This is a genomic window from Oenococcus sp., from assembly GCF_047725585.1.
Taxonomy (GTDB): Bacteria; Bacillota; Bacilli; order Lactobacillales; family Lactobacillaceae; genus Oenococcus; species Oenococcus kitaharae_A.
In genome coordinates, this window is the sequence record NZ_JBDNNF010000008.1 from 1 (window position 1) to 57671 (window position 57671).

General features: G+C 41.9%; 49 protein-coding genes, 2 tRNA genes and 1 pseudogene (1 of these 52 running past the window's edge). 42 read left to right on the top strand and 10 right to left on the bottom strand.

Annotated features, from left to right (window positions below; all coding sequences use genetic code 11):
- The first annotated feature begins 80 nt into the window (after nt 1-80).
- The 3 genes from ABF487_RS08460 (at nt 81) to ABF487_RS08470 (ending at nt 1912) form a co-directional block, all read left to right on the top strand.
- Nucleotides 81-431, top strand: coding sequence for a hypothetical protein (locus ABF487_RS08460; protein ID WP_415635016.1), 351 nt, complete (start codon nt 81-83; stop codon nt 429-431).
- An 88-nt stretch (nt 432-519) separates the two neighbouring features.
- The gene (locus ABF487_RS08465) at nt 520-825 is read left to right on the top strand and encodes a hypothetical protein (protein WP_415635017.1); all 306 of its coding nucleotides are present in this window, start codon (nt 520-522) and stop codon (nt 823-825) included.
- A 244-nt stretch (nt 826-1069) separates the two neighbouring features.
- Nucleotides 1070-1912: a hypothetical protein gene (locus tag ABF487_RS08470; RefSeq protein WP_415635018.1), complete on the top strand. Its 843-nt coding sequence runs from the start codon at nt 1070-1072 to the stop codon at nt 1910-1912.
- A gap of 226 nt (nt 1913-2138) precedes the next feature.
- Here ABF487_RS08470 and ABF487_RS08475 read toward each other — a convergent pair whose 3' ends face one another.
- Nucleotides 2139-3380 carry a type II restriction endonuclease gene (locus ABF487_RS08475; protein ID WP_263780051.1) on the bottom strand — a complete coding sequence of 414 codons (1242 nt, stop codon included), beginning with the start codon at nt 3378-3380 and terminating at the stop codon, nt 2139-2141.
- 309 nt (nt 3381-3689) lie between these two features.
- Here ABF487_RS08475 and ABF487_RS08480 point away from each other — a divergent pair, with 309 nt between their 5' ends.
- The 12 genes from ABF487_RS08480 to rbfA all read left to right on the top strand — a co-directional run bounded on the left by ABF487_RS08480 (nt 3690) and on the right by rbfA (nt 17767).
- A complete protein-coding gene (locus ABF487_RS08480) occupies nt 3690-4868 on the top strand; it encodes a PTS sugar transporter subunit IIC (protein WP_415625974.1) in 1179 nt (392 codons plus the stop codon).
- Between the two features lie 56 nt (nt 4869-4924).
- Complete coding sequence (locus tag ABF487_RS08485) at nt 4925-5920, top strand: D-2-hydroxyacid dehydrogenase (protein WP_263779910.1); 996 nt, start codon at nt 4925-4927, stop codon at nt 5918-5920.
- A 127-nt stretch (nt 5921-6047) separates the two neighbouring features.
- The gene (locus tag ABF487_RS08490; protein WP_415635019.1) at nt 6048-6722 is read left to right on the top strand and encodes a glycoside hydrolase family 73 protein; all 675 of its coding nucleotides are present in this window, start codon (nt 6048-6050) and stop codon (nt 6720-6722) included.
- An 83-nt stretch (nt 6723-6805) separates the two neighbouring features.
- Nucleotides 6806-9055, top strand: a complete 2250-nt coding sequence (gene pcrA / locus ABF487_RS08495; RefSeq protein ID WP_415635020.1) for a DNA helicase PcrA — start codon at nt 6806-6808, stop codon at nt 9053-9055.
- Nucleotides 9056-9057: 2 nt separating this feature from the next.
- A complete protein-coding gene (gene ligA / locus ABF487_RS08500; RefSeq protein ID WP_263779913.1) occupies nt 9058-11115 on the top strand; it encodes an NAD-dependent DNA ligase LigA in 2058 nt (685 codons plus the stop codon).
- Entirely contained in the window at nt 11102-12271 is a 1170-nt protein-coding gene (locus ABF487_RS08505; RefSeq protein ID WP_263779914.1) for a CamS family sex pheromone protein, read from the top strand. Before ligA ends, ABF487_RS08505 begins: the two co-directional genes overlap by 14 nt.
- 101 nt (nt 12272-12372) lie before the next feature.
- Complete coding sequence (gene rimP, locus ABF487_RS08510; RefSeq protein WP_263779915.1) at nt 12373-12843, top strand: ribosome maturation factor RimP; 471 nt, start codon at nt 12373-12375, stop codon at nt 12841-12843.
- Between the two features lie 2 nt (nt 12844-12845).
- Nucleotides 12846-14264, top strand: coding sequence for a transcription termination factor NusA (gene nusA, locus ABF487_RS08515; protein ID WP_263779916.1), 1419 nt, complete (start codon nt 12846-12848; stop codon nt 14262-14264).
- 10 nt (nt 14265-14274) lie between these two features.
- Nucleotides 14275-14616, top strand: coding sequence for an RNase P modulator RnpM (rnpM, locus tag ABF487_RS08520; protein ID WP_263779917.1), 342 nt, complete (start codon nt 14275-14277; stop codon nt 14614-14616).
- A 34-nt stretch (nt 14617-14650) separates the two neighbouring features.
- Nucleotides 14651-14902, top strand: a complete 252-nt coding sequence (locus ABF487_RS08525; protein WP_412178724.1) for a 50S ribosomal protein L7ae — start codon at nt 14651-14653, stop codon at nt 14900-14902.
- Nucleotides 14899-17409: a translation initiation factor IF-2 gene (infB, locus tag ABF487_RS08530; RefSeq protein ID WP_263779918.1), complete on the top strand. Its 2511-nt coding sequence runs from the start codon at nt 14899-14901 to the stop codon at nt 17407-17409. The genes ABF487_RS08525 and infB overlap by 4 nt, the downstream gene beginning before the upstream one ends.
- Nucleotides 17402-17767 (top strand): 30S ribosome-binding factor RbfA, encoded by a 366-nt coding sequence (rbfA, locus tag ABF487_RS08535; protein WP_263779919.1) that lies wholly within the window; start codon nt 17402-17404, stop codon nt 17765-17767. The genes infB and rbfA overlap by 8 nt, the downstream gene beginning before the upstream one ends.
- A 50-nt stretch (nt 17768-17817) precedes the next feature.
- On the opposite strand, the gene ABF487_RS08540 is transcribed toward rbfA, so the two are convergent.
- A complete protein-coding gene (locus ABF487_RS08540) occupies nt 17818-19134 on the bottom strand; it encodes an LCP family protein (RefSeq protein WP_415635021.1) in 1317 nt (438 codons plus the stop codon).
- Nucleotides 19135-19206: 72 nt separating this feature from the next.
- Here ABF487_RS08540 and ABF487_RS08545 point away from each other — a divergent pair, with 72 nt between their 5' ends.
- The 6 genes from ABF487_RS08545 to ABF487_RS08570 all read left to right on the top strand — a co-directional run bounded on the left by ABF487_RS08545 (nt 19207) and on the right by ABF487_RS08570 (nt 25137).
- The gene (locus ABF487_RS08545) at nt 19207-19875 is read left to right on the top strand and encodes a phosphatase PAP2 family protein (RefSeq protein ID WP_263779921.1); all 669 of its coding nucleotides are present in this window, start codon (nt 19207-19209) and stop codon (nt 19873-19875) included.
- 93 nt (nt 19876-19968) lie between these two features.
- Nucleotides 19969-20613, top strand: coding sequence for a deoxynucleoside kinase (locus ABF487_RS08550; protein WP_263779922.1), 645 nt, complete (start codon nt 19969-19971; stop codon nt 20611-20613).
- Between the two features lie 86 nt (nt 20614-20699).
- Nucleotides 20700-22001: an ABC transporter permease gene (locus tag ABF487_RS08555; protein WP_263779923.1), complete on the top strand. Its 1302-nt coding sequence runs from the start codon at nt 20700-20702 to the stop codon at nt 21999-22001.
- 11 nt (nt 22002-22012) lie between these two features.
- A complete protein-coding gene (locus tag ABF487_RS08560) occupies nt 22013-22684 on the top strand; it encodes an ATP-binding cassette domain-containing protein (RefSeq protein ID WP_415635022.1) in 672 nt (223 codons plus the stop codon).
- 46 nt (nt 22685-22730) lie between these two features.
- Nucleotides 22731-24047, top strand: coding sequence for a serine--tRNA ligase (serS, locus tag ABF487_RS08565; protein ID WP_263779925.1), 1317 nt, complete (start codon nt 22731-22733; stop codon nt 24045-24047).
- A 133-nt stretch (nt 24048-24180) separates the two neighbouring features.
- Nucleotides 24181-25137, top strand: a complete 957-nt coding sequence (locus tag ABF487_RS08570) for a Dyp-type peroxidase (RefSeq protein ID WP_007745612.1) — start codon at nt 24181-24183, stop codon at nt 25135-25137.
- Nucleotides 25138-25229: 92 nt separating this feature from the next.
- Here the strand turns inward: ABF487_RS08570 and ABF487_RS08575 are convergent.
- Nucleotides 25230-25303: transfer RNA gene (locus ABF487_RS08575), tRNA-Thr, on the bottom strand.
- A 250-nt stretch (nt 25304-25553) separates the two neighbouring features.
- Here ABF487_RS08575 and ABF487_RS08580 point away from each other — a divergent pair.
- Complete coding sequence (locus ABF487_RS08580) at nt 25554-26501, top strand: hypothetical protein (RefSeq protein WP_415635023.1); 948 nt, start codon at nt 25554-25556, stop codon at nt 26499-26501.
- A gap of 89 nt (nt 26502-26590) precedes the next feature.
- On the opposite strand, the gene brnQ is transcribed toward ABF487_RS08580, so the two are convergent.
- Together brnQ and ABF487_RS08590 are read right to left on the bottom strand one after the other, a co-directional pair.
- The gene (brnQ, locus tag ABF487_RS08585) at nt 26591-27955 is read right to left on the bottom strand and encodes a branched-chain amino acid transport system II carrier protein (protein ID WP_415632692.1); all 1365 of its coding nucleotides are present in this window, start codon (nt 27953-27955) and stop codon (nt 26591-26593) included.
- A gap of 353 nt (nt 27956-28308) precedes the next feature.
- Nucleotides 28309-28390 (bottom strand) — tRNA-Leu (locus ABF487_RS08590).
- Between the two features lie 287 nt (nt 28391-28677).
- Here ABF487_RS08590 and rpmB point away from each other — a divergent pair.
- The 12 genes from rpmB (at nt 28678) to ABF487_RS08650 (ending at nt 44060) form a co-directional block, all read left to right on the top strand.
- On the top strand, nt 28678-28878 hold the full coding sequence (gene rpmB / locus ABF487_RS08595) for a 50S ribosomal protein L28 (RefSeq protein ID WP_007745617.1): 201 nt from the start codon (nt 28678-28680) through the stop codon (nt 28876-28878).
- An 87-nt stretch (nt 28879-28965) separates the two neighbouring features.
- Nucleotides 28966-29316, top strand: a complete 351-nt coding sequence (locus ABF487_RS08600) for an Asp23/Gls24 family envelope stress response protein (protein WP_028291895.1) — start codon at nt 28966-28968, stop codon at nt 29314-29316.
- A 9-nt stretch (nt 29317-29325) separates the two neighbouring features.
- Entirely contained in the window at nt 29326-30990 is a 1665-nt protein-coding gene (locus tag ABF487_RS08605; protein ID WP_415635024.1) for a DAK2 domain-containing protein, read from the top strand.
- 110 nt (nt 30991-31100) lie between these two features.
- Nucleotides 31101-33131 (top strand): ATP-dependent DNA helicase RecG, encoded by a 2031-nt coding sequence (gene recG / locus ABF487_RS08610; protein ID WP_415635025.1) that lies wholly within the window; start codon nt 31101-31103, stop codon nt 33129-33131.
- Nucleotide 33132: 1 nt separating this feature from the next.
- Nucleotides 33133-34179 carry a phosphate acyltransferase PlsX gene (plsX, locus tag ABF487_RS08615; RefSeq protein ID WP_415635026.1) on the top strand — a complete coding sequence of 349 codons (1047 nt, stop codon included), beginning with the start codon at nt 33133-33135 and terminating at the stop codon, nt 34177-34179.
- Entirely contained in the window at nt 34176-34427 is a 252-nt protein-coding gene (acpP, locus tag ABF487_RS08620; protein WP_415625962.1) for an acyl carrier protein, read from the top strand. The genes plsX and acpP overlap by 4 nt, the downstream gene beginning before the upstream one ends.
- An 85-nt stretch (nt 34428-34512) precedes the next feature.
- Nucleotides 34513-35208, top strand: a complete 696-nt coding sequence (gene rnc / locus ABF487_RS08625; protein ID WP_007745636.1) for a ribonuclease III — start codon at nt 34513-34515, stop codon at nt 35206-35208.
- A complete protein-coding gene (gene smc / locus ABF487_RS08630; RefSeq protein WP_415635027.1) occupies nt 35205-38747 on the top strand; it encodes a chromosome segregation protein SMC in 3543 nt (1180 codons plus the stop codon). Before rnc ends, smc begins: the two co-directional genes overlap by 4 nt.
- 1 nt (nt 38748) lies before the next feature.
- Nucleotides 38749-39855: a signal recognition particle-docking protein FtsY gene (gene ftsY / locus ABF487_RS08635; protein ID WP_263779933.1), complete on the top strand. Its 1107-nt coding sequence runs from the start codon at nt 38749-38751 to the stop codon at nt 39853-39855.
- Between the two features lies 1 nt (nt 39856).
- Nucleotides 39857-40171, top strand: a complete 315-nt coding sequence (ylxM, locus tag ABF487_RS08640; RefSeq protein WP_007745640.1) for a YlxM family DNA-binding protein — start codon at nt 39857-39859, stop codon at nt 40169-40171.
- The gene (gene ffh / locus ABF487_RS08645) at nt 40171-41676 is read left to right on the top strand and encodes a signal recognition particle protein (RefSeq protein ID WP_415624883.1); all 1506 of its coding nucleotides are present in this window, start codon (nt 40171-40173) and stop codon (nt 41674-41676) included. The genes ylxM and ffh overlap by 1 nt, the downstream gene beginning before the upstream one ends.
- On the top strand, nt 41673-44060 hold the full coding sequence (locus ABF487_RS08650; RefSeq protein ID WP_415635028.1) for an endonuclease MutS2: 2388 nt from the start codon (nt 41673-41675) through the stop codon (nt 44058-44060). Before ffh ends, ABF487_RS08650 begins: the two co-directional genes overlap by 4 nt.
- On the opposite strand, the gene ABF487_RS08655 is transcribed toward ABF487_RS08650, so the two are convergent.
- Nucleotides 44057-44500 carry a flavodoxin domain-containing protein gene (locus ABF487_RS08655; RefSeq protein WP_263779936.1) on the bottom strand — a complete coding sequence of 148 codons (444 nt, stop codon included), beginning with the start codon at nt 44498-44500 and terminating at the stop codon, nt 44057-44059. The two genes, ABF487_RS08650 and ABF487_RS08655, sit on opposite strands and share 4 nt — an antisense overlap.
- 521 nt (nt 44501-45021) lie before the next feature.
- Here ABF487_RS08655 and thrS point away from each other — a divergent pair.
- The 4 genes from thrS to ABF487_RS08675 all read left to right on the top strand — a co-directional run bounded on the left by thrS (nt 45022) and on the right by ABF487_RS08675 (nt 50478).
- The gene (gene thrS, locus ABF487_RS08660) at nt 45022-47010 is read left to right on the top strand and encodes a threonine--tRNA ligase (RefSeq protein ID WP_415624880.1); all 1989 of its coding nucleotides are present in this window, start codon (nt 45022-45024) and stop codon (nt 47008-47010) included.
- Nucleotides 47007-48347, top strand: a complete 1341-nt coding sequence (locus ABF487_RS08665) for a C1 family peptidase (RefSeq protein ID WP_415635029.1) — start codon at nt 47007-47009, stop codon at nt 48345-48347. Before thrS ends, ABF487_RS08665 begins: the two co-directional genes overlap by 4 nt.
- Before the next feature lie 222 nt (nt 48348-48569).
- Nucleotides 48570-49784 (top strand): class I SAM-dependent methyltransferase, encoded by a 1215-nt coding sequence (locus ABF487_RS08670; RefSeq protein WP_415635030.1) that lies wholly within the window; start codon nt 48570-48572, stop codon nt 49782-49784.
- Between the two features lie 160 nt (nt 49785-49944).
- Nucleotides 49945-50478 (top strand): hypothetical protein, encoded by a 534-nt coding sequence (locus tag ABF487_RS08675; RefSeq protein ID WP_263779940.1) that lies wholly within the window; start codon nt 49945-49947, stop codon nt 50476-50478.
- A 73-nt stretch (nt 50479-50551) separates the two neighbouring features.
- Here the strand turns inward: ABF487_RS08675 and ABF487_RS08680 are convergent, their stop codons facing one another.
- Nucleotides 50552-50785, bottom strand: coding sequence for a hypothetical protein (locus ABF487_RS08680; protein WP_415635031.1), 234 nt, complete (start codon nt 50783-50785; stop codon nt 50552-50554).
- Between the two features lie 194 nt (nt 50786-50979).
- Here ABF487_RS08680 and ABF487_RS08685 point away from each other — a divergent pair, with 194 nt between their 5' ends.
- Both ABF487_RS08685 and ABF487_RS08690 read left to right on the top strand, forming a co-directional pair.
- Entirely contained in the window at nt 50980-51921 is a 942-nt protein-coding gene (locus ABF487_RS08685) for an ABC transporter ATP-binding protein (RefSeq protein WP_415635032.1), read from the top strand.
- An 18-nt stretch (nt 51922-51939) separates the two neighbouring features.
- The gene (locus ABF487_RS08690) at nt 51940-52710 is read left to right on the top strand and encodes a hypothetical protein (RefSeq protein ID WP_415635033.1); all 771 of its coding nucleotides are present in this window, start codon (nt 51940-51942) and stop codon (nt 52708-52710) included.
- 353 nt (nt 52711-53063) lie between these two features.
- Here ABF487_RS08690 and ABF487_RS08695 read toward each other — a convergent pair.
- Nucleotides 53064-53309: pseudogene (locus tag ABF487_RS08695) on the bottom strand (recombinase family protein); the annotation flags it as partial.
- A 696-nt stretch (nt 53310-54005) separates the two neighbouring features.
- Between ABF487_RS08695 and ABF487_RS08700 the strand changes: the two are divergent.
- Entirely contained in the window at nt 54006-55250 is a 1245-nt protein-coding gene (locus ABF487_RS08700) for an ATP-binding cassette domain-containing protein (protein WP_415635034.1), read from the top strand.
- 47 nt (nt 55251-55297) lie between these two features.
- Here ABF487_RS08700 and ABF487_RS08705 read toward each other — a convergent pair whose 3' ends face one another.
- Nucleotides 55298-55417 carry an integrase gene (locus tag ABF487_RS08705; protein WP_415635035.1) on the bottom strand — a complete coding sequence of 40 codons (120 nt, stop codon included), beginning with the start codon at nt 55415-55417 and terminating at the stop codon, nt 55298-55300.
- A 733-nt stretch (nt 55418-56150) separates the two neighbouring features.
- Nucleotides 56151-56348 carry a hypothetical protein gene (locus ABF487_RS08710; RefSeq protein ID WP_415635053.1) on the bottom strand — a complete coding sequence of 66 codons (198 nt, stop codon included), beginning with the start codon at nt 56346-56348 and terminating at the stop codon, nt 56151-56153.
- 615 nt (nt 56349-56963) lie between these two features.
- Here ABF487_RS08710 and mobQ point away from each other — a divergent pair.
- On the top strand, nt 56964-57671 hold the start of the coding sequence (gene mobQ / locus ABF487_RS08715) for a MobQ family relaxase (protein ID WP_415635036.1). Its footprint extends 1359 nt past the window's final position; the window shows 708 of its 2067 coding nt (coding positions 1-708); its start codon is at nt 56964-56966; the stop codon falls past the right edge of the window.

Sequence of the window (57671 nt, forward strand, 5' to 3'; positions counted from 1 at the left end):
CGGGAAACGAATTATTGGACAACCAGTCACCGGAATAAATATATAATTTTTTTGATGAAAATGCTAAAAAAGCATCTAGTATGAATATTAATAATATCCACGTTAATGGAAACCCAATGTTTGGGAATGGCACTCAAAACAATAACGGCGGGGTTAATAACCAAGTTAAGATTTATTACGACCAAGGGGCTAATCTTGAGGAATTAACTAATTTATTAGAAAAAATATCAAATAACGATAAACAAATGTTTATAGCACTAGTAAATTCTATCAACGATAAGGGAGAGTACGATACAAGCAAATCAAAATCCCTGTTTGAAAGATTCCCGGCATTGAAAAAGGGTTTCAATACAATAATCGATATTGTCACGCAATATGGGGTTAGCGCTGGAATTGCCTATATAAAATCAAAGTTTCCAGTAATCTTTTAGAGCTATGCTTATCGGCTGATTGAACTATTTATTAAAAATCTTCCAAACGTTTCTTGCCTTTCCGAACACACGTTCGTATACTATTCCCATGTTGACGAATAAACAACTTGTTTCTATTAAAATGAGAGATCTGATTAATTTGACAGGAGACGTTAATCGCAATAGTGTTTCTAGTATGCGCTATGATGATCTGCTAAAATTGTGTGGCCTAGATGAATCAGACTTTTTACAAGTCTTACAGCAATGGACCAAAGAAGGCAAACTGGATTTTCATAGTCACGTTAACCCTGATGGTCACATCATTCACGATGCTTTTATTAGAGAAATTGGTCACGTTGCAGCTGAAAACACAACTGAACTGTGGTTACGATATAATCCTAATCGGATGCGTTAGTGTCCACAGATTTTAAACTAGTCGCACTCGGAGAGATCTGGGTGCTTTTTTATTTTTATTGATAAGTTTCGTATAACCTACGCGAAGGCATACAAGCCCTCACTTATAACACCTTCGAACGCTTGTTTAAGCCGCCCTTGATTGAGGCGGTTTTATATTTAATACGCCTCACACAACTATTCTGGAACAAGATTTAGTATTTCTAATTCGCAAAACCATTTCAATCGAGACTATAATTCGTTATATGTGGATTTACCAGTTAATTTTTTCCGTTGTGCCTATTGCCATCAGCATTTATGTAATTTTATTAGGCCAGATATCTAAAAGAAGAGAGTCTATTCCAATTGTTAGGCTGGATAATAATATCTTTGGATATCGGGAACTAGATACTTCGCTTACACAACAAAACTTTATTTTTAGTTTAGAGAATATTGGTTCGGCTCCGGCTATTAACTGCAGCTTAGAATTATCTTATGATTTAAATTATTTATTGGATGAAGAAATCTTATTTAAAAAAGGAAGAAAATTTGTTGTTCGATCTCCATTCATCGAGAAATCTCTTGATACACAAGAAAAACCAGGCTTGTATTTTGCTGGCATCTCTTATTCTGAATTCGACCCCGATAAAGAAGTTATGCAAATGGCCGAAATTGGAGCAAACAGTGTTTCCAAAAGGTATATGAGCAATGTTACGGGAGTTGGATTGCTCATTAATAACTTAATCTTTGATCATGTTTCCCAATCAAAAGAGCCCTATCCAAAAATTTCTAATTACGAATTTCTTTGCAAGATTCATTTCGAAGATATCTATGGGAGAAGGTATACAAATGAAACCAGCTTTTCTATTTCTCTCAACGAATTAACGATGTCTAAGCAGAACGCTTGTGACACTAATTTCACATACCAAACATTAACTGATATCTCGATGACAAGTTTCAACGAATTAAAACAACCAAAACCGGAAAAAAGAGAAGTACTCACTCGGGGAGAATTTTACGTTTCTGATGATGGATATAAACGTTCTGACGATCTTTCCAGCATCCGGCATCCGATAAAAAGTTTTTTTCGAGCATATGCAGATAACTAACATCATCAATATTTTTTGCACATGATCCTGCACGCTTCAGAAATAAATGCCCTCTTATAAGCGTTTGTGACCATAAATTTATTCCGGGCTGGGCCATTATGACAATAAAACCGCCATCGTTGAAGTGGCGGTTTTTGTTTGCTTAATCCTTGATATTAAAGGGTTCTTGTCCATTAATTAAATGCTAGAAGTTGCAAGAAATACAGGGAATTTATTGGCATATTTTTCAATTGCTGGACTGTTCTGCCATTCTGCCATCTGGAAAATGTGAAATCGGAGCTAAGATAGAAAAGTCATTGCCAAAGCGTTTCATAGACTGAAAATTTTCAATCAGATCCTTAAACAATATATATCGCAGGTGATCGTGCAGGTGATGATTATGCATATAGTGGGGACGCGAAAACTGGGCAATCACCATGTTCTCTCGCTTTTCTGGTGCCACAATATAGAGCATCATCTGATTTTCATCGTCGGCTTGATCAAGATCGTCCATCCGATTCATGCCGGACATGATAGATGTTGATTTTTCAACTTCAAAAGCAGCAACTGGTTTATTTTCTTTTGAGAACCATATGACGTCAATCAGGCCAATTGTTTCCTGCAAACTGGCGGGGAGAGATTGAAAAGATTTCGGCAATACAGGTAGGGAGTAGTCTCCCAATCTCATTCCTTTATACGTTCTGTTATGATCGTTGGAAGCAATCCACGAATGGTATCCGATATGATTGCCTATCTCCGCCAGAATGTACTGCATTTCCTGATGAAGATTTTTGAGTTCTTGTTCTTCTATTTTCTCATCTATTTTCTTTTTAGTTCCGCCTTCTTGCTGTTTGATGATCATATCGGCATTCTCTCTGATCGCGTAATTACCTTTTCCGACATCAAATAGAAAACCTGAAATTGCCCCTAGATCTTTTGAGAATAGACCGCCAGCCTGGTTGAGTGCCATGATGCCGTCTCTTAATTTAAAATATTCGGACCATTTTCCTAATTTGATGTTTGAGTGCGTTAAGAGATTATACCCATCTTTGATGCTGGTATTAAAAGGAGGAAAAATACTGGGTTCTAAAAAATAGAGAATATTAGCCACTGATGGGCCAAGACCTTTTATATGCTGCTTATCAAGTTCTTCGATCGCAACTAGCATTTTGACTTCTTGATTAGTCTCAAGTACTTGGCTGAGCATATCCGCGAAAGCAACCTGATTACTTCTGTTCTCGTAAATATCAGGAATTCTCATTTTTGGTTTCCACATAAATGCATGTTTGGCGCCTTTGAATATTTCCTGCTGTCCGCAAATAATGTCCATGACTTCTTCTAAAGCAGATCCATGCAAGTCTCTAGGAAAACTACCATCTGCAATGGTTTTGACTATTTTTCGAACACCTTTTTTGACTTGGTTGAAGGCCTTTTGACGATTTTCGTTGTTGATATACCAGCTTTGATACAGAAGTTTCGGATTGTGCATATATTGATCCATTGTATCTTTGAGATAAGTTGTGTCCATGTTTTCCTCTTCCTAGTATTACCTTTTTACATATTGGATAAGCCTCACACAAATAGGTAATTGAAAAATCAGCTGCATCTACATGTAAGTCTTTAATTAGTTTATCCAAAATTTGTGTTACCCACAGATTTTTCTTGATTTTCTAGTTCCTATAAGCCTTGTGGATCGCAGAGAGCAGGGCAAGCGGAATTGCTTTAAAATATGTTGTTCATATACTTCACAAGCATTTGTGAGTAAAATAACATTGAAGGATTAAAGGAAGGATAGTAGATGAGTGGGAAAGAAAGTAGCCCGGTGGCTGTTTTTTCTGGTGCCAAATCGGATTTACGCGGTTTTGGTGTCAAGATATTAACAGGATCGGCACAAGGAATTTTAATTGGTGTTTTACCAAGCGCTGTGATGCGCTATATTTTGCAGTATTCAGGTTTATTGCAGACCCATGCTGGCGCAAATTTTAACGCAATTCTGAACTTGTTTATGGTGTTTATTCCATTTTTGATTGGTATGGCAATTGCCTTCCAATTCAAAATGAATGCCCTAAGCACAGGTGTTATCGGAATTGCTGTGGCAGCCTCTTCCGGGTCGATTCGTTGGATTGCAGTTCATAGTTATTTGTCACCATTGGCTAAAGCAGCCAAAGCGGCACCTTTAACTGGTACATTTTATCAAGCACAAGGTGCTGGGGATGTTATTAATGCGATGGCTGTGTCTGCGATTGCAGTTTTGGTAACTTGGCTGGTTGCAAGGTATTTGAAGGGCTTTGGCTCAGTTGCCATTATCTTGGGGCCGATTGTGATTGGCGGAGGAGTTGGTTTAATCGGTACGATGATTGCACCTTATGTTGCTGATATTACGACTTGGATTGGTGATATTGTTCGCTGGGCTTTTGATCAGCAGCCATTTATCATGGCGCCTTTGGTTGCGGCTCTGTTTGCTATGATTATTGTGACCCCTGTCTCAACAGTGGGTATCGCCTTAGCAATCAATTTGAACCAAATGGGATCTGGTGCAGCTGCCATGGGTGTTGTTGCAACGACTGTGGTTTTGATGATTAATTCTTGGTTTGTCAATAAAAAAGGTGTGACTGTCGCAATTTTTTTGGGTGCGATGAAGGGCATGATGCCGTCAGTCTTCAAAAAGCCGATTACATTAATTGCCTTTGCACTTTCTGGGGCAATTTCAGGCCTAGCAGTTGCCTTGTTTAATATTCAAGGAACCTCGACAACGGCCGGATTTGGCTGGATTGGTATGGTCTCACCCATCCAATCATTTGTGAATAATAATGCTGAAAAAGCTGATACGGCCAACTATATCAGCAATTACATCAATCCGTTTCTGGCTTTGATTGTCTGGTTTGTGGTCCCTGTAATTGTTGGCTTCTTAGTTGATTTCCTGTTTAGAAAAGTTCTGAAACTTTATCATGCAACAGATTTTCAGCAAGAGTTATAGTAGGAACTTTGTGAATTTTTAGATATAATGAGAATTGTACTTTTATGGAGGAAAGAATGAAAATTTTTGCTTACGGAATTCGTGAGGACGAAAAACCATCCCTTAAAGAATGGGAAGATGCTCATCCTGATGTTGAAGTTGGATACACTGAAGAATTATTGACACCTGATTCAGCCAAAGAAGCGGCTGGATCTGACGGGGTTGTTGTTTATCAGCAGCTGCCTTACACGCGTGAGACATTGCAGGCGTTAGCCGACCAAGGCATTCACCAAATGAGCTTAAGAAATGTTGGTATTGATAACATTGATCTTGATGCAGCTAAAGAACTTGGTTTCAAGATTTCAAATGTTGCAGCTTATTCACCAAATGCGATTGCTGAACATGCAGCTATCCAATTAGCTCGTGTTTTGCGCCGCAGCAAGGAATTGGATGCTAAAATTGCCAAACGTGATTTGCGTTGGGCACCAACAATTGGACGCGAAGTTCGTATGCAGACGGTTGGTGTTGTTGGTACTGGCCGGATTGGCCGTGTTTTGATCCAAATTCTTCAGGGATTTGGTGCTAAAATTGTTGCCTACGATATCTTCAAGAACCCTGATATTGATAAGCAAGGGCTTTATGTTGACAGTTTGGATGAGTTATACGCACAGTCTGACGTTATTTCTTACCATGTGCCATCTGTCAAAGAAAATATTCACATGATCAATAAAGACACTATTTCCAAGATGAAAGACGGTGTTGTACTGGTTAACGTTGCTCGTGGCGATCTAATGGATACAGACGCTGTTGTTGCTGCCTTGGATTCCGGTAAAGTGTCTGGCTTGGTTATGGATGTTTATGAAAACGAAGTCGGTATCTTCAATGAAGATTGGGAAGGCAAAAAGTTCCCTGATGCCCGTCTGAATGATTTGATTGATCGTCCAAATGTTCTCGTAACACCTCATACAGCCTTCTATACGACGAAAGCCGTTTTGGAAATGGTTCACCAGAGTTTCGATGCCGCTGTTGCCTTTGCCAAAGGTGAAGAGACAAGAAACGCTGTTAAGCTGTAAAAGATACAAACAGCTGTTTTCTGAAAATCCGCTTAAACGCGGATTTTTTTATTTAATTGTTTATAAGACTTAATCTTTAAATAGTCTTGGCTATGTAGACTTATTATTTGAAGGTTATCACTCCGCTATGAAGCGTTTGCTAAAATATTTTAAATTATTTTTCTTTCGAATCGGTCAATTTGTGAAAGGAAACAAAAAAATACATCTGATTTTGTTTTTTCGTCTTGGTCTTGTTCTCGTGGTCTTTACGACTTCTTTTGTACTAACTTATTATGTATCGGTTCAGCAGCATCTGCCTGGCAGGCATGCAATCTCTAAAAAGGAAAAAGAAGTCCTGTCGCAGCAGCGTTTTATTGATCGTGTCGCACCTTATATTCAAAAACGGCAGCAAGAGGAACATATCCTGTCATCTATTACCATTGCTCAGATGATCTTAGAATCTGATTGGGGGAAAAGCCGATTAGCTGCGCAATACCATAATTATTTTGGTGTCAAAAGCTGGTCTTCAGATCCTAAAAAAAGTGTCAATCTCCAGACGCGAGAGTTCAGCGGCAATAAGTGGGTAACTGTGACCGGTCGTTTTTCTGTTTACAAAAATTGGCAGGAATCTGTTCGCCAGCATAACCGGTTATTCCTCAGCGGGACCAGTTGGAATAAAAATCAATATCAAGATGTTTTGAAAGCTGAAAATTACCATCAGGCCGCACGAGCTTTGGTCAAAAATGCCTATGCAACCGATCCAGGCTATGCGGACAAATTAATCTCGTTGATTGTGAGATATCATTTGGATATCTATGATTAAGCTATTTAATCCATTAATTTTCACACAGCGACTTTGTCTGAATCGAAAAAATTATTTGAAAATTCAATGTTAAAATAATTTGAGTGAATGATTTATTAGCAGGTTTGAATGATAAACAAAAAGAAGCGGTTCTGACTACCGAAGGGCCGCTTTTGATTATAGCTGGCGCTGGTTCTGGCAAGACGCGTGTTTTGACGCACCGAGTTGCCTACTTGGTTCAAGAAAAACAAGTGACGCCTTGGTCGATTTTAGCGATTACTTTTACAAATAAAGCGGCCGCCGAGATGAAAGAACGAATTGCCAGCCTTGTCGATGAAGAGGATGCACGTGCCATTTGGGTTTCGACTTTTCATGCACTTTCAGCACGGATTTTGCGGCGTGATGTTGAGAAAATCGGTTTTACGAGCAGCTTTTCTATCTTGGATACAAGCGGCCAAAAAGTCTTGATCAAGCATGTTTTAAATGATTTGAATTATGATACAAATCAATATGATCCAAGATCAGTATTGGCCGCGATCTCTAATTTTAAAAATGCACTGCAGACGCCTAATGACGCCAGAAATGCCGCCAAGACTGTCTTTGACGAAGCTGTGGCGGAATCTTATGATTTGTACCAGCGTCGTTTGGCTCAATCGCAGTCAATGGATTTTGATGATTTGATCATGCGCACAATTCAGCTGTTTCAACAGGCACCGGATGTGCTTCATTATTATCAGCATAAATTCCGCTATATTCACGTCGATGAATATCAAGATACAAATGATGCGCAATACAAATTAGTTGAAATGCTGGCAGCTGGTGATTTTGGTTCACGAAATCTAGCTGTCGTAGGTGATTCTGACCAAAGTATTTATGGCTGGCGCGGTGCAGATATGAATAATATCCTGAATTTTGAAAAAGATTTCCCTGGTGCTAAGACGGTTCTGCTGGAACAAAATTATCGTTCGACGAAAAATATTTTAATGGCCGCCAACCAGGTAATTAAAAATAATATTGAACGCAAGGCTAAAAATCTGTGGACTGACAATGAGCAAGGCGATTTGATTCACTATTATCGCGCGCAATCCGAGTCCGATGAAGCCCGTTATGTCTTTAGAAACATTCAAGCTGGTGTCAAAAAAGGCCGCAGTTTAAACGATTTTGCGATTCTTTTCCGAACCAATGCTCAGTCGCGTGTTTTCGAACAAGTTTTTAATGCCAATCAGATGCAGTATACGATTGTAGGCGGTACGCGTTTCTTTGAGAGAAAAGAAATTCAAGATATTGTGGCCTATCTGCAGCTAGTTGCCAATAGTGATAACGATACGGTTTTTGAGCGGATTATTAATGAACCTAAGCGTGCGATTGGCGCAAGTTCGATTGAGAAACTGCGTTCCTTTGCCGTCAAAAAAGATCTGTCCTTCATGCAGGCGATTGCTGTTTTGACCGATGAAAGCCTGTTATCGGCCAAGGCACAAAACAATTTTCGCAAGTTCGCGGCCATGATCAAAGGATTTATGGATCAGTCTCATTTTCTATCTGTTACCGAATTGACACAAGAGATTTTTAATAAGACAGGCATCCGAGAACAATATGTCAAAAAAGATGACCTGGAATCGCAGGCGAGGGTTGAAAACTTAGATGAATTCTTGTCGCAAACCAAACAGTTTGATGATGATTATGACTCGGAAGTTTCCGAGACGAAAAACCAGTTAGTGGATTTTCTGGGCCAAACAGCTTTGGCTAGTGATTTGGATTCTTATGATGAAAGTGCCGGCCAAGTTACCTTAATGACGGTTCACGCCGCCAAAGGTCTGGAATTTCCAGTCGTTTTCATTGTCGGACTAGAGCAGGGCATTTTTCCATCGGCGCGATCGATGATTGAAAGAGATGGTTTAGAAGAAGAGCGGCGCCTGGCTTATGTCGCTATTACGCGAGCACAACAGGAACTTTATCTAACTAACGCTTACGGACGCCTTTTATACGGGCGGACGCAAAGCAATGACCCATCCGTCTTCATCGATGAGATCGATGATGCTCTTTTAGACAAAGAAAATCCAACACCGACGGTGCCGTCTTATAGCAGTTATGATCAGCCAATGCCCTTTGACCGTAAAAGTGATTCTGTCAGCAGCCGCCACGATTATCGGCCGGCTTTTGCAACGACCTATAAAGGGACTGGTGCCGAGAAGCAGGATTGGCAGTTAGGTGACCAAGTTAAACATAAAACTTTTGGTATCGGCAGGATTGTGGCAATCAAACAAGATGGCGATGATAAGTTATTGAAGATCGCTTTTGCTTCTAAAGGTATCAAACAACTGATGGCTTCTTTTGCTCCGATTGAGAAAATATAATCATGAATCCAGAAATCAATTTCACGCCAATTGAACAACTCAGTTTTACTCAGGCTCAGCAGGAAATTAAAGATCTTTCTGACGAACTGATCAAATGGGGCCGCGAGTATTACGAAGACGATAATCCTAGTGTTGAGGATTATGTTTACGATGCCAATTATGCCCGCTTAGTTGCCCTTGAAAAAGCTTATCCGACCTTAGTCATGCCTGATTCGCCTACTCAAAGGGTCGCAGCTGGCAATGCAGCACAAACTGAGTCACGCGGCTTGGCTAAAGTTGTCCATCCGGTTCCGATGCTGTCTTTAGGAGATGTTTTTTCGATTCAAGAATTGATGGATTGGGATGCTGTGACGACGAAGAATGCTGGCAGCCAGCAGCACTACAACTTGGAATTAAAAATTGACGGCTTGGCTATTTCCTTAAAATATGAAAACGGTCGTCTGATCCAGGCTTCGACACGAGGGGATGGTTCGATCGGCGAGGATGTTACGGCCAACGTCCGCACGATCAAAGAAATTCCAGAGACTCTATCCGAACCTTTAACGATTGAGGTTCGCGGCGAGATTTATATGGGAAAAGCTTCATTTGCCCGTTTGAACCAAGAAAGAGATGAAGCAGGCGAAGCTGTCTTTGCTAATCCGCGTAACGCAGCTGCCGGTAGTCTGCGTCAGCTGGATCCAAAAATAACCGCAGCTCGTCAGTTATCGTCATTTATTTACTACACAGCTCAAAATGATGTTTTAGGCACTGATACACAATCAGGTGTGCTGGCACGTTTTCGGGAATTAGGTTTCCCTGTAAACGCTGATAATCGTGTGATTACAAAAATGGCGGATGTGAAGGCATATATTGATGAATTCACGGCCAAACGCGATCAGCTGCCCTTTGGTATTGATGGTGTGGTTGTCAAAGTCAACGATTTAAATATGGAAAACGAACTGGGTAATACCGTCAAGATTCCGCGCTGGGCCATTGCCTATAAATTCCCGCCGGAAGAGGCTTTGACTGTTGTTCGCGACATCACTTGGACTGTAGGCCGGACCGGCGTTGTCACACCGACTGCTGTGATGGATTCAGTGCTTTTAGCCGGGACGACTGTTCGACGGGCCAGCCTGCACAATCCTGATTATCTGCAAGAAAAAGACGTGCGTATTGGAGACACGGTCACGCTGCATAAAGCTGGCGATATTATTCCTGAAATTGGTCAGGTCATTATAGATAGGCGGCCGAAGACGGCCGACCAGCCTTATCCGATTCCCAGCCGCTGCCCTTCTTGCGGTTCAGAACTTGTGCATGTCCAAGGCGAAGTGGCTTTGCGCTGCATTAATCCTGAATGCCCGGCACAAATTCAAGAAGGCTTGACTCATTTCGCTTCTAGAAATGCGATGAATATCGATGGTTTAGGACCACGCGTGGTCCAGCAGCTTTTAGACAGAAAATTAATCAGAAAAATATCTGATTTGTATTCTTTGACAGAGCAGCAATTGACCGGACTGGACAAATTCGCTGAATTATCGGCTAAGAATCTAATTGCCGCCATTGACCGTTCCCGCCAAAATTCGGTTGAACGCTTATTAACAGCCTTAGGTATTCGTGGTGTTGGTGCTAAAGCGGCTAAGGTCTTAGCTGCTCATTTTAAAAATCTACGCAATCTGCAGAATGCTTCAGCCCAAGAGATTGCCGATATTGACGGCATCGGGGAGATCATGGCAGACGCCGTTGTCCAATATTTCAATACGGAATCGGTTGCTCAATTAGTTAATGAATTGGACAATTTTCAAGTCAATTTCGATTATCTGACCAGCAGCAATATTGATGAGAATAACTATTTCTTCAATAAAAAGATTGTTCTGACCGGAAAATTAGATCACTGGACGCGTCCACAAATGCAGACTTGGCTGGAAGAACATGGTGCGAATGTTTCCTCATCTGTATCGTCAAAAACAGATTTATTAATTGCAGGGCACGATGCAGGTAGTAAACTAGATAAAGCGAGTAAATTAGGTATCAAAATTATTAATGAACAGGATTTTAGCGATTTAAGCAATGCAGCAGAATAGACGCGGACTTACAATTACACAATTTTTAATTCTTCTTTTTGCTGTGCTGCTTGTGATTGTCGGCGCGTTGTATTTTTTTAATAATCGTCAGCCTGTCAGCACAAGCAGCAGTTCATCCAGCCCAAGCAGTGTGCAGGTGATTAATCAAAATAATCAGCAGGGTGAATACCGGTCGGTGATATCCAATGGCAATTATCTGACCTCTTCGGCGCGCGGTATGACTGTAACCACGGAATCGAATTTTAACGCTCAGTCCTTTGAACTTTCATTAAATGAATTGTCAAAACGCTTTTTTTCGACCCGCAGGTATATTTTTCAAGAAGGACAGTATTTGTCATCTGACCTGTTGAGCTCATGGCTGGACAGATATTCCAACAGTAATCGCAGCGGCCTGAACCCCCCTGATAACGGCCGAACCGATGATAGCCGCAACCCTTATTATTTACAGTCAATTGAAGAAAATGATTTTATGAACCAGGTGAATGGCACCAAATTAAATTTGGAGGGCATGACTATCGGCCTTGCTATGAATCGAATTGATCATTATACCCGCGCACTCGGAGGGCCGGAATATACTCAGAATATTTCTCGTGCTGAGATGATTGCACAAGGCCGCACAGCTGCTGCCAAAGTATTGCGGCGATTGCGGTCTATGAACCAAATCCCTAAAGATCTGCCTATTTTAATCGTGATGTATGAGAATGCACCGGAGGATTCGTTGGCAGGCGGTGCCCCCTATGCTTACTATTTATCAAAGTCCGGCAATACTGTTGGCAAGTGGACCAATGTTGATTTTCAAAATGTTGTTTTCCCTAAAACCGATACTGACCGGTCATCCATCGGCACACAAGATAATACTAATTTCGTGAATTTCAAAAACGAGATTCAAAACTTTTTTCCGAATATTTCCTATGCAACTGCCCAAGCTCACTATGAAAACGGCAGTCTGAACGGGCTGAATATCAATATTAATACAAGCTTCTATTCTGTTTCGGAAATCAAAGCTTTTGCCACTTATATTGCGGAAACTGCGCCAAAATATTTTAACAACAGTATTCCGATACGAATTTCGTTAAGTGCTTCAAATCAGCTCATGGCGGTCATTACCAAGGACAGCAACAGCAGCTACAGAATTATTTACTTATATAGTTATTGATATATCCTCACGGGCAAGTTATAATAGACGTAACTTGATTTACTGAAGTAAATGAGTTGGCATCTGCCAGCTCATTTTTTATGGGTCAAGCCAATTCGAAAATGAATTCAAAACAACTAGAAACAATTAAAGAACGCATCAGCCCAATTGTCAAAAAACGTGAGTTGATGTTGTGGGATGTTAGTTTCTTTGGTGCTGCCTCACCGGTATTAACGATTTTAATTGACCGTCAAGATAAGACACCGATTACAATGAATGAAATTTCCGAGATCACGCCTTTTATCAGTGAAGCAATGGATCAAATTGAACCTGATCCGTTTCCAGACCACTATAATCTGGATATCTCCTCTCCGGGAATTGACCGCACGATTAAAAGTAATGACCAATTAGCTTGGGCTGTCAGTGAACCAGTCAAGATCAATTTTTTTGAAAAAATTGATGGCCAGAAGAACGCTGAAGGTATTTTACTCGACTACTCAGATTCTTATATTGAGCTAAAAAATTCAGCAGAACAAATTGAAGATTTTCCGAGAGACAAAATTACAAAAATCTCGTTAAACCAGGAGGTATAAACATGGCATCAGATTATAGAAAAGAATTATTTTCTGCTTTGCAGGCACTGCAAGCTGAAAAGGGAATTAGTGAAGAAGATGCAATTGCTTCTTTAAAAGATACGCTGGTAACGGCTTATAAAAAGAATTTTGAAGGCGAGACTAATGTTGAAGTTGATGTTGACCCTGAAAAACAAGAATTCAATCTTTTGCAGATTAAAGAAGTCGTTGCTGATGGCGACATGATCGACCCTTATTCAGAAATTTATCTAAAAGATGCACGTGAGATTAATTCAGCATATGAGGTCGGTGACCAGATCAAATTTGAAATCAATCCACGCAACTTTGGACGTTTGGCTGCACAATCCGGCAAAAATAAATCAACGCAATTAATTCGTGAGAAAGAAAAAGAAGCGATTCATGCACGGTATGAAGGCTTCGAACACGAAATTGTTTCTGCGCGTGTTGCACGTGAAGACCAGCGTTTTTTGTGGGTAACGATGCCTGATGGCCAAGAAGCGGCTATGGGCGAAAAGGATCGTATTCCAGGCGAAACTTATAAAGTCGGCGATCCGATCAAGGTTTTGATCAACCGCGTTGAGGATTCAGCCACTCGCGGACCTCAAATATATGTATCACGAACTAGTCCTGAATTGGTAAAGCGTTTGTTCGAACAGGAAGTTCCGGAAGTTTATGACGGTGTCGTCGTGATTGAATCTATTGCTCGTGAAGCCGGTGATCGTTCGAAAGTTGCCGTCCGTACGACTGATCCTAATCTGGACCCTGTCGGGACTTTGGTTGGCCCGCGCGGTTCTCGTGTCCAAGCGGTTGTTAATGAGCTCCACGGGGAAAATATGGACATTGTGGAGTGGGTTGAAGATGAGGCACAGTATATTGCTAATGCTTTGAACCCCGCTGAAGTTGTGGACGTTATCTTTAATCCTGACAATGACAATGAGGTAACTGTGATTGTGCCTGATTATCAATTAAGTCTGGCTATTGGAAAACGTGGCCAAAATGCACGTTTAGCAGCTAAATTAACCAAATTCAAGATTGATATCAAATCAGAGACACAGGCAGAGAACGATCCTCAGCTGCAGGCTATTTTGGAAGAATCCGCTAAATATGCCGATGAAGATGATGAATCAGTTGATGAAAATGATGCTGGTGATTTAGAAGATGAGACAGAATATGCTGATGCAGGTGATTATTTCGTCTCAAATGATGAAGATGGCCAAAGTGAAGATGCGGACGATAGTGCCGACGCCGCGCCAGTAGATGGCACTGATTCAGATAAGGCTGCAGCTGCCGCGAAAAAAGACATGAGTGCCAAAGAGACCAAAGAGGCACAGGATGAATTCGCAGCTGCTTTGAATAATGTTGATTTTGACGCGGTTTTGGAAGAAAAAGAGGGCGAAGAAAAGAAGGACGAGGATAAGTAATTAGTTTTTAATGGCAAAAAATAAGACACAATTCCGCAAGCGCAAAATTCCGATGCGTCAAGACGTTGTCAGTGGCCAAATGCTGCCTAAAAAAGATCTTTTGAGAATTGTTAAAGCTGATGATAAACTTTTGCATCTTGATCCCAGCGGCAAAGTCAATGGTCACGGCGCCTATATCAGCGTAGATGTTACACTAGCTAAGAAGGCAAAAACGGAAAAAATTCTTGACACTGTCTTCGAGATGTCTGTGCCGGATGATTTTTATGACCAGCTAATCGACTGGGTAGATCATCAGCAAGCCAGAAAGGAACTTTTCAGTCACGAACAAATTATTAAAGCAAAAAATTCTTAATTATTTCGGCTTAGCGAGAAGAGCCGGACTGCTTGTGACTGGACAGGAATTAGTTGCAAAAGCCATTAAGAGGCAGAATATTGCTATCGCGATTATCGCTTCTGATGCAAGCGAAAACACAAAAAAAGATTTTAAAGATTTAATCCGAGGAAGAATTACTATAGTTAATCAATTTTCAAGTACAGAAATCAGTCAAGCAATTGGAGAGCCCAGAAAAATTCTTGGCATTACTGATCTTGGCATAGCAAGAAAAATCAAAGAGTTATTAAAGGAGGTGACTTTATGACTGAAGAAGAAAAGAAACGACGCCCATTGGTCCATCACATTCGAAAACAATCTGCTTCTCAATCTGAACTGCCAGCATCGCAGCGTCGGCATTCAGCAGGTCTTTCGAGTCGTGCACAAGGTGAGAGAAGAGGAGAATCAACCCAGAATTCGCCAGAGCCTCGTCAACGGCGCCGCGTTAGTTTTGAATCTAATACTGGCCGTCCAGCACCAAAAGATCATCGTCCTATTAGAGCGGGATCTGCTAGTGCGCCAACCGGTACTGGCAATAATGATTCGCGTAATCAGCAGAGAAGACCGTTAAGCCAACGCCCACGGGGCAACGGCAGGCCAGCTTCTGTCAATAGCAATGCCAATGACCCGCTGCACCGCACACATACACATAATCCTTTGCCCAATCAGCATCCCACGACCAATCAGCACAATAATCATCGCGGTGCGAACCGTCCGTTTAATGCGCAGAACAGCCAAAATAGAAATAATAACACCCACAAACCGAATGCAGCGCAAAATGGCAGTGGCCGTTTTGGCGGCGCTTTAGCTTCTGGCAACAATTCGGCTCGAAATAATACACGCCGTCGGAATCAGACAACACCAGGTACAACAGGTACGCATTTTGTTAGCGGTCCAGCAAGGGGCACGCAGAGGAAGTCTGAACCAAAAGGATCCAAGAAAGCACAGCGTATCGCAGCAGCAACGGCAGCGAGAAATCGTCAAAATGAGCGTAAGGAACAGCCGTTACCACAAGTTTTGGAATATCGTCTGGGCATGAATGTTCAAGATATTGCCAAAATTATTCATCGTGATGTTACCGAAATTCTTAAGAAGCTCTTTTTGCTAGGTGTTGTCGTTAACCAAAATCAGAGCTTGGATGCTGATACGATCGAATTGTTGGCTGCTGATTATGGTATTGAATCCAAGCAAAAAGAAGAAGTTGATGTTGCTGATATTGATCGCTTCTTTAATGAGGATGATAATGATATCGATCCAGCTAAGCTAGTTCCCCGTGCGCCAATTGTCACAATTATGGGACATGTTGACCATGGTAAGACAACCCTGCTTGACTATTTGCGCCATACACATGTGACTGCAGGCGAAGCAGGCGGTATCACACAGCATATCGGTGCTTATCAGGCTCGATTGAATGATCGGCTGATCACATTCCTTGATACACCTGGGCATGAAGCCTTCACGGAAATGCGTGCGCGTGGTGCTAATGTCACAGATATTACGGTTCTGGTTGTTGCTGCCGATGACGGTGTTATGCCCCAGACGATTGAGGCGATTCACCATGCGCAAGCTGCGAAAACGCCAATCATTGTCGCAATCAATAAAATTGATATTCCAGGTGTCGACCCGCAAAATATTGTGAATGAATTAATGGAATATGATTTAGTTCCAGAGGAATATGGGGGCAGCACGATTGAAGTGCCAATCTCAGCCAAAACAGGCGAGAATGTTGATAAACTTCTTGAGATGATTTTGCTGCAGGCTGATGTTATGGAATTGAAGTCGGATCCAACGGCCAAAGCGCGAGGCTCTGTTATCGAAGCTCGTCTGGACAAGGGTCGCGGCGCCGTTGCTACTTTGCTAATTCAGCAAGGCACCTTGAAGACTGGTGACCCAATTGTTGTTGGCAATACATTCGGACGTGTTCGGACGATGAACGACGCTTCGCATCACAATATTAAATCCGCGCTTCCAGCTACGCCGGTTGAAATTACCGGGCTGAATGAGGTGCCACAAGCCGGTGATCACTTTGTCGTGATGGATTCTGAAAAAGAGGCTCGTGAAACGGGTGAATCTCGTGCAAAGGCTGCAATGGAAGAGGAACGTAACAACGGCACGGTTGTGACGCTGGATACCTTGTTCTCTACGATGGCTAAACAAGAGATGAAGACAGTTTCTTTGATTGTCAAAGCTGATGTGCAGGGATCTGTCGAAGCCCTAGCTTCTTCGCTTAAGAAGATTAAGGTCGAAGGCGTTCGAGTGGAAATTATCCATGCTGGCGTCGGTGCTATCAATGAATCTGATATTAATTTAGCCGAGGCTTCTGGTGCAATTATTATTGGCTTTAACGTTCGTCCGGTGGGTCAGGCCAAATCCGATGCAGAGCAGAAACATGTCGATGTTCGTCTATATAACGTGATTTATGATGCCATCAACGAAGTTGAGTCCGCTATGAAGGGCCAGCTGGAACCTGTCTATAAAGAAAAGAATCTGGGTTCGGTTGATGTTCGACAATTATTTCACTTTTCTAAGATCGGCACGATTGCTGGCGGTATGGTGACTGACGGTGTTATCACGCGTGATGCTAAAATCCGCTTGGTTCGTGATGGCGTTGTTGTGTACGATGGCGTGCTTGCCTCACTCAAACACGAAAAAGATGATGCTAAAGAGGTCAAAAAAGGCTTTGAGCTTGGTTTGACGATTGCCAATTTCAACGATGAAAAGGTTGGCGATGTGGTCGAAGCCTACACAATGGAAGAGGTCAAGGCAAATGCCTAAACGTGAGAAATCACCGCGGCTCCTGCGTGTAGAAGGAACAATCCAGCGTGATTTGGGTCAGATCCTTGTCAAACAGGTCTCTGATCCCAGATTAGATGATGTCACGATTACTGGTATTGATATGACGGCAGATTTTTCCATTGCCTATGTCTATTGGACCATTTATTCCGATCTTGCTAGTTCTGGTCAAAAAGCAGCAGCTGGTTTAGAGGCTGCCAAGGGACTCATCAAGCGTGAATTGGCAAAGAAAATGACAACTTTTAAGATCCCTGATTTGGTCTTTAAACGTGATAAAGCAATTGAATATGGCGACCATATTGAACAATTGATTGCTAAGTTAAATAAACAGTCTAAGTAAACTGATCAAAACGAAAACCGCAGGTGTTTGCCTGCGGTTTTTTGATTGCACTATTTAGTAGAATCGTCGGATGAGGAAGATTCACCGGTTACTGGTGGGGCAGATGAAGCGGTACTGGAGGCAGCCGGTGCTGTATAGGCTGGAGCCGTGTAGCTGGAAGAGTAACTGGCTGCCGGTGCAGCGGGCGGTGTATAGGTATATGATTGCTGGCTGGCAGCTGTGGCCGTTGAGTCTTGTGTGCCATCGTCAATCACGACACCGTTGCTGACAGTTCCGGCAAATTTAGGTCCGGTTTGTCCGGCAGGCAGACCCAAAAACTTTCTAATTTTGTCAGTTGCGCGTTGTCTTTCTTTAGTTGGAATAATTTCAAAGGAAATCAGGCCATACTTATAACCGACTCCTTGCAAGTGGTCAGAATCAATTCTTTTAATCGCGCTGCGATATTTTGATCCCAATGCCAGCATGTCGTTGAAACTCAAATCAGTCTGTGCTTGTTTTGATATTGAATTCAGAAAACGCTGATTAATAATTTGTGGAATCAAGCTACCGGCTTTTTTGGCGATAGCTTCCAAAATTAAGCGCTGACGCAAGGTTCGGCCGTAGTCGCTTAGCGGGTCTTCATAACGCATACGGGCAAAAGCTAAGGCAGCTGTGCCGTCCATCACACGTGAAGTTTTAGTGAGGTTAATGCCGTCAGCATAATAGCTGTATTGATCAGAATCTTTTGTAAAACGGTAAAGATGCGCGCCATATGCGTGTGCTGTATCTGATGAAAAAGCAAATGATAGCGGTGATTTCACGCTGATACCACCAGCCCGATTAACAACCTCTTCGAGTGCACCCATGTTGACGACGGCGTAAAAATCAATTGGTACGTTCAACCATTTCTGTACTGTTCGAATGGTGGTTTCGGGATGCCCTTGTCCATTTGCCGGATATTCATAGGCAGCATTTATTTTTTGTGGGAACGTATCTTCATAACCAGGGATGGCGATCATCGAATCTCTTGGAATTGACATAAGGAGCGTCCGTTTTGTTTTCGGATTGATGGTTACGAGTATCATCGAGTCTGTTCGGCCAACCCAGCTTCGGCCGAGCTCGCCTGTATCAGTACCCATGAGCAGGATGGAAACAGGCCGCCCATCATTTAACACGGAATTGACGTCACGGCTTTTCTTCAACTTCGTCGGCACAAATGTATTAGTATTGATGGCACCTTTTATATTGGAATAGGCAATGAAAAAAGTAATACCGATTGCAATAAAGAACACTCCGAAAACAGTCAGGAGAATATTTCTGATTAAATGTCTATTTTTTTTGCCGGGGCGGCGTTCTCTTCCGGCTTTTAATGGTTTGGTTTTTGGCATATCTTACATTCTATCTAAAGTTCTAATTTAAAACATTAAAGATTACGGCTTTGTTACAATAGATGGTGAATTATGATTGTGGATCGGGATAGAGCACGAAAGCCCTTAATTTTTATTTTTGCTTTCTTATTTTTGATCGTTGTTCTTTTGATGTGGCGTTCGTCATTTATGATCAATTTGTTTGACGACTTTGCAACACGTTTTCTCTCACAGCCCCATAGCTTTATTTGGCATGTGATTCTATGGCCGGCGGCCCATTTAAGCCGTCCTTTGATTATTGTACTTTTTATTTTGGCAATCGCTTTCTATATGTGGGGCAGCAACTTCAAAATCCCGGCTCTTTGGTTTTTACTGACAACTTTGACTGCATTTCCTATCGATGCGTTGCTGACCCTGCTGATCCATCGGCCGGCGCTGGCAGGAAGGCCGGTATCAATTGGAAAAACATTTCCTAGTCTGCCGGTGCTGCTGACTTTTCTGCTGCTGCAATTCTTCTTTGTTTTGCTGGTTCCAGAATTCAATAAAAAGGCCAGAAAGGCTAAAAATCGTACGATTACGTTTATGATTTTCTGGCTGCTTCTGGTCTGCTTGTCAGTTATTGCTTTCCACTACAATAGTGTGCTGGATGTTGTGAGTGCACTGCTGCTGGGTTATGCTTGGTTTCTTTTTTCAGAAGAAGTGTATTTTGAATATGCAGGCCTTTTCTCTCGTTTGAAAACTTTTCGCGGCAGCTGGATTTGATTCGCGTTTACACGTTTTTATGTATTTCATAAAAAGATTTGACATTATCTGCTTAAATTGTCAAATTATATAAAGTAGCATTTAGGAGGAAAAATGATCGTTTTAGCAGGAACTATTGGGGCCGGAAAAACAAGCCTGACTGCTTTGCTGGCTAATCACCTAGGAAGCAAAGCAATCTATGAAAGCGTGAGCGACAATCCAATTTTGCCGCTATTTTATGACGATCCGAAGAAGTATGCCTTCTTGCTGCAGATTTATTTTTTAAACAAGCGTTTAGATAATATTAAAAATGCACAAGAAAATAAATTGGATGTCATCGACAGATCAATTTTTGAAGATGCGCTGCTGTTTCAATTAAATGCAGATCTAGGCCGTTCCACAGAGACTGAGGTACAGATTTACAAGTCGCTGCTGACAAACATGATGGAAAAGCTCACGGAACTGCCTTCTAAAGATCCGGGCTTGCTAATCCATGTTCGCGTTTCTTTTAATACGATGCTGGACCGGATTCAAAAAAGAGGGCGGTCATTTGAACAGATTTCGGTTCACCCTGACTTATATACTTACTACGAGGAACTCAACAAGCGTTACGAGGCTTGGTATGCTTCCTATGATCGCGGCCCTAAGATGGAGATCAATGGCGACAAGTATGATTTTGTGGAATCAAAGCCCGCTGCCGATGAAGTTTTAAAACAAATAGATGCAAAATTATTCGATCTCGGAAATCTGGTTGGATGAGATGATCACAGGATTAATTTTCATTTAATACTTATTTAAGCACCCTTTAATTTTCCAATAATAATCTGCTACTGTTAGGAGTTTTTATGGATTACATAAAACGTGCTTTTTTGTATCTTCGACGAAGAATCGGAAAAAGCCTTTTATTGATTTTGGTCACAACCACAAGTCTGATCGTGATATTAACCGGTCTAAGTATTCAGAATGCACTTCTCAAATCCAGCGAAAATAATAAAAAGCCCCTTGGCAATACAGTCATTTTATCGTCTCGTCATCATCAACTTACACAAAAGGCCTTATTGAGCGGTTTTGCTAGTACGGGTTTTTGGTCGTATCCTGCCGCCGATTCTGGCCAGGCAGCAGTCAGCCGAAAAATTGCCAAACGGCTTGCGCAGCTCAATAACGTTGTCAGCTATCAGATCCATTCTCAAACACAAGTAAGAGCGGCTTCTTTTCGACTGCCGCCCTTGAAAGCTAACAGCAAACAGTCAGTGGAAGCAACAATTCCGCTTTCCAGCAACCAAATCACGATTTTCGGTCTATCCACGAATTTAGACGATCCGAACTTTCAAGCAAGAAAATATGCCATTATCAAAGGACGCGGCATTTATAATTCTGATTTAGGCAGCCATAATGTTGTGATCGAAAAAAGCTTGGCTTTAGCGGATAATATTGATATCGGTCACATTATCAGGGTACGAAATTCTCAAAGCCGCGTCAGCAGCCTTAAAGTGGTTGGCATTTATACTGCTAAGGGTGCTAATGGGCATTTGTTTCGAGCCCTTGAGGATCCGTCAAGAACTATTTTTGCAAGCTATAGTTTGGCCTCAAATCTGGCAGGCAATGCTGGTGTGGTTACCCAAGCAGCTTATACTTTAGCGAATCGTAAACAAGAGCGTGCATTTATGGAAAGAGCTAATCAATTGATTCCTGCCTCTTTGCAGCTGACAAGTAATGACCAGCTCTACTTGGCTGTCACTACTTGGATTCAGGACTTGTCGAGAACCGCACTTCGTTTGATCTGGTCGGCCGTGATTGCAGGCAGTTTGATTTTATTCATCATTTTAGCGATCGTGGCCAGAAAACGGCAAAAAGAAGTGTGTTTGCTCATGGCCTTGGGTGAAAAAAAAGGAAAAATAGCCGGACAGTTTTTTATTGAAACGGGCTTGGTTTTATTGATCTCCTTGATTTTAACCGGGGCATTCGGCAGTTTCTTTAGCGGCTTGATTGGTACACAGGTTATTGCCCATCCCGCATTTTTTTCAACGCCGCTTGATATTAACAGTTTAATCATTTTGGTCGTCTTAGGCATCATCATGGTATCTGTGGCCACTGGGCTTTCATTGTTTATTGTTCTTCGCTCCAAATTTGATCGGATTGCATTTTAAAAAAGTATTTCATGACATTAACAGTTCAAAAATTGACGCAATACGCTGATCACAGCAAAAAATATCTCTATAAAAATGTCAGCCTTAAATTCGATAATGCACGTTTCTACGCCATTACCGGCCAGCGAGAGTTGATGCTGTTTTTAGCCGGCCTCAAGTCTCCAACTTCAGGAACTGTCAACTTTAATGGCAAAAATATCCAAAAAATAGGATTAAATAAATATCGTAATGAAAAAATTTCTTTACTGTTTTCTGATGGCAACTTGATTGATTATATGACGCCTGTTGAAAATATTATGTCAGCATTATCAATTACCAATTCCAAACATGCTGGCAGCAAACGCTATGCGATGGACTTATTGTCTCAGGTTGGTGTCGAAAATAGTTTTCTGAAACGGGTCGTCGCTGATCTTTCGTTAGAACAACGACAGCTGATCGCCTTGGTACGCGCCTTGGCAGTTGATGCGCCAATTATTTTGGCCGATAATCCGACAGAAAAATTAGATACAGCCGCTGCTCAAAGACTGTTGACGGCTTTTGCTGCAGCAGCACACGAATGGAAAAAAACCGTCATTATCAGCACAAATAGTGAGGAACTTGCTAGTCGAGCGGATGTCAGAATTAAATTTCAAGACCACCATTTTGTAACAGAGAAATTATCGTCCCCTCAAAGCACTAAATAAGAATGCTTTTTAAGATTTTTTCTATTGCCAATGTATAATCGAATATATGTTAGATATTAAGTATTTGAGAAATAATCGTGATGAAGCAAATCAACGTTTGCTGGACCGCAATGTTGCTGATGGTGTTTTGGATCAACTGCTAGCTGATGATGAAAAAAGGCGTTCGCTGATTAAAGAAGTTGAGCAGTTAAAGGCAAAACGCAACCAAGTTTCTGATCAAATCGGTGCGGCCAAGCGTGAAAAAGATGACGTTTCTGCTAAAAAAGCCATCGCTGATATGCAGCTCGTTTCTGACCAGATTAAAGATCTCGATCAACAAGTAACGGCAATCGATAAAATTGTTCACGATCAAGAGGCACAGTTACCGAATTTAGCTGATCCTCGTGTCCCAGTGGGTCCTGATGACAGCTATAACGTGGAACAAAGGACTTGGGAACCGGCTAATTTGTCGGGCCGTCCGGCTGCTTTCTCAAAAACGCCTGATTGGCTGAAGCCACATTATGATATCGGCGAGGATTTGGGAATTTTGGATTTTGAACGAGGAGCCAAAGTTTCTGGAGCGCGTTTCCTATACTATGTCGGTGCTGGTGCCCGCTTGGAACGCGCCATTTATAATTTTATGCTTGATGAACACCGTCGCGAAGGTTACACGGAATTGCTGACACCCTATATGGTGACCAATGAATCAATGTATGCGACTGGTCAATTCCCGAAATTTGTCGATGATGCTTATGAAGTCGGCAAAGACCAGGCTATGACAATGATTCCGACGGCCGAAGTTGCTTTGGTTAATTGGCGCCGCGATGAAATCATGGACGAATCCGAATTGCCGCTTTATATCACGGCTTTGTCACCGGCTTTTCGTCAAGAAGCTGGGGCTGCCGGCAAAGATACGCGCGGATTAATTCGCCTGCACCAATTCAATAAAGTCGAAATGGTTAAGTTTACAAAACCGGAAGATTCTTATGATGAATTGGAAAAGATGACTGTGAATGCGGAAAATATTCTGCAAAAACTGGAACTGCCTTACCATGTAATTCGCCTCTCGACTGGCGATATGGGCTTTGGGTCGGCCATGACTTATGATCTAGAAGTCTGGTTCCCGACGCAAAATAAGTACCGCGAAATTTCTTCGGTATCGAATGACGAGGATTTTCAGGCTCGTCGTGCGCATATTCAGTATCGCGATGGGGATGGCCGTTTGCATTTTGTCCACACGTTAAATGGCTCTGGACTCGCTGTCGGCCGTACAGTTGCTGCTATTTTAGAGAATTATCAAAATGAAGATGGTTCGATCACAATTCCAAAAGTTCTGCGTCCTTATTTCGGCGAAGATAAGATCGACCAAGAACATCGCAATTAAGTAATGAAGCCTTATAGTGAAGGCTTTTTTTATTTTGAAAGAAGAGTTTAATTTGCCCTTTCAGATATGATACGGTGGAATTATCCTTTCAATATTTATTGAATCGCCGAATTTGTAAAAAAAGAGGTAGAAAATGACAATCAATCCAGATAGAGCACAAGATGTATGGAAAGATGTGGGCGAACATGTGCAGTTTACGGTTTTGCGCCTGCTGAGAAAAGATCAGCAAAAAGATCAGCAGGCCATTGCAGAATTCGCTGATCGGTCGCAAGCGATTATCCGTTCATTAAAAATTCGTGATGCCCATTTAGCCACAGAATCAGGTTTGAAAGTGGCTTTTGGTTTTAGCAAGAAGGCTTGGGAATACTTGTTTCCCAATGCGTCTCAGCCAAAAGAATTGGAAACGTATGAAGGCCTGACCGGTCCGGAGTACGCCATGCCAGCTAGCGAGGGCGACATATTTTTTCATATTCGTGCCAGTAATGAGGCCGTCGTCTATGAAGCGCAGACACAATTTCGCCGCTTTTTAAAAGACATCACTGAAGTTGTTGATGAGACAAAGGGTTTTCGCTATTTTGAAGGGCGGGCTATTATCGGCTTTATCGATGGGACAGAAGCACCGGCCGTACAGGATGCCGCCGGTTACGCTTTAATCGGTGATGAAGATCCTGATTTTATCAATGGTTCGTATGCTTTTGCCCAGAAATGGCAGCACGATATGGATTTTTGGAATCATTTGAAGACCGAAGATCAGGAAAAAGCCGTTGGGCGCGAAAAATTCAGCGATCTGGAATTAGAGGATGCTGATAAATTTAAAAATGCGCATAATGTGAGCTCTAAAATCGAAATTGATGGGCAGGAACAAAAAATTATTCGTATGAACGTGCCTTTTTCCGATCCGGCTTCAGGTAAAACAGGTACCTATTTCATGGGATACGCTAGGCATTGGCATATCACTAAGATGATGCTTCAGCAAATGTTGGATACATCGGATTTCCTTTTGAAATTCTCCACAATTTTGTCAGGCCAACTCTTCTTCATTCCATCACGGGATCTGATTGATAAAATTGCTGCTGGTGAGTTGAATTAAACAATAAAAAAAGGGAATCCTGAATTGGATCCTTTTTTTGTCTGAATTATTCACAACGATATGCTAGAAACGCAGTCATGCAGGCTGATTTATGCCGACTAGAGGATTCGAACCTCCGACCCCCTCATTACTAGTGAGGTGCTCTAGCCAACTGAGCTAAGTCGGCAATCAATTGACTAAAACAGTTTAACAAACTTTAGTCTATATGGCAATTTTCACTGCTGCTTTGCTTTTTGAAATTCTAAAACTCTATTTGTTTTTTATCTTTTAAATTTAATTTTATTTTCGAAAATGAATTCCGAATAACTTTCTAGAGGAGATTAATTGCGACAATCTTATTAATCATCTTTACGTCATTTGCGATCATCAAATCATAGAAGACACAACATGGCGACAGAAAGGAATGGCACAAACATATGAAAACTACTTTTTTACAAGAAAGTCTGTATCTGCTGAAAAGTAAGATATCGCGCGTCGTTCTGGTGATTATTTGCTTGCTGGTCGCTTTTGCTGGATTTCAAGCCGTCAATACTCAGGCAGATTCTTGGCAGGCCTTTAAGATAACTCGTGGAATGTATCAGAGTTCGGCCGAATTCAATCAAGATATTCAAAAGCCTTACCAAATCCAACAACAATCAAATCGTTTTGGCCAAGTCAGTACGACAGTGGATAATAGCGCACGCTATAATTACGAAAACGTGATTCATTCTCAAAATCAACTCCACTCCATTGAATTCACGCGATTTTTATTTGGCTCATTGGGATTAGTTCTATTTCCGCTCCTGACAGGCATTTTGGGAATTTCAATTGCCACACACGATTTTGCCAGTGCGACTTATAAAAGAAAACTGGACAATCACACTTGGCTAGCGGTTTTTTCAGGCAAAGTGCTGACTCTTTTTGCAGCAACTGCCGCCATTTATGTGCTCGCTGCTGTTTTAGCGTCTTTGTTAGGCCTGATTCTGCCGCATTTTGTTAAATTACGAGATCTTTCGGAATATGGTATTTCTCTTCAAGCGTTAAATGCCGGAGATATGATCCTTACAGTCTTGGTGGCCTGTTTGATCGGCGTGGTCACTGCCTTGATTTGGTTTTCTGTTGGCCTGATATGCAAACGTTCATCAATTGCCATTGTTATTTTTCTGATTTATCAGGCGGTGATACCGAATTTGGGTAGAACGGATTTTAAGAATGCGATCATGTCCTTATTCTCCCGATTTACAAATCAGCTGGTCTTGGAGCCCTGGCCATATCGAAGCATCAGTCTGCCACTGTCATTGGGACTGACAGCTGAGTACGTTTTTGGGGCCTTGATATTGGGATATTTTATTTTTTCAAAAAAGCATATCAATTCGTTATCTTAAGTAATGATTTCATTTCTGATTGTTATGCCACTCAAAAAAGGTCCCCAAATGGGGACCTTTTTAAAATATATTCAATACACAAACGATACTCAGTTTGCTTCTGTTTGACTAACCGCGGCTCTTTGCCCTTTGTCAAAAAGCAGATAAAGGCAAGTACCAACAACAGCACCGACCAGGGCCGGCAGCAGCCATCCTAATCCTAGAGACGCAAGTGGCACGGATTGATGGTAAGCCGCAACTAGATCAGATAAGACTGGCAATTTTCCGGTTGGCAGGCTGGCAGCACTATCCAGCAGCGCAGCGGGCAAAGTCATAAATACAACTGATCGGTAGACATACTTGGACCGTTTGAAAAATTTTGCGCATAGAGACAAGCCGATTAAAACCAATGCCAAGGGATACATGAGCATCAGTACTGGGATTGCCCAGGCTACGATATTTGTCAGGCCTGCATTGGCAGTGACAAAAGACCCAACCGTTGTGATTTTCAGCCAGGTTGCATAACTCAATTTTGGAAAAGTCCGGTGCATATCTTGAGCAAATGAGGCACACAAGCCCATCGCGGTTGTAAAAACGGCTAAAGTGACCAAAACACCTGTGAAGACAATGCCGACATTACCCAAAAAGTGCTGAACAATTTGCGCAAAGGCTGTTCCACCATTTGCTGCGACCTTGAACAGGCCTAGACTGCTGGTGCCGAGAAAAACCAGCCCTGCGTAAAGAACTGCTTCGGCTAAAATACTGAAGAATCCAGATTTGGCCAGCATCTTGGGTACTTGTTCTTTTTGATAACCCAGTCCTTGTACGGCGTAAACCACTGTGACCGCAAAGGCTAAGAGGGCCAAACCGTCCATTGTGTTGTAGCCATCAAGAAAGCCTTGGAAAAAGGGATTGCCGCTATAGCTCGGCTGAACTGCCTGATGCAGACTGCCCATCGGTAGTACTAATGCTAATAGAAGGACGATGACTAATAGTGCCAAAAACAAAGGATTGAGGTATTTGCCGATCCATTTAACCAGATTCTTTTGTTTAATTGTCAAAAAGTAAGCCAAGCCAAAGAAGAGAGCTGAAAATATCAGCATACCAAGACCTTGGAAATTCTTGGGCAGAAAGGGTGCTGCACCCATAGAAAAAGCTGTTGCTGCAGTTCTTGGCGTCCCGAAAAAAGGCCCGATTGTTAGATGAAGCAAGACGAGAAAGACTGCTGCAAACCAAGGTGCGACAGGTTTTGCAACGTCGTATACACCTTTACTATTGGTCACGCTGACGGCCAGCATAGCCAAAAAAGGCACGAGTGTGCCTGTGATTAAAAAACCAAGAGTCGCCGTGACCCAATTGCCGCCAGCATTCTGACCCAGTTGAACTGGGAAAATCAGATTGCCGGCCCCGAAAAACATTCCGAAAATCAAAGACGCCAGCAAAACTGTATTACGTCTTTTTTCTTTTTTTGTCATAATTCATTTTCTCCTTTGTTACCATAAAAAAATCGGTCAACTGTTTTTGCAGTTGACCGATTTGAAAAATTTTCAATCTCTCAGCTGCTCGTCTTTGATAAATGACGAGCAGCTCAATAACAGCTCATCATTATGACAAAATAATGACGACGCTGATAATGACTTGTTTAGTTAAAAAAAGACTAGACACTGGAAATTCTCCCTCTAAATATTGGTTACATGAATTAAAACAATTAATGTAATGATTGTCAAGTGATATTTTGCACTTAAAGATAAAAAATAACCGATTAAAATCGGCTATCGCAAATTTGCTTATAAAACACTTAGTAACGCCTCTAAATCGACGTTTTTTATGCGGATGACAGGAATCGAACCTGCACGAGTTGCCTCACAGGAACCTAAATCCTGCGCGTCTGCCAGTTCCGCCACATCCGCAGAACTTGTATATTTTAGCATGTTGTCCCAACTGATAGCAATAAAAAACACCGACGCTGGTCGGTGTAAGGGATTTTTATAAAGAGAGTTTTATAATTTTGGAAGGGATAGTTATTTATGAAAATCGTTCCTCTGGGGCGTCCTTTGGAACAAGATCATTATCGAAATCCAACATTAAAACAATTTAAAAAACAAGTTAAACGAATATTAAAGCTTTTCAGGACTCAAGATTTGCAATTCAGGCACAAATCATATAAAATTTAAAAGTTACATGTAAGGAGGACGCCATGGCAAAAGATGCTATCACCGGCGCGCGGACTCGTTTTGGTAATCAGCGTTCGCACGCTTTGAATGCCAATCGCCGTTCGTGGAAGCCGAATTTGCAAAAAGTGACCGTTAAGATTAACGGCGACGCTCCCAAGACCGTTTATCTGACTGCTCGTACTTTGCGCGCAGGTTTGAAGAATGGTTCTATCGAACGCGTATAAATTGGGCCGCTGAAAGCGGTTTTTTTATATCTTAAAGCGAAAAGCCAAATTCGAAAAGACTGTTAAAATTTAATCAGAGGTAAAATCATGAGCCTAAAGATGAAGACCAAGATTGGCCAAGTAAATATTGATGATGATGTTATTTCGACGATCGTCGGAACTGCTGCTTCTGAATCCTTTGGTGTGATTGGTATGGCATCAAAGTCTTTCAAAGATGGTGTGAATCAGGTTTTGCAGCGCCCTAATTATGGACGCGGTATTCTAGTATCCGAAGAGAAGGATCAGCTTACCATTGATGTTCATATTGTTGTTGAATATGGTGCAAAGCTTTCCGAAGTTTCAAAAGCCGTTCAAAAGCAGGTTCGCTATGCTTTGGAGAAAAATCTGGGTGTTGTCATTAATCAAGTAAATGTCACTATCGAAGGCATCCGCGCCTAAGGAGATCAAATGGAAATAATTACGAATGTTGAATTTGGTCGGATGATCAATGCTGCTGCCCAAATTTTGACGAAAAATGCGCAGCATATAAATAAATTGAATGTGTTTCCGGTGCCGGATGGCGACACAGGCACCAATATGAGTCTGACGATGCAATCCGGAGCTCAATACGAGCGTGATTCTACGGAAACATCTGTCGCCGCTTTATCGGCTGCGATGTCAAAGGGGCTTTTGATGGGCGCGCGTGGCAATTCTGGTGTTATTTTGTCGCAAATCATGCGCGGTTTTACAAAATACATTGCTAACTTCGATACCTTGGATGCACAGCAGTTTGCTAATGCGTTGAAGGCTGGTGCTGAAGCGGCCTATAAATCTGTTATGAAGCCGACCGAAGGCACGATTTTAACGGTTATTCGCGAGTCGGCAGCCGCAGCTGGGCAGACTGCAGCTAAATCCAATGATTTAATTAAAGTCAGCAAGGCGACTTACGATGCTTCAAAAAAAGCATTGGCTAAGACACCTTCGTTGCTCCCTGTTCTAAAAGAGGTTGGTGTCGTTGATTCCGGCGGCCAAGGATTAGTCTTTGTTTTTCAATCTTGGTATGAGGTGCTTTCCGGCAAGACTACACAAGATGATTTGGATACGCCGCCAGATATGGCTCAGTTCGATGAAAAGAGCGATGAGTTTGACGCACAGGTTTCCTTGGATCCTAAAGATATTAAATATGGCTACTGCACGACAGTTCTTTTTGAGACTGGTAAGGGAACAACTTATGATCGTGACTGGAGTTACGACGATTTTTACAAAGATTTGAGTGAACTGGGTGATTCTTTGCTTGTTATCGCTGACGATGGTTTGGTCAAAACACATGTACATACAGAAAATCCTGGTGCCATTTTGACCGAGGCGACGCATTACGGTTCGATTCGTTGGGTCAAGATCGATAACATGCGAGATCAGCAGCAGGCTGTGATCGATCGTGTTGCAAAAGAACAGACTGAGAAAAAAAGAGAACCTGTTGAGACGGCTGTAATTACGGTTGCTTCTGGTCATGGTGTGGCTGAACTGTTTGAGTCAATGGGTGTGACTGATGTAATTACAGGCGGCCAGACCATGAATCCATCAACCAAGGATTTATTGAATGCAATCAAAGTTAGTGGTGCCAAAAAAGCGATTATTCTTCCTAACAACAGCAATATCTTTATGGCAGCCAGCCAGGCCGCTGAGATGGCAAAAGTACCTGTTGAGATCGTCAAATCCAAGACCATTCAGCAAGGTTTGACAGCCATGTTGGGTTATAATCCGGAGCTTGATGTTAAAGAGAATGCCAAGGAAATGATTGATCAGCTGAATACGGTCAAATCAGCTGAAATTACAAAAGCTGTTCGCGATACTGTTTTAGATGGCAAAGATATCAAACGCGGTGAGTACATTGCGATTGTCGATGGCAAGATTCAGGCGAATGGTCGAAAGATTCGTGATGTGGCTGTTAATGCAGTCAAAACAATGCTTGATGAAGATTCTGAAATTGTCACAGTTATCTATGGCAGTGAATCTAATGAAAAAGAAGCTGACCAATTAGTAAAAGCAATTTCTAAGTTGAATAGTGATTTGGAAACTGAAGTTCATGAGGGTGATCAGCCTTTATATCCATTTTTGATTTCGGTTGAATAATTTTTTAGTTCATAACACAGCATCAAAATCCGTCCTAGGCGGATTTTTTGTTTGGCCCGCCACCAAGAGCTCTTGGCAAAATTGAACAGTGGAAGTAATATAATCTTTCTGTGAGTCTTTTTGATCCAATTACAAAACTTTCTGGTGTTGGCGATAAACGCGCTGAGGCTTTGAAGCAATTAGGAATTGAAAACATTGAGGATTTGCTGACTTATTATCCCTTTCGCTATGATGACTTTGAGACGCGTCTGCCCAGCCAAACGGATGATGGCCAAAAAGTTACTTTTAAGGGTATTGTCAGTTCACCCCCGGTTTTGACGCATTTTGGTTATCATAAATCCCGGCTCTCATTCCACTTGCTGATTGCCCATGATAATATTTCTGTTTCTTTTTTTAATCAGCCATGGTTGGAAGAACGTGTTGAAGTAGAGCAGGAAATCGCTGTTTTTGGGACCTATGATGCGATTCACGCATCGTTAGCCGGCCAAAAGATTATCAATTTGGCTGAGAATTCGTTGGCAGCTGTTTATCCTTCCAGCCAAGCGATTCATGCAAAAACAATTCAGCAGCTGATTCAAAAAGCTTACAGTCTCTATGCCGACCAAATTGAAGATCTGATACCAGCTGATTTACGTCAGCTATATCGTTTGCAGCCTCGGAAAAAACAGATTCACGATATGCATTTTCCAAATGATGCCGAGGAGGCTCGTCTGGCACGCCGTTCTGCCGCTTTTGAGGAGTTCTTTATTTTTCAAATGCGTCTGCAGCTTTTGAAGTTATCTGCTCAGGAACACCAAGGGCGAGCAGTCAATTATGATAACCAAGTCCTACAGGATTTTGTTGAGCGGCTGCCATATCGCCTGACTGATGCTCAACAGAAAGTGCTGGACGAAATTCTTCAGGATTTAAGCGCACCGATCCACATGAATCGCCTGCTGCAGGGGGATGTTGGGTCTGGTAAAACGATCGTGGCTGCTGTCACGATGCTTGCCGCCTATAGCGCTGGTTTTCAAGCTGCGATTATGGTGCCGACCGAAATTTTGGCTCAGCAGCATGCCATTAATTTGAGCAATTTATATGAGTCCTGCGGCCTGCATTTGCGTGTTGAGCTACTCACATCCGGCCTAAAAGCAGCTGCCCGCCGACAGATCCTGCAGGACTTGCAATCGGGCGAGATTGATATTATTGTGGGTACTCACGCCCTGATTCAGCCAGACGTGCATTTTCATAATTTGGCTTTAGCTGTTGTTGATGAGCAGCACCGATTCGGTGTCAAGCAGCGTGCAGCTTTACGGGAACAGGGACAGAATCCGGATATTCTAGCCATGACAGCCACCCCGATCCCACGGACTTTAGCCATTACCGCTTACGGCGAGATGGATGTTTCCACGATTGACCAATTGCCAAGCGGCCGGAAGCGTATTGTCACACGATGGGTTAAATCTAATCAAACTGACAATGTTTTCCAATGGGTAAAAAAGCAAATTGTTGCTGGTGCACAAGTCTATGTGGTGACACCTTTAATTGAGGAATCGGAGACACTGGACGTACAAAATGCTTTATTGGTTTATGATCAGCTGCAGACAGAAATGGCACCTTATCATGTGGCTTTATTGCACGGCCGTATGTCAAATGAGGATAAACAGCAAGTGATTTCAGATTTTGCTGCTAATAAGACACAATTACTGGTTACAACAACGGTCATTGAAGTGGGTGTAGACATTAAAAACGCGACCATTATGATTATCTTGGATGCGGATCGTTTCGGACTGGCGCAGCTGCACCAATTACGCGGTCGAGTCGGACGAGGTGGTAAGCAGTCCTATGCGATTTTGATTTCCGATCCCAAGACGCAGTATGGGATTGATCGGATGACAGCCATCGAGTCCACGACAGATGGTTTTCAATTAGCTGAAAAAGATTTACAATTACGCGGTCCCGGCGATATGATCGGTGTCAAACAAGCTGGTCTGCCGGAATTCAATGTAGGCGATCCGGTGCATGATTTAAAAATGATGGAGATCGCTCAGCAAGCCGCAATCGAGATTACGAGGCAGCCGCACTGGGATTCTGACAAAGACCATGCCGGACTGGTAAAATATTTGTCGTTGACTATGTATCGATATAAGGACTTTGACTAAGATGAGTAAATTATATACAATTGCGATCGACGCAATGGGGGGCGACAACGCTCCTGAAGAAATTGTGAAGGGCGCTTTAATCGCTAGAGACCGGTATGATAATCTGCAATTGGATTTATATGGGGATAAAGGCCGGATTCTAGAGATTATTGGTGATAGTGATCAAAACAGGCTCACTATCATCAATACCACTGAGAGCATTGAAATGGGCGAAGAGCCGGTTAAAGCAGTCCGCCGGAAGAAAGATTCTTCGATGGTCGTGGCTGCTAATGCAGTTAAAGACGGCAAAGCGGGTGCACTGTTTTCAGCTGGTAATACCGGTGCCTTGCTTGCGAGCGGCATCTTTATCGTGGGCCGGATTGATGGCATTCAACGACCTGGTTTATTGACTGTGATGCCTTCTGTAGACGACCCGCAGCGTTCATGGGTGTTTATGGATGTTGGTGCTAACGCTGAAGTAAAAGCACCGTATTTGGTACAGTTTGCTGTTTTGGGTGATTTCTATGCCACACATGTCTTAAAACGCCCGAACCCTGAGGTCAGACTTTTGAATAATGGCGCTGAAGAAGATAAGGGCGATAAGATTCATATCGAAGCACATCAGCTATTAAAGCATATCAAGGAATTGAATTTTACCGGCAATATTGAAAGCCGTGAACTATTAAACGGTCACGCTGATGTTGTTGTGGCTGACGGTTTTTCTGGCAATGCAGCACTTAAAGCGATTGAAGGGACGGCTTTAACGATGTTTGCTGGGCTGAAAAATGTCTTGGTTAACAGCGGTTTAAAGACTAAAATCGGGGCCGCACTGGTCAAGCCGGCACTGAAAAAATTCGCTTCTGTTCTGGATTATAATAATGCTGGGGGTGCGGTTATTGCTGGTTTAAAAGCACCAGTGGTTAAAACGCACGGTTCAGCCAAAGCAAAGGCTGTCGCAAATACGATTGGTCAAATTAAAACGATTCTTGAGGTTAATTTGGTGGCGGATATCACGAAATATGTTCAGGAAAATAAAGACCAGTTCGAAGTTCATGTGGAGGAAAAATGACAAAAGAAGAAATTGCTGCTCAGTTAACAAAAGAAGTATCAACACGTTTTAATTTACCGGAATCCAAAATCACACCAGATTTGGATTTTACAAAAGATGTCGATGCCGATTCGATTGATTTTGTCGAATTAGTCATGGAATTAGAAGACAAGTACGATATCGAGATTTCTGACGATGATGCAACCAAATTGATTACCTTTCAGTCAACAGTTGATTATTTGTACGATCACGTGAGTAAAAGATCATAAAAGAGTTAGTTTGTTGCAATTAATCAGACGTTAAAACTTTCATGCCTCCTTGTCTGGGGGGCTTTTTGATATAATTAACAAGTTAATGGCTAGTATTCAAGAATCGATTAAAAAAGACTTCGGAATTGAGTTTTCCGATCAAAAATTATTATTAGAAGCCTTCACACAAGGCAATTATCTCAATGAGCATCCCGAGGAAGGCGGGCGTGATTATCAAAGACTCGAGTTTTTGGGCGACTCTGTCATGCAGCTGATTGTGGCTGATTATTTATTTACGCGTTATCCGGATTGGGAAGAGGGCCAATTGACCGAGATGCGTATTGCGATGGTCCAAAGCAAGTCTTTTTCGCATTTTGCCAGACTGGCTCATTTTGACCGTTATATTAGATTGGGCAAAGGCGAAGAGTTGTCCGGTGCGCGTAATCGTGATGGTTTATTGGAGGATATTTGGGAGGCTTTTGTAGGTGCTTTGTATAAAGACCAAGGTGCGAAAGCTGTTTTTGATTTTTTGAATCAGATTTTTTTCCCAGCTGTTGATGCAGGGTTTTTTGAAGAGTTCATCGATTATAAGTCCAAATTACAGGAACTATTGCAAAGAGACGGCTCTGTCGATATCGAATACAAAGTGGTCAAAGAAGATTTGTCTGACGCGCAAAAGCCGCACTTTGAGGTTGCTGTCTTTGTAGACGGTCAGCCATTGGGTTCTGGTTCGGGCCGGTCAATTAAAATTGCTGAGAAAAAAGCGGCTAAAGTGGCCTATGGGGATGTTCTTCCGAAATGAGACTCAAGTCGCTGGAAATTAATGGTTTTAAATCTTTTGCTGATAAAACAGTCATTGATTTCATGCCTGGCATGACCGGTATTGTCGGTCCAAACGGCTCGGGAAAGTCCAATATCATTGAGGCCATCCGTTGGGTAATGGGCGAACAATCTGCAAAGGGATTGCGCGGCAGCACGATGTCTGATGTCATTTTCGGCGGTTCAAAAAATCGCCGAGCACTCGGCCGCGCTATGGTCACGATGACGATTGATAATTCGGATCATTTTTTACATACAGATTTTGATGAAGTACAGGTATCCCGGCGTCTATACCGCGATGGCCAAGCCGAATATTTAATTAATGGGGTTAAATCTCGTTTAAAAGACATTACGGATTTATTTGTTGATACAGGATTGGGTCGGGAATCGTTTTCGATTATCAACCAAGGCAAAGTAGAAGAAATTTTTAATGCCAAAGCTGAGGACCGACGAGCGATTATCGAAGATGTCGCTGGTGTTTTTAAATACAAGCAGAATAAATTAAAAAGTCAGAATGAGTTAGCACAAACACAGGAAAATCTGGCTCGTTTATTAGATATTGTCAAAGAGATTTCTGATCGTCTCCAGCCTCTCAAGGACCAAGCCGAAGAGGCGGAAGCTTTTTTGGCTCTTCGCAAACAATTTGACCAACTGAATCTAGCTAAATTGGTTCGCAGCCGGGCAGAATTGTCGCAAAAAGAAAAGCAGTTTATAGATGATTTGCAGCAACTCTTGCTTAAAATTCAGAAACAGGAAGAAGCTCTCAAGGATCAAGACCAGCAGCAGACGGACACGAATTTACGTACCAATGGCTTGGATCATGATTTATTAGAATTGAACCGTACGATTGAGACTTTGACCCAGCGCTATGAGCATGCTATCGGGCAGCATCAGCTCCAAGAACAAAAAATTGCTTCGTTGACGCAGAATAAGAAAAACCTTAAAGATGATGAGGCGAAGAACACGCAGCGGCTGGCACAGCTGGATCAGCAAACTGATAGTTTGCATATTGAGACTGTTGAATTGCAGGAGCAATTGATTCAGGCTCAGGATGCTGTCCATAATATCAGCCAGGAATTAGCCGATAGTGGGGATTTAACGGCTCAGGATCAATTGGAAAATACGCGCAGCCAGTATCTGCAATCCATGCAGGATGCTGCTACATTGTCCAATCAGCTGACCAATTTAGATCGGGATCAGATGCGTATGACTTCTCGACTGGATAGCTTAAACCTTAACCGTCAGCAGGTAATGAAAGAAATTGCTGAAAAAAAACAGGCTGTTAATCAAGGCAAACAGCAGGATGATGATCAGAGTTCGGATTTAGAAGCTCAGTCTCAACAGGCGCAAAAAGCGTTAAATGAGAAAAAAACTCACTTATCGACATTAAATCAAAAGCATAGTGATTTGGTTAGCCAATATAATCAGGTGCGTGTACGGGTGGAATCGCTACAAAATGCCAATGAAAATTTGGATTTGTACGTGGGCGTTCGGAATTTATTAAATAGTCGTAACCAATTTCCTGGATTGTTCGGAACTGTTGCTGAATTGATTAAAGTTGCGCCGGCATACGCACTTGCCATTGAGACGGCACTGGGCGCAGGCTTACAGAACATCGTGGTTGATACACAGGAAACGGCAAAAAACGCGATCAGCTTTTTGACTGAACGTCGTTTGGGCCGCGTCACTTTCCTACCGATTGAGACGATTAAAGCGCGTTATCTGCCTGAAAATCTTTTACAGCGTCTGGATGGTGAATCCGAGTATGTTGGCCTGGCTACCGACTTAATTGAACGCGATCATCAATTTTCAGCTATTATTGAAAATTTACTAGGGACAACAGTTATTGCCGAGAATCTACCAGCTGCCTTTCGTCTTTCAAAGACGGCTAACCAACGTTGCCGGATTGTCACGCTTGATGGACATGTGGTTAACGCTGGCGGATCAATTACCGGTGGTGCCAATCGCCATCAAAGCGGATTATTGTCTAAAAGAGCTGAGCTGGACCGTTTATCAGCGCAATTAGACCAAATTAAACAGCAGGGCATTCAAGCTAATCAGGATGTGCTGACAGAGCAGCGCGAAATTGCGGCAGCAGAAGCAGCCTTTGTTAAATTACGCAACCAGCTGTTAGCGGATAAAGAACGTTTGCAGCTTCAAAGTGCTCAGAAGGGTTTACTTGAAGAATCGCTTCAGCAAATGGCTAAGCAGTTAAAAGCTAATCAGCTAGAAGAAGATACCTTGAAGACGGATTTATCCCAAGCCAAACAAAATCGGCAATCGGCCGCGGTTCGTTTGCAAAAATTGCAGCAGACAAATGATCAGCTGCGTCTGACGATTCATCGTTTAACAGATAATCTGGCTGATGCACAATCTTCGGCACACCAGCAAAATGATCGTCTAGCTTCTGCCAGAGAACAACTGGCTGCCTTTAAAGTACAGAAACAGGCCGATGAGAAACGTCTTAAAGAACTTGATGATGAGCGTGTACTGCTTATTCAAGAACAGAACCAGCAGGCAGCTAAAAGCCAAACACTTGATCAGCAGCTGCAGCAGCTTCAAAGACAGATACAGCTCTCTTCGGACGCTGGCCAAGCTTCACAAGCCTTAAAAGAAGCTAATGATAAACGTGAACAGCTTCTTGTCGAACAGTCTGAGTTAAAGCAGCAGGCCGATGCGCTGAGAAAGGCTATTTCTGAGCAGCAGCAGCAATTGCGGCATCTATTAGATCAAAAAAATCAGCTTGATTCCAAAAAATCAGCTGTCGTTAGTCGTTTGACTGAGCTAGACCAGCAGTTGCAGGATTTAGGAAATCCAGATATTGATCACTTGGATTTGCATTCCGATGAAAGTCTGGCTGATATTAGCCGCCAGTCAGCCTCTTTGAAGGAGGAATTAGCTAAACATAATAGTGTGAACTTAGCCGCCATTGATGAACTTAAAAGTGTTCAAGACCGTTACGATTTTCTGATCAGCCAGCGTGATGATCTGATCAAGGCTTCTGAGAATCTGCAGACCGTGATGGATGATATTGACCGAGAAGTGGTTCGACGCTTTAAAAAAACTTTCGATGCAGTTGCAGAACAATTCAAGACGACTTTTTCTGAATTATTCGGCGGCGGCCAGGGCAGCTTGGAATTAGACAACCCGAAAGATCTTCTGACGAGTGGTATCGAAATTCGCGTTCAGCCGCCTGGAAAAAAACTGCAGCGTTTGTCCCTACTTTCTGGCGGTGAAAAAGCACTCACGGCCATTGCACTGCTGCTGGCGATTTTAATTGTTCACCCAGTACCTTTTGCGATTTTAGATGAGACAGAAGCTGCTTTGGATGAAGCGAATGTCGACAATTTCGGCCGTTTTCTGAAGGATTTTTCTAATAAGACGCAGTTTATCGTGATTACGCATCGTAAAGGCACAATGCGTTACGCTAATGTATTATATGGAGTGACAATGCAGGAACCAGGTGTTTCGACAATGGTTTCTGTGGATTTGGAACAAGCCAAAGCTGCATTGGAGGGCTGATATGAGTTTATTTGACCGCTTATTAGGACGAAAAAAAGACGAAGAAACCCCGCAGAAGACCTTTTTAGGTAAAGTTAAAGATGCTTTGGCGCCTTTATCGGCTGATGAAGATCAGACCTTAGCAGAGAACAAACCAGCTTCGACGCCGCAAAAGCCCGCAGAATCTGATTCTGCCAGCAGCGAAGATCATTACGAAGCTGGTTTAACCAAAACACGGTCAAGTTTTGCTGAAAAATTCCAGTTGTTAATGGCCAATTTCCGCGCCGTCGATGAAAATTTCTTTGATGAGCTGGAGGAGACTTTGATTGCGGCTGATGTCGGTTTCGAAATTGCCTTAAAAATATCAGATGAACTCCAAGATGAAGTGCGTTTAAAAAACGCGACCAGCAAAAAAGAAGTTCAAGAAACGATCATTGAAAAATTGGTCGACGTTTATGACCGAGCCGGCAATGGTGAAGATAACAGTATGCACATGGCTGCCGCTGGTAATCCTTCGGTCTTCTTATTTGTCGGCGTCAACGGCGTTGGGAAGACAACTACGATTGGCAAAATGGCTCAATTGTACCGTCAGCAAGGCAAAAAAGTCTTATTAGCCGCTGCTGATACTTTCAGAGCTGGCGCGACCGAGCAATTAGTTGAATGGGCAAAACGTGATCAAGTCGATGTTGTGACGGGAAAAGAAAAATCCGATCCAGCTGCTGTGGTATTCGACGCTGTTAAACGAGCTGTTGACCAGCACTATGATATCTTATTCGTGGATACAGCCGGTCGTTTGCAAAATAACGAAAACTTGATGCGTGAATTGGAAAAGATGAAAAAAACGATCACGCGCCAGCTGCCGGAAGCCCCGCAAGAGGTATTGCTGGTCTTGGACGCGACGACTGGTCAGAATGCCTTGCAGCAGGCGCGCCTTTTCAAAGATTCGACTGACGTGACCGGCTTGGTGCTGACTAAATTAGACGGCACGGCTAAAGGTGGTATTGTTTTAGCTATCCGACAGGAATTGCATTTACCGGTCAAATGGGTTGGTTTAGGTGAAAAAGTCACGGATTTAGCGCCCTTTGACGCCGACCAATTTGTCTACGGTTTATTTAAGGATTTAATCTAATTTGAAATTAGCGGAAAAACAATTATCAACAGAACTGTTAGCTTTTTATGGTCCTTTGTTGTCCGATAAACAACAGGACGGCCTGCAGGCATTTTTAATTGATGATTTAAGCGTGTCGGAAATTGCTGAAAACGACGAAATCAGCCGCCAGGCGGTGTTTGATCAGTTAAAACGCGCGCTTGATAGCCTGCAGGAATTTGAATCTAAGCTGCACTTAAGAGAAAATTATCTTGCACGCAGAAAAATCGAAACACAGTTGCAAGAAAAATTTGATCCGCGTTTACTAACTACTTTAATTGATTTGGAAGAAAAATAATGGCATTTGAGAATCTAACATCCAGAATTCAAACAGCAATGAAGAACCTGTCCGGCAAGGGCAAAGTTTCTGAAGGCGATCTTGATGAAACCTTACGAGAAATTCGTCTGGCTTTATTAGAGGCCGACGTTAATTTAAAAATTGCCCGCAGTTTTATTGCTCAGGTACGAGAGAAGGCTTTAGGAGCCAAGGTTCTTGAGGGCTTAAATCCGTCAGAACAGATCATTAAAATTGTTAACGACCAACTGACTGATATGATGGGTGCTCAAGCGGTGCCTCTGAATAAGTCGCCAAAGATTCCAACGGTGATTATGATGGCTGGGCTGCAAGGTGCTGGTAAGACGACAACTGTTGCTAAGCTGGCTAATAAGTTGAAAAACGACAACCATGCTCGTCCCCTATTGATTGCGGCCGACGTTTACCGTCCAGCTGCGATTGAACAGTTACAGACTTTGGGTCGCCAGCTGTCAATCCCTGTTTTTGATGAGGGTACTGACGTTGATCCGCGTCAGATTGTTAAGGATGGTTTAAAACAAGCTGACCAAGAAAAAAATGATTATGTTTTCATTGATACGGCTGGGCGTCTGCAAATCGATGAACTTTTGATGCAGGAATTAAAAGACATCGAAAAAATTGCCAAACCTGACGAAATCCTGCTGACTGTCGATGCCATGACCGGACAGAACGCGACCGAGACAGCTCAGGGCTTTAATGATGCTTTGGGTATTACGGGTGTTGTTTTGACCAAGCTGGATGGCGATACACGTGGTGGCGCTGCACTGTCGATTCGTGAAGTCACTGGTAAGCCGATTAAGTTCGTCGGTGAAGGCGAAAAAGTGACTGATCTGGATGTTTTCTATCCTGATCGTATGGCCAGCCGAATTCTGGGCATGGGCGATATCCTTTCTCTGATCGAGAAAACACAAAAAGATGTTGATGCAAAACAAGCAGCGGCGCAACTACAAAAGCTGCAGGAAAACAGTTTTGATTTCAATGACTTTTTAGATCAGCTCAAACAAGTTCAGAACATGGGCCCAATGGAAGACATGCTGAAAATGATTCCTGGTATGACCAATAATCCGGCTTTGGCGCAAGTTCAAGTCGGCCCCAAAGACTTCGCTCACATGGAAGCGATTGTTTATTCGATGACACCGGCCGAAAGATTGGACCCGGAACTGCTATCACCGGCACGCCGCCGCCGGATTGCTGCAGGATCTGGACGGCCTGTGATTGATGTCAATAAAATGATCAAGCAGTTTAAACAAATGCGGCAGATGATGTATAAGTTCACGAATGGCAAAGGCGGATTGCCTGCCGGCATGGAAGATATGCTTTCGGGTGTTGATCCCAGTGCGTTAGGTGCTGATCCAGCACAAATGGGCGGTATGATGCCGAGTTTTCCTAACCAGGGCGGGTTTGGTGGTAAAGTCGCCGATTTCGCCATGAAGCGTGCCTTTAAAAAAATTCAAAAAGCTAAGAAAAAGCGAAATAAAAGACGCAAATGAATACAAAAATTTTAACAACTTTAGAATTTGATGAGATTAAAAATCGACTCGATTCTTTTTTAGTAACAGCTAAGGGAAAGGAAAAACTCGCTCAGCTGCTGCCATCCGGAGATGCACAGCGAGTCAGTATTCTGTTAGGGCAGACTGACGATGCTTTGTTAATCGACCGCCGGCGTGGTGGATTGCCAATCAGGGCGACTAACGACCTCACAGAAATTTTCAAACGTATCAAGCTTAAAGCAGTGCTGGCTTCCAGTGAATTGGCTGACTTAAATGCTTCATTGCAATCCAGCCAAGCTGTGATTGATTTCTTTCAAACGATTAAAGACGAAATCTGGTTTGACAATCTGCAGCAGATTTTGTTTCTCGTGAATCGTTTGACCGATTTTTCTCAATTGTCCCAAAGACTTGATCAAACGATTGATGATCAAGGAAAAATGCTGGATACCGCATCGAAAAAGTTGGCGCATATTCGCAAAAACATTCAATTAACCGAAACAAATATTCGTGAACTGCTCTTAAAAATGACCAAGGGCAATGATGCCAAATATCTTTCAGAGAACGTGATAACGACAAGAGACGGTGTTTTGGTGCTGCCTGTTAAAGCGGAGAATAAAAAACATTTCGGTGGTATTGTCCACGATCAAAGCCAGTCGGGTCTGACATTGTATATCGAACCTGAAGCAGCTGTTTCGCTAAATGACCATTTGCATGATTTGGAAATTGATGAACGGCGTGAAATTAATGCCATTCTGATCGATATTTCTCAGTCGCTTTTCCCGCTGTATGAACAATTGAAATTAAATAACGAGCTGATTGGCGAACTGGATTTGATTCAGGCAAAAGCACGGCTGGCCAATACAATGGACGCAATCAAGCCGCAAATTAATAGCGAAAAAGAGATTGATCTGCAAGCTGCGCGTCATCCTTTGCTGCCTAGTGATGCCGTGGCAAATGATATCAAATTAGGCCATGATTTTATTTCTCTGATTATCACAGGGCCTAATACCGGCGGTAAAACAGTTCTGATGAAAACATTGGGCCTGTTGCAGCTGATGGCGCAATCCGGTATTTTCATCACGGCTGATAAGAATTCGTCAATTTATGTCTTTGATAATATTTTTGCCGATATTGGGGATGAACAAAGCCTGGAACAATCCTTATCGACTTTCTCATCGCACATGATGAATATTAAGGAAATTATCGCTGATTCTGATACTGATTCCTTGGTCCTGCTGGATGAATTGGGGGCTGGAACGGATCCAAGCGAAGGCGCTGCCCTAGCCATGGCCATTGTCGAGAATTTGTCCGAGCGGAAAATTCTGAATCTGACGACGACTCATTATCCGGAATTAAAAGTTTTCGCCGACCAAAAGCCCTTTGCCGTCAATGCCAGCATGGAATTTGATTTGAAAACTTTGAGACCGACTTATCGTCTCTTGATTGGCATTCCGGGCCAGTCTAATGCGATTACGATTGCTCGCCGTTTAGGCGTCGATAAACGGGTATTGGAGCGGGCTGAAGCCTATGTCGATCCCAAAGATCAAGAATTGAATAATTTGATTCAGGGGCTGGTTTTTCAAAGACAGGATCTCGATCAGCAGCAAGAGGACTTGCAAGGACGCCTAGCTGATGTCAATAGCGAAAAAGAGAATCTGGATCGTCAAAGTAGTGAACTGGAACAATCCAAGGCTAAATTACTGCTGGACGCAAAAAATGAGGCGAATCACATTGTGGCTTCTACTCGTAGTGAATCCAAAAAATTACTGGATCAAATTCGCAGCGAGCGTTTAAAAGCCGGCCAAGGATCGGGAAAAAATGAGCAGGAACTGAACCGGATCGTCAATCAGTTTGACAAGCTTAGGCAAAATGATTCCCTTGAAAAGAATAAGGTGCTGCAAAAAGCTAAGCGTGCCAAACAGTTCCGTATCGGTGAGGATGTCATGGTAACTAGTTACCATCAGCCTGGCAGGATTACGGACAAGGTTTCCAATCATGAATGGCAGATTCAGATGGGCATTTTGAAAATGACCGTCCATGAAAACGATTTGGAAAAACTGCCGGAAAGTCAAGTGGAAAAAATAGCCAAAAACAAGCCGGTCATGCACAATACACGTGTCGTCAAAACGGCCTCACGCAACGTCTCTGGGCACATTGACCTGCGCGGCGAGCGTTACGAACAAGCGATGATGGATTTGGATCGTTATATTGACCAAGCCATGCTGAACAATATCGACACGATTGAAATCATTCATGGCAAGGGCACTGGTGCTTTAAGAGAAGGTGTCACACAGATGCTGCGTTCGGATCGCCGTATCAAACATTATGAATTTGCCAATGCTAACGGCGCTGGCGACGGTGCTACGATCGTTGAATTAAATTAATTTTTAGCAGCCAGCAGTTCGCTGACAAACTTATGAATGATTGGTAGATCATCATCGTCAATTGCCAACTGGATTTTAACCGGCGCGGTTGCAAGATTAGCGCCGGCTTTTTTGACTTGATTAGCAAACTTTTCAACTGCTTTGCCGTAGTCTTTGCCATAAAATTTATCCCCAGATCCGATGACACCACAGACTTTGTTTGACCAGTCTGCTGTATTTAAATCGTCAAAAAAGTCCATTGATTCATCGGGCACGGTGCCTTTATCGTAAGTATAGGGAACGATAACAACAATATCCGACTTGCTTAAGTCGGAAAGCTCAGTCTCCTCAAATTCACGAATATCGGCCTCATAACCTTGTTTGAAAAATTCATCGTCCAAGGCTGTGACGATGGTTTCACTATTTCCTGTAATCGTTGTGTAAATGATATCTATCTGCATAGTTTCAATTTTAACGAAGAACAGCCGATTTTGAAATTGCAAGCGCTTACAAAATATGTTATATTAACAACAGGCAATGAGTTGGTGCATCAACTGATAACTGATGCGATCCTAGTAGCCGGCAATCTGATAACTTGACTATTTCGAAATACTGTTTTTCGACCAAATGATACCTGGATGATTGCAAGGCTGTTAAGCATGATAGAACTCATTGCGAAAATCTATCTATAAAATAGTGCCTGCCTTCGGGCGGGTTTTTATTTGCGCAATTAAGGGCTTGCAAAGGTACCATTCCGGGTTATACTTATAGACATCGAGACCAGAAGCCGCAGTTGTTTGTTACAGAAAATCGGGATTGATGAAAGCCGACACAGATCAACGCGAAACTGACTAGCTCTAATAAATCACAAATAAAAGACCAAAGAGGTCGTCATTTTTATGGCGATGAAGTTGGGTGGTACCGCGTTGAAAGACGTCCCTCACTAGTTTTAGCGAAGGGCGTTTTTATTTTTTGAGGAATTATGGCAGATTTTAAATTAACGATGCCCGATGGCAGCATTAAAGACATCAATCAAGAAACGACTCCAATGCAGATTGCTCAGGCAATCAGCCCGTCACTAGCAAAAAGGTCGGTAGCAGCTCGAGTGGACAAGCATTACATTGGTATGAACGAAGCAATTCGTTTTAGCGGCCAATTCAAATTAGTCACAAAAGACGAAGACGAGGCTTTGGACATTCTGCGGCATTCGACTGCACACCTTCTAGCTCAGGCTTTGCGCCATTTGCACCCGAAGATTCATTTGGGTGTCGGCCCATCGATTTCAAACGGCTTTTATTACGATACAGATGATTCTGGTGAATCAGACAAACAAGTTGCGGCAGACGAATTCCCGGCTATCGAAGCTGAGATGGCTAAAATTGTCAAAGCAGATTTGCCGATTAATAATCGTCCCGTTTCACGTCAAGAAGCTTTGCAAATTTTTGCTGATGACCCATACAAGGTAGAGCTGATTAATGATCTTCCTGAAGACGAAGAAATTACAATTGCTGTTCAAGGCGATTATACAGATCTTGACCGTGGTGGTTTGGTGCCGTCGACAGGCTGGATCAAACACTTTGCACTGTCTTCAGTGGCCGGCGCTTATTGGCGCGGCAAATCTGATAACCCAATGATGCAGCGTATTTACGGTTTGTCTGAATGGACGGCTGAAGATCTGCAGGCTCAACAGACAGCTATTACAGAGCGCAAAGAGCGCGATCACCGGACGATCGGCCGGCAAATGGAGCTGTTTTTCACGAACCAGGAAATTGGTGCCGGTTTGCCTGTCTGGCTGCCAAATGGTGCTGCGATTCGTCGTACGATTGAGGACTATGTGGCTGAAAAAGAGCGTGAGAATGGTTATCTGCATGTTTACACGCCGGTTGTTTCCAACCTTGATCTCTACAAGCGTTCTGGACACTGGGATCATTATCGTGATGACATGTTCCCGCCGATGAAAGCCGATGATGGCGAGGAGTTGGAGCTGCGTCCGATGAACTGCCCATCGCATATCGAAGTCTTCGAACATGAACCGCGTTCATACCGCGACCTGCCTTACCGCATTGCTGAATTCGGCCAGATGCACCGTTGGGAGAAATCTGGTGCCTTGACTGGCCTGTCGCGTGTTCGTGAAATGACGCTCAACGATGGCCACACGGTTGTCGCACCTGAACAAGTTGAATCTGAATTCAAGGAAATTCTGCGTTTGATCCGTGAAGTTTATGCTGATTTTGGTTTCACAGACAAAGATTATCGTTTCCGCCTTTCATACCGCGATCCGAAGAATACGAAGAAATATTATGACGATGACGCCATGTGGGAGCATGCACAAGCCGCTTTGAAACGCGCGATGGACGACATGCACTTGGATTATTTTGAAGCCGAAGGCGAAGCTGCTTTCTACGGGCCAAAGCTTGATATTCAGTTCCGTACAGCTCTGGGCAACGAAGAAACCATGTCCACGATTCAATTAGACTTCTTATTGCCAGAACGCTTTGACATGAAATATACGGGTGAAGACGGACAAGACCATCGTCCAGTTCTGATTCACCGTGGCGTTGTCGGTACGATGGAACGTTTTGTGGCTTTCTTAATTGAAAAATACAAGGGTCAATTCCCGACTTGGCTGGCACCTGTACAGGCTGTGATTATTCCAGTTAATTACGGTGCTCACGGCGATTACGCGCAAAGTATTTACAGCCGCTTGATGAAAGACGGCCGCCGGATTAAGTTTGACAAGCGTGATGAAAAACTGGGATATTTGATTCGTGACGCGCAAGTCAGTCTGAAAACACCTTATATCCTTGTTGTTGGGGATCAGGAAGTTCAGAATGGGACGGTCACAGTTAGATTACGCGGCAGCGATAAGACACAAGAAATGTCTGTCGACGAGTTCGAAAAGCTGATTAATAGTGACGTTGCAAATTACTCAAAGGGTAGCGAAAAAGTGCAGGAGATGTTAAGTAAATGACAGAAATTTCATTGGAGCAGATCAAAGAATTCGACAAAGGTTTTAAAAGTTTTCCAGCCGCTAATGCGATTCATCGTGCCATCAGCAGCAACGGTATCAATAAAGCGACTTTAGACCCTAAAGCGGCGATTCAGTCCCAGCCGGTTTTTTCAGTCGAGGTTAAGACAGGAAAAGTTGCCAATCAGATGGCCTCAGGCCGCTGCTGGATGTTTGCGGCTTTGAACACGATGCGGCATCATACAGCTGATTTATTCAATATTTCAGACAAATTTGAATTGTCGCAGAGTTACACTTTTTTCTGGGACAAATTTGAAAAAGCTAATTATTTTTACAATAATGTTGTGAAAACAGCTGATTTACCGCTTGATGACCGCAAAGTTTCCTATTTGATGGCAACGCCTCAGCAGGATGGCGGCCAGTGGGATATGATTTGCGCCATTATTGAAAAATACGGCCTTGTGCCACAGAGTGTTTTTCCTGAAAGCTATGATTCCAGCCACTCATTTCCTCTGAACCGGCTTTTTAATCGTAAATTGCGCAAAGATGCTGTCGAATTGCGTTCCTTGGCTGCACAGAAGTCTAATCAAGCTGAAATTGATGAGAAAATCAAAGAATTCAATTCAGATAACTATCGTTTGCTGAGTTTGGTTTTTGGCGATCCGGCTGATGTTGCTCACTTTGACTTCGAGTATCGTGACGAAGATAAGAATTATCATCTAGAAAAAGGTTTGACACCAAAGAGCTTTTTTGAGAAGTTTGTGAATCAGAACTTAGAAGACTATGTCTCGATCATTAATGCGCCGACGGCCGACAAGCCATACAACAAGACCTATACGATTGAAAATCTTGGCAATGTTGTTGGCGGCCGTGAGGTCAAACATTTAAATGTTGAGCTGGATACTTTCAAGCAATTGGCTGTTTCTCAATTGAAGGATGGCCAGTCTGTCTGGTTTGGTGTCGATATGGGTCCTCAGGTGGATCGCGATTCTGGCATCATGGATTTGGATAACTTTGCTCAAGAAGATGCCTTGGGGATTGATTTAGGACTTTCTAAGGCTGAGCAGTTAGATTACGGTGATTCTTTGATGACCCACGCCATGGTTTTAACTGGTGTTGATTTGGATGAGAATGGCAAGCCTTTGCGCTGGAAGGTGGAAAATTCCTGGGGCGAAAAAGCCGGGAAAAACGGCTACTTTGTCATGTCTGACGCCTGGATGAGCTTGTATGCCTATCAAGTTGTTGTCAATAAAAAATACTTGTCGCCAGAGCTTGCTCAAGCTCAAAGTGCCTCACCGAAAATTCTCGATCCGTGGGATCCAATGGGTGCGCTGGCTTAAGTAGATTCTTCTAAAACCGCACCGTTGTGCGGTTTTTTTATTTGCTAGAATTTTATGGTTTGCAGTCTTGCCGCCCTTGGCGTTAGAATAATCTCATGCCTGATGCTAAATGGGCGACTATCCAAAAGTAAGATGGCTGATATTTTTAATATTCAGTCAAAGTTTTTATCAAAAATGAAACAAAGTAGATCTTTGAAAGATTGTTTTTTTGATAGATTCATCATGAAAAATATAAATGGAGGAAACAATTTGGTACTTGAAAAAACATTATATCGTGAGCTGTTCAATCACGCTTTTGCTAAAAGCATCAAAGTGAATTATTGGGATGATACGACAGAGTCATATGGAGAAGGTGATCCGCTTGCAACGATATCTATCCATAACCCTATTCCGATTTCCGATCTCACGAGTCAACCGACACTGACCTTGGCTGAAGCTTACATGAGTAAGCAGATTGAGGTTTCTGGATCGGTTCAGGAATTGATTGCGGCTGCTTACCAGGCCCACGGCAGTTTTTTGACCAGTGCAAAATTTGCTAAGTTTTTGCCAAAAATGTCTCATTCAAGAAAAGCCAGCAAAAGCGAAATTCAAAGTCACTACGATATTGGCAATGATTTTTATGCTAAATGGTTGGATCCGACCATGACCTATTCCTGTGCCTACTTTAAATCCGACAGCGATTCATTGGAAGAGGCACAGTTGAATAAAGTTCATCATGTTTTAAATAAATTGGACGCTCAGCCGGGCCGTCGCTTAGTTGATATTGGCAGTGGCTGGGGCACGTTGATTATGATTGCGGCCAAGGAATATGGTTTAAAAACGCTTGGCGTGACCCTTAGTCAGGAACAATACGACTATACACAGGCTCAGATTAAAAAAGAAGGTCTGGAGAGTCAGGTTGAAGTACGATTGATGGATTACCGCGATCTGAAAGGCGAGAAATTTGATTACGTGACCTCGATTGGCATGTTTGAGCACGTGGGTAAAGAGAATTTAGCTGAGTATTTGCAGGTTATCAAAGATATCTTAGTGGATAACGGTGTTGCCTTGATTCACGGGATTACCGGTCAGCATAAAGGTGTGGGTGTCGATCCCTTCTTGAATAAGTACATTTTCCCAGGCGGATACATCCCTAACGTCGAAGAAATGCTGGGCCATGTGATGGACGCTGGTTTACAGTTGGACGACCTTGAACCATTACGGCGCCATTATCAAAAGACTTTGGAAATTTGGCATGCTAATTTTAAAAAAGTCTACGATCAGGTCATTGATTCCTATGGTGAGCCCTTCGCTCGCATGTGGGACCTGTATTTGCAGGGGGCTGCTGGCTCTTTTGAAGGCGGTAATATTGACGTGATGCAGTTCTTGATTTCAAATGGCGCTAGTTCGACCGGCTTGCCGATGACACGCAAGTATATTTACGCAAAAGAAGATTGATTTGGTAAACACTCTGGGAAGAGTGTTTTTATTTGCTCAATTTTCACAAGTTGGTTAATAAATTATATAATGAACGTGGAACCTGAATTGTTAGCGCTTACATAAGAAGAAGTGCCTACGTGTCGGGTAATTATTATTAAACGGTATCTCGGAGGTCCACATGAACTTTATTCGTGACCATACAATGTATGCCGCCATTTTTGGATTTTTTGCTTTTGTCTGGTTTGGCTGGGCACAGGAAAATCCTCGCCCGGAATGGCGTTGGTGGCTGGCTATTTTGTCAATTGTGGCTTTAGGAATTGCGATATGGGGTGGTATTTTAAGCGTGTACCATTGGCATGATGCTTCGGCTTTAAGTGAAGGAAAAAATTTTGTTTGGTATCTGATTTTTTTCTATGCGGAACTGTTGTTTGCAGTCATTGGTGTCATACTGCTGGTGTATTTGAAGCAAATGAGTTGGACCGTGGTTTGGGTCAGTGCGGTTGTAGCGATTCATTTTATTGCTTTGGCTTTTGTTTTTCAGGATTCAGGATTATTTATTCTGACGGCGGCGATGCTGTTGGTAACGCTGCTGGCTCATCCTATTGCGACCTATTTTCAGGTTGCTAATAGCGCAATAACGGGTATTGGAAACGGTATTCTGCTGGTTATCTTTGCTGTAAGAGGGCTGATTTTGTTTTTCCAGGCCGGCTGATAAGTCAACAAAAAAGCGTTCTAGACGAACGCTCTTAATGTTTGATATAGCTCCAATGGGAATATTAAAACGCTTATATACCAACGTTTTCATAGACTATGTGCAGAAAGTGTGCAGATTCAGATACAAAAACCGTTCGATGTTGCCTTTGTTCTTCAAGAACCCACCAAGTCCCCTGTTGATATTTAGTCGATAAACGACATTCCTGTAAATAAGCTGTGACTGCTTGATGTTCACCCCAGGTGTCATAGCCCATCATATAAATTTGAGTGAGTTCTGCTGATAGTGCTTTTCTTAGTTTTTGCAATAGAACATTTTCCTCTTGATACTAGATTATTTAAAAAAAAAATTCCCAGATTAATCTGATTATATACACCTATAAGGCAGATTAGACTTCTCAATATTTAGATCTAATCAGTTAATCAGTTATTTTATCTTTTAACAATTCTTTGTGCTTTAATAAAACTAATTAACGGGAGCAAGTTAGGTGAGAGGGTGACGATGACTTTGGATAATACTGCAGAACTGTCCAACGAAGAAAGTGGTTTATCAGTTAAAAATCTGAACATGAGTTTTAAGACCAAAAAGCAGCAAAAAGCTATTCTTAAAGATCTTAATTTTATGATTCCTGAAGGGAAAATAACAGCCTTTTTGGGACCGAATGGCGCTGGGAAAACAACAACGATCAAAATCCTTTTGGGATTGATCAAACCAAGCTCCGGAGATATTCGATACAAGGGCAATAAGGAATATTTAAAATATACCGGAGCAGTTTTGGAGGGCAGTCGAAACATTTACTGGCGGCTTTCAGCAGTTGAGAATTTTGAGTATTTTGGTGCTTTAAAGGGATTGAACAGAAAAAAATCCATAGATAACGGTCTCTATTTCTTAAAACTATTCGACCTTTATGATAAAAAGGATATCGATACCAGGTCCCTTAGCCGCGGTCAACAACAAATAGTAGCTATTTGTTGTGCGCTGCTCAATTATCCGAGAATTCTCTTTTTAGACGAGCCAACATTGGGACTGGATCTAAAAGCATCTGAAAAAATTCAGCTGATCCTTAAAGAATTGTCTCAGAAAAATAAAATGGGTATTTTCTTGACGACCCATGAAATTAAAATTGCACAAAATATATCTGATTACGTTATTTTTCTGGATAAGGGCAGCATCATTTATAAAAATAAGGCCTCGCAAATCGAGGACAAGGCTGAGCGGATCGAATATTTGCTTGATTTTAAAAGACCGCTTTCAAACAGCGAACTAAAAACTATTCGATCCTTTGGTCAGCTGGTCGTTGATGAAAATAAGAAATACCTAATCAGCTTAGATCATCAAGTCAGCTTTCAAACCTTCTTGACGGCGGTTAGCCGGCTTCCTATTTGCGCTATGCAGCAGAAGAGTTTAGATTTAGAAAGTTTATTTAAAAGATATATCAAGTGATTTTTCTAGGAGAAGAAAATGTTGGGACTTATTGGCGGAGAATTCAGACTAAGTAAAACGATTTATTTTAAATACCCTCTTAACAGCATCAGCATGCTCGTTTCGTATTTGTTAATTTTTTTTGGCATGATCGGCGGCAGCTACCTGGCATCTGGGAATCCTATCTTAGGGACTAATTTAAACGCGCTGGTGATCGGCTATTCTTTATGGATCCTCATTCAAAGAACTATTGATGAAATGGGTCTTTCGATTTCCGAAGAGGCCAATAACGGTACCTTAGAACAAATATATATCTCGAATTCTATCAGCAAAGTGCTTTTTGCCAGGGGGATCGTTAATATGATCTTTTCAAGCATTTTTATCTTGGTCACGGTAGCTATAATTTTATTTTTTACAGGTCATCGGATCGTCTTGGATCCAAGGGAGATCATCCCGATAGCTTGTGCCTTGTTTGTCTCGCTGGGCTTGGGTTATACCGTTGCGGGAATAACCATTTATGCCAAAAGGATCGATAATCTATTGCAAATAATACAGTACTTGTTTTTAGCCCTGCTTTTGTTTCCCTATGATAATGCCGGCATCTATCTTCGAATCGTATCGTATTTTGTGCCTTTGGCACCGATGGTGTCGGTCTTAAAACAATTGACTAACGGTCCAGCGATGGTTTCCTACAATGATCTGCTGGTATTTCCTTTGATAAATGCATTGTTTTGGTTTGTGCTGGGATATTTAGTCTTTAACTTTTGTAATGTTCAAGTTCAAAAAAAGGGTACGATCGGACATTATTGAAGATGACGACTACAATGACCAGAATACTTATACTAAAAGTTCACGTTCTTGCTCTGATTATGATCTTGGTTTCCAAAAAGCCGAAGATGACTATAAAAAATACAAAAAATTTAAACGATATCCTTACCACTTGATTTCACTTCTTAATAGTCTAAGTGGTAATAAATTAATTGAGATAGTACGATTTTTAAATGGATATAGAGATAAAAAAATAATAAATAAAAAATAAATGTTCATCTCACAGATTAATAATCTATTTAACAAAACCCGCTAACATAGTGGGCTTTATTTTACTTTCTACATATCATATATCGCCTATAAGGCAGATTAGGTTTCTCAATATTTAGGTCAGATCAGTTATTTGGTTTTAACAGTAAGTAGCGTCTTTTCTGGCTGCTGACAGAAATCCCGGTCTTGGCTTCGATCATCTTATAGGTCATACCCTTTTGGTGCAGTTGGTAGGCAAAGCTGATCTGTTCATCACTGTAAGTCTTAGGCCGGCCTTCTTTAAAGTGCTGATCATGTAATTTGGCATAGGCCTTGCCTTCTTGGGTCCGGGTCACGATCATATCGCGTTCAAACTGGGCAAAGGCAGAAAAGTCAGAAAGAAAGCTAACTTGGGAAGATATACTCACTATTAGATATAAAAACATAAAAACTCTTTTTCCAGAGAATGAGTGTATTAATTATGAATATAGCAACTATAATATAGCTATGAACAAAAGTTTCTTGTTCGATTCGAGAAATTTTTTATTGTATTCAAAAACATATATAGAGGCTTTTTATGTGGCGTCAATTTTTGTAAGTGATCCTAGTTTGTATAGCGACTTTATCAATTTCATCTCTTCAAGTAATGAAGTATTCACTATAAATGACATTATTCAAAAAGTTTTTAAGATATCAGAGATTGATGTTCTTTCTCAGGGATCAAGGTTATTACTAGATTTTATACAGAAAATTAAGGAGTGAATTTATGTCCTTGAAATATGCAAAATTTAGAGATCTATTTTTATATTTTTTGTTTTCGTTACTAAAATCTTTGCAATTAGTCTTTTTGGCTTTGGTAACACAAAGATTAATGGACTGGATTACTAAGCCGACAGAAAGTTTGCTGACAATAATTGCCGTCGCAGTTGTAGGTATGATTTTTTTCTATTTGCAGTCTTGCTTATGAACGTTGCTATTCAAAGATTGTCAAAGATGTTAATTTAAAATTCAAAAAATACAGCAGCGAATATTTAATTTGTAATGCTCATCCTGATGTTAAGTTAGATACCTCATTTTTTACGAACGACTTGAAGCAAATAGAATTAAATAAGATCGAATCTGAACTAGAAATAATTTTATGTATCATCCAATTTATTGCGGCACTATTGACAGCGTTAATTGGTTCTATTCCGTTAACTTTAATATTTTTGGTTGCCTCATTTGGACCTGGATTAGTGCAAAAATTATTGGGATCAACGATTGAGCATGAGTCGCAGACTTGGGAAAAAGCCAATAGCTTTTATACTGAAGCTGTAAAAGAAACTGAAGATATTGCTGGTAGTGCTAGATTATATAATCGGGAAAAAAGTATTTGGCAAAGGTTTATGAATAAGGCCACGGGCATGGAGATTAGTTTGTGGCATCTTAATTTAATTAAGGGTTATACTAATGAAACGGTTGAAGTGATTGCCTACACTTTTATAACTTTGGTACCAACAGCAATTGGCGTTTACCTAGTTAGCATTAAAAATATTACTTTAGGTACTTTGGTAATGATCAGCCAACTTTCTAATAACTTTGTGAACCCACTCATCTCTATTTTCTATTATTTGAATAACATCAAGCTAGCCAAACCAATGTGGAATAAATTGTTAAAAATAATTTCTAAGCTGAAAGTACGTGCCAATGATAGTTCTGATGAAGTTACATTTACTGATCTAAGTTTAGAGAATACAACAGTGGCATTTAATAAGAACATTATCTTTAATGATGTATCGTTCAAGGTAAATGCTGGTGAGAAAGTGCTTTTGATGGCTCCTTCAGGCTGGGGCAAAACCACTCTTCTTAATACTTTAATGGGAATTAATCAATTAAATAAAGGTAGTTATCAAATTAACGGCAAGAATATGGCAGGGAATTGGCAGCAAGCACATAATTATTTCAGCTATATTCAGCAAGACCCAATTATTTTAAACGATACAATCGAGTACAATGTTACTTTGGGAATCAATATCTCTGACGACAAATTAAATCACGTAGCTAAACTAAGTGGGTTGAGCGACTTAATTAATGAAAAAGGCTGGGACTATCTTATTAAAGTAAAGGGTAACAATCTATCTGGTGGGCAAAAGCAACGAATTGAAATTGCAAGGGCACTAGTGGCCAATCGACCAATAATTTTAGTAGATGAAGCTACTTCATCGCTAGATGCGAAGCTCTCAAAACAAATTCACAGCACTTTATTAGATGATAATTCTAGTACTGTGATTGAAGTTGCTCATCATATTACAACAGATGAACAAAAAATGTTTGATAAAATCGTCAAATTATAAAGCTAAACAATTCCCGAATTATCAAATTAAGTGCAACGGTTAATAGTCTATGAGGACACATGCTGCTTGAATAGGTTTTCTGCTGTTTGATAATGGAGGATGCGATGGTGCTTACGATCAATTGCTTTGGTTGCTCTTTGAACGTAATCTTCCGTTTTATCCTGCATACTTTGCCCTTTAGGAAAGAATTGCCTTAAAAGACCATTACAGTTCCCATTAGTTCCTCTTTCCCAAGGCGAATATGGGTGGACAAAGTAAATCTTGCGGTTTTGAATTTACTTAATGATGTTCGTCAAGTCTGCCGAATTTCTTCCTAGTCGACTGAAACTTGAAAGTAGTCAAACTAGCTAGGCTCCTTGTGAGATCTAGCTTTTTTGTTCCTTAATTGACTAGCTGTACAATAAACATCTAAAGTAGATAAAAGTATGGACAATGCTTTTAAGCTGGGTAATCGGATTGCAATGAATCAGTCTGAAAAAAATTCAGAATACTGATGCCTGGTAATGTCAAACTTTGCTCGATATCATTTAAAAGTCGTGCGTTCTATTCCAGTTACCCTTGCTACCTCGCTATCACTCATGCCTTGTAAATAAAGACTAAAAGCATGTTGTAATCTGGGACTATCTTTGCTGGTATAAATGAAATCAAATATCAAAACTCACTTAAAATTTTGCATTTAATCTCTATTTAATAATCAATATTTCTTGGTAGATTCTTCCAATGATCACAGTATTTCAGTGGCTGGCTTGCCTATTAGAAACACTGATAAACTAAAGATTTCAGTATCTGAATTGATATTTAGTGGTCTAATTCAGCAGCCACTAAATAAGATGGACTTCTCTGTGACATCGTCGGTAGAACAATTAAAGGTCAGTTTACTGTTTCAAGCAATCGGTGACACTAACCCTCCTCGTCTTCAAAAATATCATTCATTGTGGGAAGGCTTGTCATTGGAACCGGCGTTGTGCCATAAAGGGCAACATAGCCTTCGGCCAAGCTTTGCCAGGCCACTTGATAATAAGCGCCATTCCCGCTGATTTCTGCTAAATACTTGTAGGCACCCACTTCCAAAACTGGTAATTCGCTAGCAATGAAGATCGTTTTCTTCTAGTGGCAAAAAAACAATAACTAGTTAGCAGCCTAAGGGTTGTTTTTTTGTTTGGCTAAATCATCTAAAAAGCTCAAAACCAATCAAATCAAGGTCAAAGTGAGATCACCTCGAGGTCAAATATTTTGTATATTGATATCGTAAAAGAATTAAAGATAAGAGCAGCCGACTAAACGGTTGCTCTTTTTTTATGGAAAAGAGATTGATTGAATAAATATGAACGGACAATTAAATTCCGTATCGAAGATCTAAAACAATTGTGCCATACAGGTGGAACACTTGAAGCGATTGCGGCGTAATTTAAAATATCAAGAACGAAGAAACACAAAGAACTTGATCATGCTCTAAAAGTTCCTGGTTCAATTTTTGCAACTTTCCATAAGACGGTCAGTTTGGATATTTATCGTGAAGGTCACAACGCAGATGTGACTAGTGATGATAGTCGTGCGCATGGCTTTATTAAGGACAAGACGAAAAACTAGGTCAAGGCGCACTTACACCCCACCAAAATCTTGTGGGGTAAATCGTGCTAAAAGCTTGTATCAGAAGTCGGCTAGCCGACAACAAAATCAAACCCATAAACCCAAAGAAAGATGGTGATCGACATGGCAATTTTCCACATGAGTTTTTCTAATATTAGTGCTGGTAAGGGTCGAAGCGCCATTGCCAGTGCCGCCTATCGTTCTGGTGAGAAACTATTCGATCAAAGAGAAGGCAAAAGCTATTTCTTTGCTCGATCAGTTATGCCAGAAAGCTTTATTTTGATACCAAAAAATGCACCAGAATGGGCGAATGATCGTGAGAAGTTATGGAATGAAGTCGAAAGAAAAGATCGTAAATCAAACTCGCGCTATGCCAAAGAATTTAACGTGGCCTTACCAATTGAATTAAACGAAAGTGAACAGAAAACCTTATTGACCAACTATGTACAAGAAAACTTTGTCGATTCCGGTATGGTAGCTGACGTCGCAATTCACCGCGACCACCCAGACAATCCGCACGCTCATGTGATGTTGACTAACCGGCCATTTAACCCAGATGGCACATGGGGGATTAAAAGTAAAAAGCAATATATATTAGACAAAAATGGTAACAAAACATACACCGGAACAAGCAAGTATCCTAAGAGTAGAAAAATGCTTCTAATTGATTGGGACAAGAAAGAGAAAATTGACGAATGGCGCCATAACTGGGCAACTAGTGTTAATCAAGTTTTAGCACAAAAAAACTTGCCCGACCGAATTAGCGAAAAATCGTTCGCAGGTCAAGGGATTGATGCCGTGCCAACCCAACATATAGGCATCAATAGTAAG

Bases quoted from the DNA above. Each gene is read 5' to 3' on its own strand.
- ABF487_RS08560 (WP_415635022.1), top strand. From the start codon at position 22,013: ATGACATTAACAGTTCAAAAATTGACGCAATACGCTGATCACAGCAAA.
- infB (WP_263779918.1), top strand. From the start codon at position 14,899: ATGACTGAAGAAGAAAAGAAACGACGCCCATTGGTCCATCACATTCGA.
- ABF487_RS08655 (WP_263779936.1), bottom strand. From the start codon at position 44,500: ATGCAGATAGATATCATTTACACAACGATTACAGGAAATAGTGAAACC.
- ABF487_RS08690 (WP_415635033.1), top strand. From the start codon at position 51,940: ATGTTGGGACTTATTGGCGGAGAATTCAGACTAAGTAAAACGATTTAT.
- serS (WP_263779925.1), top strand. From the start codon at position 22,731: ATGTTAGATATTAAGTATTTGAGAAATAATCGTGATGAAGCAAATCAA.
- ftsY (WP_263779933.1), top strand. From the start codon at position 38,749: ATGAGTTTATTTGACCGCTTATTAGGACGAAAAAAAGACGAAGAAACC.
- ABF487_RS08545 (WP_263779921.1), top strand. From the start codon at position 19,207: ATGATTGTGGATCGGGATAGAGCACGAAAGCCCTTAATTTTTATTTTT.
- ABF487_RS08485 (WP_263779910.1), top strand. From the start codon at position 4,925: ATGAAAATTTTTGCTTACGGAATTCGTGAGGACGAAAAACCATCCCTT.
- nusA (WP_263779916.1), top strand. From the start codon at position 12,846: ATGGCATCAGATTATAGAAAAGAATTATTTTCTGCTTTGCAGGCACTG.
- smc (WP_415635027.1), top strand. From the start codon at position 35,205: ATGAGACTCAAGTCGCTGGAAATTAATGGTTTTAAATCTTTTGCTGAT.
- plsX (WP_415635026.1), top strand. From the start codon at position 33,133: ATGAGTAAATTATATACAATTGCGATCGACGCAATGGGGGGCGACAAC.
- ABF487_RS08475 (WP_263780051.1), bottom strand. From the start codon at position 3,380: ATGCACAATCCGAAACTTCTGTATCAAAGCTGGTATATCAACAACGAA.
- ffh (WP_415624883.1), top strand. From the start codon at position 40,171: ATGGCATTTGAGAATCTAACATCCAGAATTCAAACAGCAATGAAGAAC.
- ABF487_RS08465 (WP_415635017.1), top strand. From the start codon at position 520: ATGTTGACGAATAAACAACTTGTTTCTATTAAAATGAGAGATCTGATT.
- ABF487_RS08670 (WP_415635030.1), top strand. From the start codon at position 48,570: ATGAAAAATATAAATGGAGGAAACAATTTGGTACTTGAAAAAACATTA.
- ABF487_RS08605 (WP_415635024.1), top strand. From the start codon at position 29,326: ATGGAAATAATTACGAATGTTGAATTTGGTCGGATGATCAATGCTGCT.
- ligA (WP_263779913.1), top strand. From the start codon at position 9,058: ATGAATCCAGAAATCAATTTCACGCCAATTGAACAACTCAGTTTTACT.
- ABF487_RS08600 (WP_028291895.1), top strand. From the start codon at position 28,966: ATGAGCCTAAAGATGAAGACCAAGATTGGCCAAGTAAATATTGATGAT.
- rnpM (WP_263779917.1), top strand. From the start codon at position 14,275: ATGGCAAAAAATAAGACACAATTCCGCAAGCGCAAAATTCCGATGCGT.
- rimP (WP_263779915.1), top strand. From the start codon at position 12,373: ATGAATTCAAAACAACTAGAAACAATTAAAGAACGCATCAGCCCAATT.
- rnc (WP_007745636.1), top strand. From the start codon at position 34,513: ATGGCTAGTATTCAAGAATCGATTAAAAAAGACTTCGGAATTGAGTTT.
- brnQ (WP_415632692.1), bottom strand. From the start codon at position 27,955: ATGACAAAAAAAGAAAAAAGACGTAATACAGTTTTGCTGGCGTCTTTG.
- ABF487_RS08555 (WP_263779923.1), top strand. From the start codon at position 20,700: ATGGATTACATAAAACGTGCTTTTTTGTATCTTCGACGAAGAATCGGA.
- ABF487_RS08685 (WP_415635032.1), top strand. From the start codon at position 50,980: ATGACTTTGGATAATACTGCAGAACTGTCCAACGAAGAAAGTGGTTTA.
- ABF487_RS08650 (WP_415635028.1), top strand. From the start codon at position 41,673: ATGAATACAAAAATTTTAACAACTTTAGAATTTGATGAGATTAAAAAT.
- ABF487_RS08540 (WP_415635021.1), bottom strand. From the start codon at position 19,134: ATGCCAAAAACCAAACCATTAAAAGCCGGAAGAGAACGCCGCCCCGGC.
- ABF487_RS08705 (WP_415635035.1), bottom strand. From the start codon at position 55,417: ATGCAGGATAAAACGGAAGATTACGTTCAAAGAGCAACCAAAGCAATT.
- ABF487_RS08665 (WP_415635029.1), top strand. From the start codon at position 47,007: ATGACAGAAATTTCATTGGAGCAGATCAAAGAATTCGACAAAGGTTTT.
- ABF487_RS08550 (WP_263779922.1), top strand. From the start codon at position 19,969: ATGATCGTTTTAGCAGGAACTATTGGGGCCGGAAAAACAAGCCTGACT.
- rbfA (WP_263779919.1), top strand. From the start codon at position 17,402: ATGCCTAAACGTGAGAAATCACCGCGGCTCCTGCGTGTAGAAGGAACA.
- ABF487_RS08580 (WP_415635023.1), top strand. From the start codon at position 25,554: ATGAAAACTACTTTTTTACAAGAAAGTCTGTATCTGCTGAAAAGTAAG.
- ABF487_RS08480 (WP_415625974.1), top strand. From the start codon at position 3,690: ATGAGTGGGAAAGAAAGTAGCCCGGTGGCTGTTTTTTCTGGTGCCAAA.
- ABF487_RS08460 (WP_415635016.1), top strand. From the start codon at position 81: ATGAATATTAATAATATCCACGTTAATGGAAACCCAATGTTTGGGAAT.
- ABF487_RS08505 (WP_263779914.1), top strand. From the start codon at position 11,102: ATGCAGCAGAATAGACGCGGACTTACAATTACACAATTTTTAATTCTT.
- ABF487_RS08570 (WP_007745612.1), top strand. From the start codon at position 24,181: ATGACAATCAATCCAGATAGAGCACAAGATGTATGGAAAGATGTGGGC.
- thrS (WP_415624880.1), top strand. From the start codon at position 45,022: ATGGCAGATTTTAAATTAACGATGCCCGATGGCAGCATTAAAGACATC.
- ABF487_RS08490 (WP_415635019.1), top strand. From the start codon at position 6,048: ATGAAGCGTTTGCTAAAATATTTTAAATTATTTTTCTTTCGAATCGGT.
- ABF487_RS08675 (WP_263779940.1), top strand. From the start codon at position 49,945: ATGAACTTTATTCGTGACCATACAATGTATGCCGCCATTTTTGGATTT.
- ABF487_RS08470 (WP_415635018.1), top strand. From the start codon at position 1,070: ATGTGGATTTACCAGTTAATTTTTTCCGTTGTGCCTATTGCCATCAGC.
- acpP (WP_415625962.1), top strand. From the start codon at position 34,176: ATGACAAAAGAAGAAATTGCTGCTCAGTTAACAAAAGAAGTATCAACA.
- rpmB (WP_007745617.1), top strand. From the start codon at position 28,678: ATGGCAAAAGATGCTATCACCGGCGCGCGGACTCGTTTTGGTAATCAG.